Source organism: Nocardiopsis valliformis DSM 45023 (assembly GCF_000340985.1).
GTDB classification, from domain to species: Bacteria; Actinomycetota; Actinomycetes; order Streptosporangiales; family Streptosporangiaceae; genus Nocardiopsis; species Nocardiopsis exhalans.
Genome location: NZ_ANAZ01000035.1, coordinates 1 through 57,671, shown reverse-complemented (window position 1 = coordinate 57,671; position 57,671 = coordinate 1). Strand labels below are relative to the sequence as shown.

The window sequence follows — 57,671 nt, the reverse complement described above, 5'->3', positions numbered from 1 at the left end:
GGTTGTGCGGGACCGTGCGCAGCGCCGAGTAGAGGATGAGCATGTTGTAGCCGACGAACTGCCAGGTGACGATGTTGCCGATGGAGGCGAGGATCAGCCCCGGCGAGAGCGGGTCGGGCAGGGTGACGCCCAGGATGTCGTTGACGTTGCCGACCAACCCGAACCGGCTGCCGTACATGAAGCCCCACATGAGGGTGGCCACGACGGCGGGTACCGCGTAGGGCATGAAGATCGAGATGCGGAAGAAGTCGCGCCCGTAGAGGCGGCCGCTGTCCAGGGCCAGCGCCAGCAGCAGGGCCAGGAACAGCATGAGGGGCACCTGGACGGCGAGGAAGAGTGTCACCCGGGACACCGATTCCCAGAACACCGGGTCGGTGAGGGCGCTCCGGTAGTTGGCCAGGCCCACGAAGGAGTTTCCGCCGACCAGCTGGTCGCGGTACACGCTCAGGTGGAGCGAGTAGAGGATCGGCGCCACGAAGACCAGCGCGAAGACGGCCATGAAGGGGGCGAGGAAGCCCCATCCGGTCCAGCGGTGCCGGGGGCGGCCGGGCTTCGGCGGCCGGGGCGGGGGGCGTTCGGCTGTGGTCGTTGACGTCATCGGATCCCTCGTCGAGCAGTCCGTGTCGACCGTGGTGACGCCCCTGGGACCAGGGGCGAGGGGGTGGACACCGAGCGATGTTTACGCAAACATTGCGGTGCCGGGAGTGTTGCACCCGTGTTGCCGAACGGTCAAGGGGGTGAACGGGTCGAGTTCGCGGTCACGGGGCCCGTCCCGCAGAACCCGCGGAGCTCACCCCCGGGGCGGCGCCGTGCTGGCGCGCACCACCAGTTCCGTGGGAACGAGGGTGGCCCCGGAGCCCTCGGCCTCGCCGCGCAGCCGCCGCAGCGCCTTGGCGACGAGCCGGCGGCCGACCTCGGCGAAGTCCTGACGGATGGTGGTCAGCGGCGGCAGGAACGAACCCGCCTCCGCGATGTCGTCGAAACCCACCACGCTCACGTCCCCGGGCACCGAGCGGCCGCGCTCGTGCAGGGCACGCAGCAGCCCCAGCGCCATCTGGTCGTTGGCCGCGAACACCGCCGTGCACTCGGGATCCGCGGCCAGCGCCTGCCCCACCCGGTAACCGCTCTCGGCCGACCAGTCGCCGTTGACCGGAGCGGGAACAGCACACCCCCGGTCCTGGAGGGTCTGGCGCCAGGCCCGGGCCCGGCGTTCGGCGAAGAAAGACTCCGCCGGGCCGGCCAGGTGGTGGACCGTACGGTGGCCGAGGCCGAGCAGGTGCTCCACGGCGTCCCGGGACCCGCTGATCTGGTCGGTGTCGACCACGCCGTACCTGTCGTCGACCTCGGAGTCGGCGACGACCACCTGCAGCCCGGGCGGCAGCCGGAAGTCGGCGGCGTCCAGCAGGTGGACCTCCATGATGACGATGACCGCGTCCACGGCCAGCTCGCCCAGCCGGGTGAAGGCGCCCAGCACCTCGTCCTGGGTCGGTACGGCCACCGGGATGAGGGTGATCGCGTACCCCTCCTGGGCGGCCGAGGTGGCGATCGCCTCCAGGGTGCGGACGTTTCCCGTGGTGGAGAGGGTGAAGACGATGACCCCGAGCGTGCGGAACTCGCCGCGCTTGAGGGCTCGGGCGGCGCTGTTGGGCCGGTAGCCGAGCTCACGCATGGCGGCCAGGACGCGCTCACGGGTCTGGGGCACCACGCTGGGGCTGCCGTTGGAGACCCGGGAGACGGTTTGCGAGGAAACCCCGGCGCGCCTGGCCACATCGGCCATGGAGACCCGGCTGCCGCGCCCGCGTGGTCCCGCTGCGGCCTCCACGCCCTCGGACATCCACACGCCCCCGTATCCGTGGCGGACATCGCCGCCGTTGTGTCCGACGGCGCACAGTGTAGCCACACGGCCGCCGCACACGGGGCCATGTGGTCTTTGCGGCTCCGGCGGCGCCCGACGCAGAAGCCGGTTCGAGGGCCCGCTCCAGGGCAGGGCCCACCTGTCGCTCACTCGGGTGGCGGGGCCACACTGTCGCGTTCGACCAGGGTCGGAACGATCACCCGCCGCGTGGAGTAGCCGTCCTTCTCCTCCTCTCCGGCGATGGAGGCCAAAAGCACGCTCAACGTCTCGGCGGCCACCTTGTCGAAGTCGGGCCGCACGGTGGTCAGTGGCGGGATGAAGTACGCGGCCTCGGGCACGTCGTCGAAACCCACCACGCTCACGTCCCCGGGCACCGAGCGGCCGCGCTCGTGCATCGCCCGCAGGATCCCCAACGCCAGGTGGTCGTTGGCGGCGAAGACGGCCGTCACCTCCGGCATCCGGGCGAGCATCAGGCCCGCGCGGTAGCCCGAGGCTGCGCTCCAGTCTGCCGGGCTGACCGGCGGGACCTCCACTCCGCGGCCCTCCAGGGCCTGCTTCCAGCCCCGAAGCCGCCCTGCGGCGTCGAACCAGTCAGCGGGGCCCGCCACGTGCCAGACAGTCTCGTGTCCGGCCTCCAGGAGGTGCCGGGTGGCATCGTACGCTCCGGCCTCCTGGTCAACGGTCACCAGGCTGTTCTGGCGTGCGGGGTCGCCGTCGATCGCCACCACGGGCATGTCGGTGGGCAACTGGGCCAGGGCTTCGTCGGCTGCTGAGGTCGGCGCTATCACCACGATCCCGGCGGCGCGCTGTTCGCGGTGGTGTTCCACGGCCGCGGCGATGGCGACGGGGTCGAGCACCTCGACCCGGCGCACGCTGACCACGAAGCCCTGGACGGCGGCGGCCAGTTCGAAGGCGGCCAGCAGCGACGAGGGGCCGAACAGTGTGGAGTTCTGTGCCACCACGCCCAGGAGCTGGGATTTTCCGGTGGCCAGGGTGCGGGCCGCCCGGTTGGGCCGGTACCCCAGCTGCTCGATGGCGGCGCGCACCCGCAGGCGGGTCCTCTCACGGACGTTGGGGTGTCCGCTGAGTACACGGGAGACCGTCTGGTGGGAGACGCCCGCGAGCCGGGCTACGTCCGTCATCGCCGGTTCGCGGTTCACTCGGACGGACGGGGAAGTGTGGTCCACCCATGACTCCTTGGCTGCCGGGGGTTGCCGCTCACCGCCTTCATGAGCGCTACCAGGCTATGTGATCGGTTCGTCGGACATCAGGAGGCCGTCTGAGCGCAGGCTTCCGCGCGCCTCGCCCGGACACCGCCCCGGCGGCCCGCACGCAGACACCGAACCATCCTTCCGAAAACTTAGTTGGCGTTAACATACTGCACCCTCTGATGGTCGGCAATGACCCTGAATTATCCGGTTAACGGGCTTGACGCGGTAAATGTTAGCGCTCACTATATTGGCAACGTGACCCGCATCACCCTCCTATCCCCTCGGGTCACGCTGACTTGGAGGACCCCCGATGAAGAAGTGCATCACCGCCCCCGCGGCGGCACTCGCCCTGCTCGCGGTCACGGCCTGCGGGTCGGGCGGCTCGTCCGCGGCCGACGACGGGACCATCACACTGGGCTTCTCCCAGGTCGGCGCCGAGAGCGGATGGCGTACCGCCAACACCGAATCGATCCAGCAGGCGGCCGAGGACGCCGGGATCGACCTCCAGTTCTCCGACGCGCAGCAGAAGCAGGAGAACCAGATCCGGGCCATCCGCTCCTTCATCCAGCAGAACGTCGACGTCATCGCGTTCAGCCCGGTCGTGGAGACCGGCTGGGACGCCGTCCTGCTGGAGGCCCAGCGCGCCGACATCCCGGTCGTCCTCACCGACCGGGCCATCGACTCCGACGACGACACCCTCTACGAGGCCTTCCTCGGCTCCGACTTCGTCGAGGAGGGCCGCAAGGCGGGCGAGTGGCTGGTCGACAACGCCGAGGGCGAGACCAACGTGGTGGAACTCCAGGGCACCACCGGTGCCGCGCCCGCCATCGACCGACAGGAGGGGTTCGCGGAGATCATCGCCGACCACCCCGACATCGAGGTCATCGCCACCCAGACCGGTGACTTCACCCGTTCGGGCGGCAAGGAGGTCATGGAGGCCTTCCTGCGCTCCCACGACGACATCGACGTCGTCTACGCGCACAACGACGACATGGGGCTCGGCGCCATCGAGGCGATCCGCGCCGCCGGTCTGGAACCCGGCGAGGACATCCGGATCATCACGGTGGACGCCGTCCGGGCCGGGATGGAGGCCCTGGCCGAGGGCGACATCAACTTCATCGTCGAGTGCAACCCACTGCTGGGCGAGCAGCTCATGGAACTCGTGGAGCAGGTCGTGGCCGGCGAGGAGGTCCCCAAGCGGATCGAGGTGGAGGAGACCACCTTCACCCAGGAGGAGGCCGAGGCCGCTCTCCCGGACCGCCAGTACTAGGACTCCCCTCCTCGGAGCCCCGGCGCGCGTCTTACCCGCACCCACCGCGCCGGGGCCCTCCCAACCACGAAAGCGCTGGCCATGACCGAAACACCGACGCATTCGGCCGACCCAGTGGTCGACATGCTCGGCATCACTGTCGAGTTTCCGGGGGTCCGGGCCCTGGCCGGGGTCGACCTCCGGCTGTACCCCGGCCAGGTGCACGCCCTGATGGGCGAGAACGGGGCCGGTAAGTCCACCCTCATCAAGGCCCTCACCGGGGTGCACCCACCCACCTCGGGCCGGATCCGCCTGCACGGCGAGCCCGTGGAGTTCACCGCTCCGGCCCAGGCCCAAGAGGCCGGGATCAGCACCGTCTACCAGGAGGTCAACCTCTGCCCCAACCTCTCGGTCGCCGAGAACATCCTGCTGGGCCGCGAACCACGGCGGTGGGGGGCGATCGACCCCGGAGCCGTGAAGGCCCGGGCCGCCCGGCTGCTGGAGCGCATCGGGTTGTCCGTGGACCCCGGATCCGTCCTGGGATCCCACCCCATCGCCGTCCAGCAGCTGGTGGCCATCGCCCGGGCGCTGGCCGTGGACGCCCGGGTACTGGTCCTGGACGAGCCCACCTCCAGCCTGGACGCGGACGAGGTCGCCGAACTCTTCCGGATCGTGCGCGTGCTGCGCGACGACGGGGTGGCGATCCTGTTCGTCTCCCACTTCCTGGACCAGGTGTACGAGATCGCCGACCGGATGACCGTCCTGCGCAACGGCGCCCTAGTCGGCGAGTACCTTCCGCAGGAGACCGACCGCCTCGAACTGGTCTCGGCGATGCTCGGCCGTGAACTGGGCACTCTGGAGGAGGTGGAGCGCCGCTCCGAGGAGCGCTCCCCCGGCACCGCACCGGTGCTCACCGCCCGCGGACTGGGCCGCACGGGCGCCATCGCCCCCTTCGACCTGGAGATCCACGCCGGTGAGGTGGTGGGGTTGGCCGGGCTGCTCGGTTCGGGACGCACCGAGACGGCGCGGCTGCTGTTCGGCGCCGACCGGGCGGACAGCGGAACGCTCAGCATCGACGGCCGCCGGGTCCGCCCCCGCGGTCCGCGCTCGATGATCGCGCGCGGGGTGGCCCTGTGCTCGGAGGACCGCAAGGCGGAGGGGGTCATCGCCGACCTGACCGTGCGCGACAACCTGGTCCTGGCCCTGCAGGCCGCCCGGGGGTGGATGCGCCCGGTGCCCCGGCGCACCGCCGACGCACTGGTGCAGGAGTACATCGAACGGCTCGACATCCGCCCCGCAGACCCGAACGCCGTCATGGGGAACCTGTCCGGCGGGAACCAGCAGAAGGTCCTGCTGGCGCGCTGGCTGGTCACCCGGCCCCGGTTACTCATCCTGGACGAACCCACACGCGGTATCGACGTCGGCGCCAAGGCGCAGATCCAGAAGGTCGTGACCGACCTGGCCGCCGACGGTATGGCGGTGCTGTTCGTCTCCGCGGAGCTGGAGGAGGTGGTCCGGGTCTGCGACCGCGTGGTGGTGCTGCGCGACCGCCGCAAGGTGACCGAACTCGACGGTGACGGGGTCACCGTCGACGAGGTGATGGCGGCCATCGCCGGACACGAGCCGACGGCGGTGTCCCCGTGATCCGACACCACCTCTTCTGGCCGGTCGCCGCCCTGGTGCTGCTGATCGGGCTCAACGCCGTGGTCAACCCGGCGTTCCTGGAACTGCGCCTGCAGGACGGGCGCCTGTACGGCGGGGTTGTCGACATCCTGCGCAACGGCGCGCCCACCCTGCTCATCGCGGTGGGCATGACCCTGGTGATCGCCACCCGCGGTATCGACCTGTCGGTGGGCGCGGTCGCCGCGATCTCCGGGGCCTTCGCCTGTACCTGGATCGCCGGGGGCGGGCACGCGTTCACCGCCATGACCCTGGCACTGGCCGTGTGCGTCCTCCTGGGCCTGTGGAACGGGTTCCTCGTCTCGATCCTGGGTATCCAGCCGATCATCGCGACCCTGGTGCTGATGACCGCAGGTCGCGGCGGCGCCATGCTGATCACCGAGGGTCAGATCATCACGATCAACGATCCACTCTACCGGCAGATCGGAGCGGGTTTCCTGGTACTGCCGATCGCGATCCTGATCAGCCTGGGCGTGCTGCTGCTGGTGGGCGCCCTGACCCGCGGTACCGCCCTGGGGATGCTGGTGGAGGCCGTGGGGGCAAACCCGCGGGCCGGCCGGCTCGCCGGGGTGCGCTCACGCACCATCGTGTGGACCGTGTATGTGTTCGCCGGGCTGTGCGCCGGGGTGGCCGGGCTGATGATCAGCTCCAACGTCAGCGCCGCCGACGCCAACAACGCGGGTCTGTGGATCGAGATGGACGCGATCCTGGCCGTGGTCATCGGCGGTACGTCGCTGGCCGGCGGACGCTATTCGCTCACCGGCACACTGGTGGGCGCCCTGGTGATCCAGACCCTGACCACCACCGTGTACAACGTCGGGATCGCGCCCAACACGATCCTGGTGTTCAAGGCGCTCGTGGTGATCGCCGTGTGCCTGCTGCAGTCCCCCCGCTCCGCCCGGCTGTTCGGTCCCAGGCGGCCCGCCGGGTCCGCCCCGTCCCGTTCCAAGGAGGTGACCGCGGCATGAGAGTCCTGGACGTGACCCGGGCGCGGAACCGCGTCGAACGTCTGCCCCAGCGGTTCCTGCCGGTCATCGCCACGTTCGCGGTGTTCGTGTTGACCTTCGGCACCGGGGCGGTGCGCTATGACGGGTTCGCCTCCGCGCAGATCTTCACCAACCTGTTCGTGGACAACGCGTTCCTCATCGTGCTCGCGGTGGGGATGACCTTCGTGATCCTGACCGGCGGCATCGACCTGTCGGTGGGCGCGGTGGCGGCGCTGTCCACGATGATCGCCGCCGCCACCCTGCAGGCGGGATGGCCGCCGCTGATGTCGGTGCTGGCCGTCCTGGTCACAGGCACCACGCTGGGCCTGCTCATGGGTCTGGTGATCCACGTCTTCGACGTACAGCCCTTCATCGTCACCTTGGCCGGGATGTTCCTGGCGCGGGGACTGTGCCTGCTGATCAGCGTGGAGTCGATCTCCATCACCGACCCCGCCTTCCGGACGATGGCCACCGGAACCATCACCCTCACGGACGGGGTGACCCTGACCTACAGCGTCCTGATCGCCCTGGCCGCGGTGCTGGTCGCCGTGTACGTCCTGCACCTGACCCGGTTCGGCCGCACCGTGTACGCGGTGGGCGGCAGCGCGTCCTCGGCCCGTCTGATGGGTCTGCCCACCGACCGGGTCCGGGTGGGCGTGTACGCGGTGAGCGGGTTCTGCTCGGCCCTGGGCGGGCTGTTGTTCAGCCTGTACATGCTCTCCGGATACGGTCTGCACGGGGTCGGTATGGAGTTGGACGTGATCGCCGCGGTGGTGATCGGAGGGACGCTGCTGACCGGCGGGGTCGGCCACGTGGCCGGTTCGGTCCTGGGCGTGCTGGTGCTCGGTACCGTGCAGACGCTGATCTCCTTCGAGGGTTCCCTCAGCTCCTGGTGGACCCGGATCGTCATCGGGGTGCTGCTGTTGGCCTTCATCATGTTCCAGCGCCTGATCGTGCGCCGAACCGAATGACCCGGGCCCGCGGACACGCATGGCCCCGTCCGCTGGACCCCGTGTCCTGCGGACGGGGCCGACCCGTGCGTCCGTGCTGTTGTCAGCCGGGTTCGACCGTTGCGGTCCCGGTGCCGTTCACGAGCGCGCCGTTCCGCTCGCCCGGCAAGGCGACCGGCGGCCACACTCCGGCGCCCCGGCCGGGCCGCCCGTGGCAGGGCGGCCGCGACTCCGGGGCGTCGGGGTGTTGCGGGCAGAACGCGGTGTTTCTAGGGCAGGTGGAAGATCTCCGTCAGCGGGACCATCCCCTCGTCGGGGCGACCGTCCAGGCCCTCGAAGAACGGCGCCATCTCGGCCTGCCAGCGGGCGTTGACCTCGGTTGCGGCCATGGCCTCACGGGCGGCGTCGAAGTCCTCGGTCTCCAGGTAGCCGACCACCGTCCCGCGCTCGTCGCAGAACAGCGAGTAGTTGTGCCACCCGCTCTCCGACAGCGCCCGGCGCATCTCGGGCCAGACCTCGGCGTGGCGCTGTCGGTACTCCTCCAGCCGATCCTCGCGCACCTTGAGCACGAAACAGACGCGTCGCATGCGTTACCTCCGGTCAGAAGTCGAAGTCGTCGATGTTGTCGGCGTCGAAGACCTGCGGCGGACCGAGCACGATCTCGCGGTCGGTCTCGAAGGTGTACTCGCCCAGGCGCCCGGCGGTGAAGGTCTCGCCCTCGGCCCCGGTGATCTGCCCGGCCTTGAGCGCGGCGCCGGTGTACCCGGCCAGGTAGCCCAGGTCGAGCGGGTTCCACAGGGCGAACTCCTCGACGGTGCCGTCGTTGACGAACTCGCGCATCTGGTTGGGCGTGCCCAGACCGGTGACGGCCACCTCGCCCTTGTACTCGGAGTCACTGACGTAGCGCGCCGCCGCAGCCAGGCCCACCGTGGTCGGCGAGACCACGCCACCCAGGTCGGGGTGGGACTGCATCAGGCCCTGCATCTCCTGGAAGGACTGCAGGTCGTCGTCGTTGCCGTAGACGGTGTCCACCAGCTCCAGGTCGGCGTACTCCTCCTCCTGGAGCACCTCCTCCATCGCCGCGATCCAGGCGTTCTGGTTGGTGGCGTTGGGGGTGGCCGACAGGACCGCGAAGGTGCCCTCGCCGCCGAGCTGCTCGGAGATCATCTCCACCAGCGTGCGGCCGATGAGCTCGGTCGTGGACTGGTTGACGAACACGTCGGTGCAGTTGGCGTCGGAGTCGTAGCCCACGATGGCCGCGCCGTTGTCCCGGGCCTCGTTGAGCGCGGGGCACACCGCGTCGGGGTCGTTGGCGGCGATGACGATGACGTCGCTGCCCGCCTGGCTGGCGGCGTTGATGTACTCCACCTGGGAGTCGGCGGTGGCCTCGGTGCCCCCGCGTTCGGTGGCGTTGCCGGAGACCTCCTCCACCGCCTCGGTGCCGCCCTCGTTGACGATGTCGAAGAAGGGGTTGTTGAGCTGCTTGGGCAGGAAGTCGATCTGCAGACCCTCGGGGATCTCGGCGCCGGGGTCGGCGGTCCCGGTGGGGCGGGAGTCGTTCTCCTCCTCGGCGCTGTCGATGGTGGTGCCGCCGCAGGCGGCGGTCATCAGAACGGCGAAGGCCGAGGCGGCCAGGAACAGGTGGCGTGGGCGGGGCTGGGTCATGACTCTTCTCCCTTGTTGGAGGCGAACACGGGGGCGGGCGGTGGAGACGGGTGGGGCGCTCGCCTGGCTCTGAGCCGGGCCAGGAGGTTGGGGGTGACGACGGAGGCGATGAGGATGAGACCGGTGACGACCTGAAGCACCTCGCTGCCGATGCCGAACAGCTGGAGCGCGTTGCGGATGACCCCGAGCAGCAGGACTCCGCTCATCACCCCGAGGACCGATCCGACGCCGCCGAAGATGGAGACACCGCCCAGCAGGACGGCGGCCACGACCTGAAGCTCCAGGCCGAAGGCGGTGTCGGCGCGTGAGGTGCCGTACTGCAGGGTCCAGAAGACGCCCGCGGCGGAGGCGACGACGCCGCTGAGGGTGAAGAGCCAGAACTTGGTCCAGCGCACCGACACCCCGGTGAAGCGCGCGGCCTCGTCGTTGTTGCCGATGTCGAACAGGGACCGGCCGACGGCGGTGGCGTGCAGCAGCACCCCGAACAGCACGGCCAGGACCAGGACGGCCACGGCGATCCACGGCAGACCGGGCAGGCCCAGGAAGTGCTCACGGGCGCCGCCGACCCAGGCGCTGGGGTAGCTGGCCACGGCCCGGTCGCCCAGCAGCACGTAGGCCAGGCCCCGGTACAGGGCCATGGTGCCGATGGTGACGGCCAGGGAGGGCAGCCCGCACACGGTGACCAGGAAGCCGTTGAAGGCGCCCAGGAGCGCGCCCACACCCAGGCAGATCCACAGCGCGGTCTCGATGGGGACCCCCGACTCCCACAGCACACCCAGGGTCGCGCTGGTCAGGGCCAGGGTGCTGGCCACCGACAGGTCGATCTCACCGGTGATGACGATGAGCGTCATCGGCAGCGCCATCAGGGCGATGGCCGCCACGCTGAGCAGCATGAAGTCGATGTTGCGCGCGGTGGCGAACATGTCCACGAACAGCACGGCGCCCAGGACGGCGACCAGGAGCGCGGAGACGACGGGGGTCTCACGTGCGGACAGCAGGGAGCGGAGGCGGGCGGCCCCGGAGGACCTGTTCGGTCCCGGTTCCGGGTCTCCTACCCGGTCCGGTGCGGTCGCGATGACGGTGCGTTCAGGCGCCACGGGCACCTCCTCCTCGAAGTTTGCGCGCGGTGCGCAGCGCCAGCAGCCGGTCCAGCCCGATGGCGGCCAGGATGAGCGCGCCCACCACGGCCTGGTGCCAGAACTGGTCGATGCGCCAGATGGGCAGTGCGGCGGTGATCGTGGTGAGCAGGACCGCGCCCAGGGCGGCGCCGTAGACGGTGCCCACTCCGCCCGCGATGGCCACGCCGCCCACCACGGCGGCCGCCACGACCTGGAGTTCCATGCCGGTGCCGACGGTGGAGTCCACGGTGCCGTAGCGGGCGGCGAACAGGACTCCGGCGAGCCCGGCCAGAGCCCCGTTGGCCGCGAAGGCGAGCATGACGCGACGGGTGGCCGGGATGCCCGACAGGCGGGCGGCGTCGGCGTTGGAGCCGATGGCGTACAGTTCCCGCCCCGAGCGGTAATGGGCCAGGTAGAAGCCGACCGCGGCGACCACGGCGATGGCAACCGCCGCCGGCAGCGGCACGCCCAGGACGCTGATCCGCCCCAGCAGGAGGAAGGCGGCGGGCATGTCGTGCGCGTTGACCTGGCCGCCATCGGCCCACCAGTGGTTGAGGCCGCGGTAGGCGTACAGGGTGCCCAGGGTGACCACCAGAGCGGGTACCTGGACGGTGGTCACGAGCAGGCCGTTGACCAGACCGCACACCAGGCCGATGCCGACCCCGGCGAATACGGCCACGGGGACGGGCAGGCCGGGGAAGGTCACGAAGAGCAGCCCCGTGCCGAAGGCGGACAGACCCATGACCGAACCGACCGACAGATCGACGTTCCTGGTGATGAGCACCAGGGCCTGGCCGACGGCCAGGACGGCCAGGACGGTCGCGCCGAGGAACAGGTCGCGCACCCCCTGGCTGGACAGGAACCCGGGGTTGTGCAGCCAGGTGGCGGTAATGAGCACGACCACGGCCAGGAGCACGCCGAGTTCGCGGAACTGGCGCTGACGGCGGGCGGGGCGCCCGCTGGGCTGGGGTGGCGCGCCCGCGGTGGAGGTCTCGGGGGCGTTGCCGGGGGCGTTCGTCATGCGGCCTCACTCGGTCGCTGTCCGGTGGCCGCGTACATGACCGACTCCTCGTCGGCCTCGGCGCGGTCGAGTTCGGCGGTGATGCGGCCCTCGTGCATGACCAGGACCCGGTCGGCCATGCCCAGGACCTCAGGCAGTTCGCTGGAGACCATGACGATGGCCAGGCCCCGGCCTGCCAGGGTGGAGAGCAGGCGGTGCACCTCGGCCTTGGTGCCCACGTCGATTCCGCGCGTGGGCTCGTCGACGAAGAGCACGCGGGGCTCGGTGGACAGCCACTTGGCCAGCACGACCTTCTGCTGGTTGCCGCCGGAGAGCGTGGACACCGGGTCGTCGAGTCGGCCGAACCTGAGGTTGAGCTGTTCGCCCCAGTGCTCGGCGAAGGCGCGTTCGGCGCCGGGGCGCAGCAGTCCGAGGCGGCTGAGCGCCCGGCGGCGGGTGGCGGTGGCGTTGCGTTCGATGGAGGACTCCATGACCAGTCCCTGTTGGCGCCGGTCCTCGGGGACCAGGGCGATACCCGCGGCCATGGCGGCTCTGGGTCTGCCGCCGGCCAGGTCCCGGCCCCGCACGCGGACGGAACCGGCGTCGTAGCGGTCCACACCGAACACGGCGCGGATGACCTCGCTGCGTCCGGCGCCCACGAGTCCGGCCAGGGCGACGATCTCCCCGGCCCGTACGCTGAAGGACACGTCGGCGAAGACGCCTGCGCGGGTCAGGCCCTCGACCTGCAGCACGGTCTCCCCGTGCTCGGCTTCCTCCTTGGGGTAGAGGCTGGTCACCTCGCGTCCGACCATGCGGCGCACCACGGTGTCCACGTCCAGCTCGGGGACGGGGTCGCAGGAGACGAAGGCTCCGTCGCGCACAACCGTGATGCGGTCGCACAGGGAGAAGACCTCGTCGAAGCGGTGCGAGATGAACAGCAGTGCCGCGCCGGTCGCGCGCAGGGTTCGCGCGACGGTGAACAGGCGCTCGGCCTCGACACCGGACAGGGCGGCGGTCGGCTCGTCCATGACCAGGACCCTGGCCTGACGGGTAAGGGCCTTGGCGATCTCCACCAGCTGCTGGTCGGCGATGGACAGCCCCCGTGCGGGGCGGTCGGGGTCCATCTGAACGCCGAGGCGGCTGAAGACCGCCTCGGTCTCGTGCCGCATCCGTCGCCGGTCGATGGTGCGCAGCCGGGTACGGGGCTGGCGGCCGACGAAGATGTTCTCGGCCACCGACAGGTCGGGGAAGAGCGTCGGTTCCTGGTAGATGACCGCGATGCCGGCGTTCTGGGCGTCCGCGGGCGCGGAGAAGGCGGTGGGCTCTCCGTCCACGAGCAGCTGTCCGCCGTCGGGCCGGTGGACCCCCGCGATGGTCTTGACCAGGGTGGACTTGCCCGCCCCGTTCTCGCCGACCAGGGCGTGGATCTCTCCGGAGCGCAGTTCCAGGGACAGTCCTCGCAGGGCCCTGACGCTCCCGAAGGACTTGGTGACGTCGACCAGGGCGAGGGGTGGGGGGACCTCTGTCGGGTCCACGTGCGCCCTCCTTCTTCGGTGCGGGTCCAGCGGTGAACCACCAGACTAAAAAACGTTTTAATATGATGGGGATGTTAAGTGCAGCACATTCCACCGTCAAGGGGATCATGGGAAAATGAGCAGGTATCGCCCTGATAACGACGCCGCGACCTCCACCGGAACGCTTACGCAGCCGAGCCAGAGGCCACACCGGGGAGCCATCTGGCATTGACACGTTTCAATCCGAATGTGAACATGTGACCCCAACGGGCAGCGCACACAGCCGGAGACGCGTCCGGGTCAGTACGATGCCTCCCGTCCCCCCAGTACACGCACGGGAGAGAATCCTTGTCCACCAGGTCACGCTCCGCCCGCCGCACCGTGGGCATCACCGAGGTCGCCCGGCACGCCGGGGTCTCCCCCGGTACGGTCTCCAACGTGCTCAACCGGCCCGAGCGCGTCGCCGAAGCCACCCGGCTGCGCGTGGAGTCCGCCATCGCCGAACTGGACTACGTGCGCAACTCCTCCGGCAGCAGCCTGCGCTCCGGGCGCAGCGAGTCCGTGGGACTGCTGGTACTGGATGTGACCAACCCCTTCTTCGCCGAGGTCGCGCGGGGTGTGGAGGACGAGGCCGCGACCTCGGGGCTGGCCGTGGTCCTGCTCAACTCGGCCGAAACACACGAGCGCCAGCGGCGCAACGTACGGCTGCTGGCCGAGCAGCGCGCGGCGGGGGCGGTGGTCATGCCGGTGGACGACGACCTGTCCGACCTGCTGTGGCTGAGCCGGCGGGGAACCTCCTGGGTGGCGCTCGACCGGGGGGACGTGTCCGAGGACGTGGGGTGCAGCGTCAGCGTGGACAACCACGAGGGCGGCCAGGCGGCCGGGCGGCACCTGATCGGGTTGGGCCACGAGCGGGTCACCTTCCTGACCGGTCCGTTCGCCATCGAGCAGGTCCGACGGCGCCACCAGGGGCTGCGCGCAGCCTTCGAGGAGGCCGGCCTGGACCCGGACGCGGCGGTGCGGGTGGTGGAGCAACCCCTGCTCAACCCCGAACACGGCGAGCGCGCGGTGGACGAGGTGCTGGCCGGAGGGCCCAGGCAGCGGCCGCGGGCGGTGTTCTGCGCCAACGACCAGCTCGCGCTGGGACTGATGAAGGGACTGGGCAGGCGGGGGCTGCGCGTCCCCGAGGACATCTCGGTGGTCGGATACGACAACCTGGACTTCGCCGACCTGGTGCACCCCGGACTGACCACCGTGGCCCAGCCCAAGTACGAGCTGGGGCGGGAGGCGATGCGGCTGCTGCATGCCGAACTCAACGACCCGGACCACCTGCACGAGCGGGTGCTGTTCACCCCGGAGCTGGTCGTACGCGGATCCACGGCGGCCCACCGGAGCTGAGCACGAAAAGTCCCTGGGCACCGGTCAGTGCTGAGCGGCGAAAGATCCCCTTGGAGACGCCGCAGATCGCCTGGGCTTCGAGGACGCCCTGGTAGCCGTGGACGTCGTCGGTGTCACCGGACCGGTGGCCCGTGTTGGAACCGCCGTGCCGGGCACAGCCGATGCGGAGCGGAGCAGGGCCAGTGCGCCCCTCCGGCCTTCGCCACCCCTTTACGGTACCGGGCTCGGCCTGTCGGCCCTGCGCACTTCCCTCGCCGCGGACCACAGCGCTTCGCCCCGCCGAGCTGCTGCTCGGCGGGGCGAAGCGGGCGGCCCGTCCGCCGGGCCCGTGCCGTTAGGGCTTGGGGTAGCGGGCCTCGGGCAGCTGAATGCTCGCCCAGTCGATGTCCGAACCGAAGTAGAAGCCCGGGTAGGTGGGCTGGTTGTAGCCGCTCTGCTGCCCGGCCACGCCCACCCGGTACTGCGGGTCGTGCATCAGGGTGTGCAGCTTGCGGTCGGTCACCTCGGTGCTGGTGAAGATCCTCAGCGCCGTGCTGTCCTCGGTGCGCACGACCATCTCCTCGCGCCAGTCGCCGAACACGTCCGCGACCAGTCCGGGGTTGCCCTTCGTGCCGTTGTTGGTCAAGGTCCCCTCGGCGGTGAGCAGGGTCCCGCGGTTCCAGTCCTCGATCCTGGGCGTCTGGGTGACGTCGGGGGTCGCCATTCCCTCGACGATCTGGGTGGTCATGTCCGCGGACCAGCGGATGCTCATGTTCGTGCCCGGGGTCTGATCGCCCATGAACGTGCCGTCGGCGCTCCACAGGCCGGCTTCGACGTCGTCACCGGGCGGCATGGAGGACCACGCCTCCAGACCGGGGGTGTCGGGGTCGATGTCGCCCACCATGCCCCGGCCGGTGTCCGTGCCGGTGTATCCGCCGAAGAGCACCTCTCCGGTGGCGGCGTCGCGCATCGCGAACCCGTAGGGCGCGTGGGTGGCACCCTCGTGCACCGCCCAGATCTCCAGACCCTCCCGCTGGGGATCCAGGTCGCCCACGTGCATGGCGTCGCCGTGGCCGAGCTTGACGTACTCCCCCGCCACGTCGCTCTCCGGAGGGCCGTAGGCGTAGGAGGAGTACAGGAGCGAGCCGTCGTGGTCCACGGTTGCGGCGCCGTAGACGATTTCCTGTCGGCCGTCGCCGTCGACGTCGGCCACGCTGAAAGAGTGGAAGCCCTGACCGGCCAGTGTGCCCATCTCGGGATCGGTGCCCGTCCCGCCGTGCGGGGAGGCGTCGAAGGGGTTGCCCATGGGCACGTGGCCGCTGTCGGCGAGCCAGCGCTTGTGCAGGGACTGGCCGTCGAAGTCGTAGGCGGCCAGGGCCGAGCGTGTGTAGTAGCCCCGGGTGAAGACAGCGGAGGGGCTGCTGCCGTCCAGGTAGGCCACGCCCGACAGGAAGCGGTCGACCCGGTTGCCGGGCTCGATGCGCGCCATCGCGTAGTCGCCCCACATCAGGCCGTCGTCGTCGCGTCCGGGTTCGTAGCGGACGGTGTCCAGCTCCGCGCCGGTCAGCCCGTCGAAGACCGTCAGGTACTCGGGGCCGTGGACGACGAAGCCCTCGAAGTCGCGCAGGTCGTTGCGGCCGCTGCGCGCGGGCGCGTACTCGTCGACGAAGTGGTCGGCGAGGGCCTCGGCGTCCCCGTGGCTGAGCGGGTACTCGTAACCCGGTTCCAGCCCGAAGGCCTCCTCCAGTGTCGCGGGCCAGTTCCCGGACTCGACCTCGGGGTGCTCGTGCCAGCTTCGGAAGGTCTCCACGAGGTGCTCGTAGTAGTCCTGCGAGCTCATGCGGTGGTCGTCGTCGTGGGTGTGGCCCGCCTCGACGTCCTCTTGCGGCAGGGTGACGTACTCCTCGGCCGACACCTGGCCGTCCTCGTCGAAGGTCAGCGTCTTCGTTCCGGGTGCGGTCTTGAACATCAGCTCGGCCCGGCCGTCGCCGTCGAAGTCGTAGACCAGGGGCTGGGTGTAGTGCGCGCCTGAGCGGATGTTCACGCCCAGGTCGACGCGGTGCAGCAGCTCGCCCTCCAGCGTGTAGGTGTCCACGTAGGTGTTGCCGGTGTAGCCCTTCTGGGAGACGTCCTTGGAGTTGGTGGGGTCCCACTTGACCACGAACTCGTAGCGGCCGTCTCCGGTGACGTCGCCCACGCTGACGTCGTTGGCGGTGTACTCGTAGGCCTCTCCGGCCGGGGTCGTGCCGCCCTCGGGCTTGTGCAGGGGCAGGTCGTGGTGGCCATTGGCCCAGACGGAGGCCTCGCCCTCGGGGCCGGCGCCGGGCCGCCCGCGGGGGACGGGAACGACGCGGTACTCGGAGGCGGCGGTTCCCTGCTCGTCCAGGAAGTTGGTGCTGTCCCTAACCATCCCGACGACCTTGCCGTCCCGGTACACCCGGAACAGGGGGCCCTGGAGCCCTGAGCCGGTGTGGCCGCTGACCTCGGAGGCGAGCAGGCGCCAGCTCAGGAAAACGCCTTCCTCGGTTTTGACCGCGATCAGGCCCCTGTCCAGCCGCTCCAGCTGGACTCCGGCCTCGGGCCGGGGTTCGGCGGCCGCGGTGGCTGCGGGCACCAGCAAGGCAAGGCAGGCGGCGACTGCCAGTGGACTCGCTTTCAGAAGGGAACGTGGGGGGTTCCTCATGGAGACGTCTCCTTGTGGTTCGAGGGGTGGCCCACCCTAATAGGCAAGCGCTTTCCAGAGAAGCCCCCGAAAGGGCCGCCCCGGAAGAAGGCGGGCGTAGGGCGGATCGTTCGGACGGTCTGCTCGGTCAGGTGTTCCGTTCCGGCCACAGCAGGCGCTGCGCCCGGTCCCAGGGCGAGCGTTCTCCTTCGGGTTCGTAGGTGAGGGTGGTGAAGGAGTCCGCGACCACCCGGCGCAGTTCGGGCAGCCCGCCGCTGATCGCACCGACCGCGCGCGCCTGGACCAGGAGGTTGCCCACGGCCGTGCCCTCGGCCGGACCGGAGATCACCGGCAGACCGGTGGCGTCGGCGGTGAGCTGGCACAACAGTGTGTTGCGTGACCCTCCGCCGACCACGTGCAGCACCTCGGCCTCCTGCCCGGAGAGCTCGGCGGCCTGGCGCACGGCCCGCCGGTAGGCCAGGGCCAGGGAATCCACCACGCACCGCACCACCTCGGCCTCGTCGGCGGGCGGGCGCTGTCCGGTCTCGGCGGCGAATCCGGCGATCCGGGCGGGCATGTCGCCCGGCGGAGCGAAGCGGGGATCGTCGACGTCGACCACACAGGACAGCTTCGGCAGACGGGCCGCCCGCGCCAACAGGTCGGGCAGGTCCGCCTCCCGGCCCTGGTCGCGCCAGGTGCGCAGGGACTCCTGGAGCAGCCACAGCCCGGTGACGTTGCGCAGGTAGCGCACGGTGCCGTCGACGCCGAGCTCGTTGGTGAAGTTGGCTTCGCGCCCCTGCTCGGAGAGCACCGGACGGTCCAGCTCCACCCCCACGAGCGACCAGGTTCCCGAGGAGATGTAGGCGAAGCGCGGTGTCCTGGCGGGTACCGCGACCACGGCGGAGGCGGTGTCGTGGGAGCCCACCGCCACCAGCGGTGTTCCCGTGCCGCGCAGGTGTCCGATGGTGTGGCCGGGTTCAACCAGGTCCGGCAGGAGCGCGTCGGCCGGTACCCCGAAGCCCTGATTCAACAGGTCCAGGCAGGGCCGGGCCCAGCGCCGCCCGCGTACGTCCACCAGACCGGTGGTGGAGGCGTTGGTCAGTTCGGCGCACCGCTCCCCCGTCAGCCAGTACCCGAGCAGGTCGGGGATGAGCAGCAGGTCCCGTGCGGTCGCGAGCTGGGCGCTCCCGGCGGCCGCGGCGAGTTGAAAGACGGTGTTGAACGGCTGTACCTGGAGGCCGTTGACGGCGTACATCGCGGCCGGGTCCAGGTGCGCGAAGACCCGGCCCGGGGCCCCTTCCGTGCGGCTGTCCCGGTAGTGGACCGGGTTGCCGACCAGGGCTCCCTCGGCGTCCAGCAGGCCGTAGTCCACCGCCCAGGTGTCGATCCCCGCCGAGGCCAGCGGCCCGTGGTCGCGCACGGCCCGGTCGAGGCCGAGGCGGACGCCGGAATACAGGGACAGCACGTCCCAGTGCAGGCGCTCACCGCTCTCGACCGGGACGGTGACCGGGGTGTTGGCGAAGCGGGCCGCCTCCTCGGTGCGCAGGACTCCGTCGTGAACGCGGCCGGTGATGACCCGGCCGCTGGAGGCGCCCAGGTCGATCGCGGCGTGCACTGCCGCTTCCCTCTTTTCGGCCACGGCGCTCACCGCAGGAACGCGGCGGCCACGCCGCTGTCCACGGGAACGTGCAGGCCGGTGGTGTGCGACAGCTCCCCCGCGGTGAGTGCGAACACCGCGGCCGCCACGTGCTCGGGCAGCACCTCGCGGCCCAACAGGGTGCGCTTGGCGTAGAACGCGCCGAGCTCCTCCTCCTTGACGCCGTAGACCTCGGCGCGCTGGGCGCCCCAGCCGCCGGCGAAGATGCCCGAACCGCGCACCACGCCGTCGGGGTTGACCCCGTTGACGCGGATGCCGTGCTCGCCGAGTTCGGCGGCCAGCAGGCGCACCTGGTGGGCCTGGTCGGCCTTGACGGAGGAGTAGGCGATGTTCTTGGGTCCGGCGAACACGGCGTTCTTGGAGGCGATGTAGACGATGTCGCCGCCCATGTCCTGCTCGATCATGATGCGGGCGGCCTCGCGCGAGACCAGGAAAGAGCCCTTGGCCATGACGTCGTGCTGCAGGTCCCAGTCGCGTTCGGTGGTCTCCAGCAGGGGTTTGGAGATGGACAGTCCGGCGTTGTTGACCACCAGGTCCACGCCGCCGAAGGCCACGGCCGCCTCGCCCAGGGCCCGGGCGACGGCCCGGCCGTCGCTGACGTCGCAGGCCACTCCGATGGCGGTGTCGGCGCTGCCGAGTTCGGCGGCGGCCCCGGCGGCCTTGTCGGCGTCCAGGTCGGAGACGACCACGCAGGCGCCCTCGGCGGCCAGACGGGTGGCGATGGCCTTGCCGATGCCGCTCGCGGCGCCGGTGACGAAGGCGACCCGGCCCGCCAGCGGTTTGGGCTTGGGCAGGCGGGCGAGCTTGGCCTCCTCCAGGGCCCAGTACTCGATGCGGAACTTCTCCGACTCCTCGATGGGCCGGTAGGTGGAGACCGCCTCGGCACCGCGCATCACGTTGATGGCGTTGACGTAGAACTCCCCGGCCACGCGCGCGGTCTTGGCGTCCTTGCCGAAGGAGAACATGCCCACGCCGGGGACCAGGACGATGGCCGGGTCGGCGCCGCGCATGGCGGGGCTGTCGGGCCGGGCGTGGCGCTCGTAGTAGGCGCGGTAGTCGGCCCGGTACTCCTGGTGGAGTTCGCGGAGCCGCTCCGCCGCCTGTTCCAGCGGTGCGTCGGCGGGCAGGTCGAGCACCATGGGGCGGACCTTGGTGCGCAGGAAGTGGTCGGGGCAGGAGGTGCCCAGCGCGGCCAGGCGGGGGTGCTCGGCCGAGGCGAGGAAGTCCAGGACGGCGTCGCTGTCGGTGAAGTGGCCGATCTGCGGGTGGTCGGTGGAGGCCAGTCCGCGGATGAGGGGCGCCAGGGCGGCGGCGCGCTCGCGGCGCTCGGCCTCGGGCAGCGCGCCGTAGCCCTCCAGGGCGGGGCCGAAGGGCTGGGGGCGCCCCTTCTCCTGGAGGAAGCGTTCGGCGGTGCGAATGATCTCCAGCGAGTGGGCCTGGCACTGCTCGCTGGTCTGGGCCCAGGCGGTGATGCCGTGGCCGCCCAGGATCGCGCCGATGGCGTCGGGGTTGTCCTCGGCGATCTGCGCGATGTCCAGGCCGAGCTGGAAACCGGGCCTGCGCCAGGGCACCCAGACCACGCGATCGCCGAAGCACTCGCGGGTCAGGCGCTCGCCGTCGGCGGCGGTGGCCAGGGCGATACCGGAGTCGGGGTGCAGGTGGTCCACGTGGGGGGCGCGCACCAGGCCGTGCATGGCGGTGTCGATGGAGGGCGCGGCGCCGCCCTTGCCGAAGGCGCAGTGGTCGAAGGCGGCGACCATCTCGTCCTCGCGCTCCTCGCCCGGGTAGACGTCCACGAGGGCGCGCAGGCGGTCCAGGCGCAGGACGGCCAGGCCGTCCTCGGTGAGGGTGCCCAGGTCGCCGCCGGATCCCTTGACCCAGAGCAGTTCGACCGGCTGCCCCGTGACAGGGTCGGTGCGGGTGCCGGCGGCGGAGGTGTTGCCGCCCGCGAAGTTGGTGTTGCGCGGATCGGCTCCCAGGGCGTTGCTGCGTTCGACGAGCTGGGCGACGACGGATTCGGACACGGTACTTCCCTGTTCGGTGTCGTAGTGGGGCGGGGCGGGGTGCTGTGCGGGCGGGGTCATGCGCCCCATCCGGCCTGGGCGCCGCCCTTGCGCTCCTGCGCCACCTTCTCCACGTAGCCGGACGCGGCGTGGGCGGCCATGGGGTCGGGGTGTAGGCCCTGCTCCTCGCGCAGGTCGGCCAGGAGCGGTCGCACGTCGGTGTTGTAGGCGTCCATGAGCACGGCGTTGGCGCCCAGGACGTCACCGGCTTCCTGTGCCCGCGCCAGGGCGTCGGGGTCCACGAGCAGGGCCTTGGCCGTGGCCTCCTGCACGTTCATCACCGAACGGATCTGGGCGGCGATCTTGGGTTCGATGTTGTGGCACTGGTCGAGCATGAAGGCGACCTGGGTATCGGCGGCCATCGCGCCGCCGCGCACCACCTCGTACATGATGCGGAAGAGCTGGAAGGGGTCGGCGGCGCCGACCATGAGGTCGTCGTCGGCGTAGAAGCGGGAGTTGAAGTCGAAGGCCCCGAGCCTCCCGGCTCTGAGGAGGAAGGCGACGATGAACTCGATGTTGGTGTGCGCCGCGTGGTGGCCGGTGTCGACGCAGACCACGGCCCGCTCTCCCAGTTCGAGGCAGTGGGCGTAGGCGGTGCCCCAGTCGGGGACGTCGGTGGCATAGAAGGCCGGTTCGAAGAGCTTGTACTCCAGTTGGAGGCGCTGGTGGGGGGCGAGGCGCCCGTAGACCTCGCGCAGGGCCTCGGCCAGGCGGTCCTGCCGGGACCTGAGGTCGTCCTGGCCGGGGTAGTTGGTGCCGTCGGCGAACCAGAGCTTGAGGTCGCGCGAGCCGGTGGCGTCCATGACGTCGACGCACTCCAGGAGGTGGTCGATCGCCTTGCGGCGCACCCGGGGGTCGGAGTTGGTGACGCTGCCGAGCCGGTAGTCGTCGTCCTGGAAGACGTTGGCGTTGATGGTTCCGATACCGATGCCCAGGTCACGCGCGTGGTCGGCCAGAGCGCTGTAGTCGTCCACCCGGTCCCAGGGGATGTGCAGGGCGACGGTGGGGGCCACGCCGGTGTGGCGGTGCACCTGGGCCGCGTCGGCGAGCTTCTCCCAGGGGTCGCGGGGCACCCCGGGCTGACCGAACACCTTGAAGCGGGTTCCGGAGTTCCCGAAGGCCCAGGAGGGGAGTTCGATGTGCTGGCGGCGCAGGACGGCGAGGGTGTCGGAGTGCGAGGCCGCATGCGGTGTGACCACGGTGGGGATCCGTTCGGCTGGTACGGGACCGCGACTCAAGCGATCATTGAATCGTTTTATTCAACTGGCGAAAAAGCTACCCCGACACCAGCTGAGGTGTCAACAGTCACACTGGGAGCCAAAGAGAAACCACCAAGGGCAGCTGCTTACAACGTTTTACCCGATCGCCTGAGCCGTCCACCTCCACCCAGGGATCCCGGGGCGGACAGGACGCGCAGAGAAAGCGCTTTCCTTCCATCTTCGGGCGTCTGCGCCGCTGTTGTCCACCATGCCTGCGGACATGCGGAAAGGGCCGGGGCAGTCGCCCCGGCCCTGCCTCGTCACCGCCCCGGACTACCCGTTCCGGGGCAGGGTACGGCTGCGCCCGCGGAACTCGGCGATGACGTCCTCGCCGCGGCGGACCGTGACGTCGTAGACGCCGCTGCGGCCGTAGACCGTGCGCTCGACGGCGGTCGCCACCAGCAGGTCGCCCTCCTTGGCCGGGGCCACGAAGGTCACGTCGGCCCCGGAGGCCACCGTCACCCCGCCTCCGTCCAGGTTGCAGGCGCAGGCGAAGGCGGTGTCGGCGAGGGTGAACACGAACCCGCCGTGGGCGATGCCGTGGCCGTTGACCATGAGCGGCCCCACGGTCATCTCCACCACCGCGACCCCTTCGCCGGCCTCGACCAGGCGCATGCCCAGGTTCTTGGAGGCCCGGTCGGCTTCGAACATCCGCCAGGCGGTCTCGTTGCGTTTCCCCGCCGCCGCGTCCGCGCTCACGAGTCGAAGTCCACGGTGACGGCGTCGGTCTGGGGCAGCGCCTGGCAGGCCAGGGCGTACCCGGCCTCGACCTCGGCGGGGGTGAGCGCGTAGTTGCGGCGCATCTTGACCTCACCGCCGCACACCTTGACCCGACAGGTGCCGCACACGCCGCCCTTGCAGGCGAAGGGCAGGTCGGGGCGATAGCGCTGGGCGGAGTCCAGCACCGGGACGCCCTGGGGCAGGGTCAGCGTGGTGGTGCGGCCGTCCAGGACGACGGTCACCTCACTGGCCGGGCCCTCGATCCCGGGCTCCTCGTGGCGGGACTGGGGCGGCGGCTCGGCGCCCTCGACGAAGAACAGCTCCTGGTGGACGCGTTCGCCCTCCACCCCGTGCCGGGCCAGCACCTCCTGGGCGTCGGTGACCATGCCGTAGGGGCCGCACAGCCACCAGTGGTCGACCGCGTCGGGGGCGATGATGGTGGACAGCAGCGCGTCCAGCTTCTCCCCGTCCAGGCGGCCGGTGAACAGCTCGGACTCGCGGGGCTCGCGGGAGAGCACGTGGACGAGTTCGAGCCGGGGGCCGAAGGCGTCCTTGAGGTCGGCGAGCTCGTCGGCGAACATCACCGTGTCGCTGCGACGGTTGCCGTAGAGCAGCGTGACGCGGGAGTCGGTGCGGCGCAGCAGCGACGACGCCATGGACAGCATCGGCGTGATGCCCGAACCCGCGGCGACCAGCACGTGGCGGGCTGCCTCGGTCAGGTCGGGGCTGAACCGGCCGGTGGGCGGGCCCACCTCGATCTCGTCGCCCGGCTCGACCTCGCGGACCAGCCAGCTGGAGAACAGGCCTCCGGAGACCAGGCGCACACCCACCCGGGGGGCCTCGCCCACGGGCGCGCAGATGGAGTAGCTGCGCCGCTCCTCCGCACCGTCCACCTGGCGGCGCAGGGTCAGCGACTGGCCCGGCGCGAAGGCGAACTCCTCGGCCAGGTGGTCGGGGACGTCGAAGGTGACGGCGACGGCGTCGTCGCACAGGCGCTCGACGGCGGCCACGCGCAGCCGGTGGAACGCCGCCCGGCCGCGCGCGGCGGCGGGAGCGGTCTCGGTGACGGGTGTGGTCACGGTCAGATCTCCTTGACGTGCTCGAACGGTTCGAGGCAGGTCCGGCAGCGGTGCAGCGACTTGCAGGAGGTCGCGCCGAACCGGGACAGTTCCTCGGTGTCGGCCGCGCCGCACAGCGGGCAGCGCGGGACGGTACGGGTGGGCATCAGGGTGAGCGGGACGGGACCGGCAGGGCGCTGGGGCGCCCCACCGGGCGGGGAGATGCCGTGCTCGGTGAGCTTGCGCCTGCCCTCGTCGGTGATCCAGTCGGTGGTCCAGGCCGGGGAGAGCGCGGTGCGCACCTCCACGTGCTCGAACCCGGCGGCGCGCACGGCGCGGTCCACGTCCACGCGCATCTCGGTGAGGGCGGGGCACCCGGAGTAGGTGGGGGTGATCCACACCGCGGCGGTGCCGTCGTCCTCCACCGCGACCTCACGCAGGATGCCCAGGTCGGCGAGGGTGAGCATGGGCAGTTCGGGGTCGGTGACCGCGGCCGCGGCCGCCCACAGCTTCCGCTCGGCCCCGGTACCCCGAGCCGTGCCGGTTCCGGTGTCCGTGCTGGTGCTGGTGCTGGTGCTGGTTACCATGTCGCCTCCGGGTGTTCCCGGGCCACGCGCTGGAGCTCCTCCAGCAGCGGGGCGAGTTCGCTGGTGTGCCTGCCCTCGCGTCCGGCGACCGCGCTCTCGGGGAACGGAGCCGGGGCGGCCAGGGTCGCGGCGGTCAGGACCTGGGTGAGGACCTCGTGGACCTCCTCGCGCACCGAGGCCGGGTCCACGCCCACTCCCTGTGCGGCCAGGGCGGCCTCCACGGGGTGGGTGGCGAACAGCTCGCCGGTCAGCGGCCACACCTCGGCGACGGCCTCGCGCATGCGCTCGTTGGAGTAGGGGGTTCCTTCGCCCAGGCGCAGGGCCCAGGACACGGCGTACTCGCGGTGGTAGGCGAGTTCGTTCACGCCCTTGGCGGCGATCGCGGAGAGCACGGGGTCCTTGCTGTCGGCCAGGCGGGTGAAGACGGCCAGGCGCCAGCTGGAGAGCACGAGAAGGGTGACGATCGCGCGGGCGAAGTCGCCGCGCGGGGCCTCGGTCAGGTGCGTGTTGCGGAACTGCGCGGGGTCGCGGTGGTAGGCGAAGGCGTCCTCGTCGCGGCCGGTGCCGTCGGCCTGTCCGGCACGGGCCAGCAGGAGCCGGGCCTGACCGAGCAGGTCCAGCGCGATGTTGGCCAGGGCGACCTCCTCCTCCAGTTCGGGGGCGTCGGTCACCCACTGGACGAGGCGCTGGGACTGGACGAGGGCGTCGTCGCCGAGCATCTGGCAGTAGGTCGCCAGGTCCGCACCGTCCACCCCCGCGGGCAAGGTGGTGTCCACGCCCGCGAGCGCCTCGGTGAAGCCGGTGCCGAAGGCCCAACGGGCGTCGCCGTCGTGCTCCTCGGTCAGTCCGGTGAAAATGTTCTCGCCACTCATGCTTGTTCCTTGAAGACTCGTGCTGACCTGTGCCCCGGCGCCTTGCGGGCGGCGCCCCGAACGGTTCCGCTAGATGTGCGGGACGTCCTCGGGGATGGGGTAGAAGGTCGGGTGGCGGTAGACCTTGTCACCGCTGGGCTCGAAGTAGGGGTCCTTCTCGTCCGGGCTGGACGCGGTGATGTCCTCGGCGAGCACGACCCAGATGCTCACGCCCTCGTTGCGGCGGGTGTAGAGGTTGCGGGCGTTGTGCAGCGCCATGACCTCGTCGGGGGCGTGCAGCGAACCGACGTGCACGTGGTTCAGGCCGCGCTTGCCGCGGACGAAGACCTCGTAGAGGGGCCACTCGGGGCGGGCCGGAGCCGTGTTGTCGTTCCTGCTCATACGGCGGCCTCCTGGGCGTTCTTCTTCTGCTGCTTCTCGGCGTAGGCGGTGGCGGCCTCGCGGACCCACGCGCCCTTCTCGTGGGCGGCGCGCCTGCGGGTGATGCGCTCGGCGTTCTTGGGCCCGGCGCCGGAGATGACCTGCTTGAGCTCGTTCCAGTCGGGCTCACCGAAGTCGTGCTGACCGCGCTCGGCGTTCCAGACCAGCTCGGGGTCGGGCAGGGTGACGCCCAGCTTCTCGGCCTGGGGGACGGTCATGTCGACGAACTTCTGGCGCAGGTGGTCGTTGGTGTCGATCTTGATGCCCCAGGTCATGGACTGCTGGGTGTTGGGCGAGTCGGCGTCGGGCGGGCCGAACATCATCAGGGACGGCCACCACCAGCGGTCGACGGCGTCCTGGACCATCTTCCGCTGGCCCTCGGTGCCCTCCATCATGCGCATCAGCAGCTCGTAGCCCTGCCTCTGGTGGAAGGACTCCTCCTTGCAGATGCGCACCATGGCGCGGGCGTAGGGCCCGAAGGAGGTGCGGCACAGCGGGACCTGGTTGCAGATCGCGGCGCCGTCGACCAGCCATCCGATGACGCCGACGTCGGCGTAGCTCAGCGAGGGGTAGTTGAAGATCGAGGAGTACTTCTGGCGGCCCTCGATCAGCCGCTCGGTGAGGTCGCCCCGGTCCACGCCGAGGGTCTCGGCGGCCGCGTACAGGTACAGGCCGTGCCCGGCCTCGTCCTGGACCTTGGCCAGCAGGATGGCCTTGCGGCGCAGGCTGGGCGCGGTCGCGATCCAGTCGCCCTCGGGCTGCATCCCGATGATCTCCGAGTGCGCGTGCTGGGAGACCTGGCGGATGAGGGTCCTGCGGTAGGCCTCGGGCATCCAGTCACGCGGCTCGATGCGCTGGTTGGCGGCGATCCGGGCGTCGAATTCCGCCTGGAGTGCCTCGTCGGCGCCGGGGGGCGCTTCCTGGGCCGTGGTCGACATTGCTCTTTCCCCATTCATAACCGAACGTTCGGTCAGTAATTAGTATCCCCGGATCCGGGTGCCCGACGCAAGTCCCCGGGCACCCGAATCCGAGCAGGTCACTGAGTCGGCATCCGGTAGAAACCGACTACGGGCCGGCCACAGGCCCGTCTACTGGCCGGTGAAGGTCGGCTTCTGCTTGTTCAGGAAGGCCTTGACCGCGCCGACGTGGTCGGCGGTCACACCGAGCTGGTTCTGCAGCTCGGCCTCCTCCTCCAGCAACTCGGGCAGGTCCATCTCGCCCCCGGCCGCCGAGCGGACCTCGCGCTTGGCCGCCACGAACGCCGCCGTCGGACCCGAGGCCAGCTGGACGGCGACCTCGCGGGCGCGCGTCTCCCAGTCCTGGTCGTCGACGACCTCGGTGACCAGACCCAGCTCGCGGGCGCGCTCGGCGCCGAACACCGTGCCCAGCAGCATCAGCTCCATGGCGCGCGCCTGGCCCAGCGAGCTCACCAGGCGGTAGGCCAGCCCCGAGTCCGAGGCCAGGCCGATACCGGTGAAGGCCGTCCCGAACTTGGCCTTGCGGGCGGCCACGCGCACGTCACCGGCGAGGGCGAACCCCATCCCGGCGCCCACGCAGGCACCGCCGATCCCGACCACGACGGGGACCTGGATCTCCTCCAGGCCCAGCACGATCCTGTTGTAGTGCTCGCGCACCGTGGTCAGCGCCTGATCGGGGGTCTCCGACAGGATCTGCGCGTGCTCGGCCAGGTCCTGGCCCAGGCAGAACGCCTTGTCCGACCCCAGGAACAGCACCGCGCGGGCGGTGGTGGACTCAGCTGCCTTGCGCACCGCCGCCAGCAGCTCCTCCTTGGCCCCGCGGGTCAGCCCCGGACGGTTCAGCCGGATGGTGGCGACCCCGTCGACCTCGCCGAACTCCGCCGCCTTGTCTTCACTCACGCCTTGTCTCCCTTATCCCTTGTCCCAGATGTGGAAGCCCTCGCCGCTCTTGCGGCCGAGCTTGCCCTCGGCGACCTTACGGCGCAAGAGCTCGGGCGGCGAGAACCGGTCCCCCAGTTCGGTGGCCAGGTACTCGGCGATGGCCAGGCGCACGTCGAGTCCGACCAGGTCGGTGAGCTTGAGCGGGCCCATCGGGTGGCGGTAGCCGAGCTCCATGGCGGTGTCGATGTCGGCGGGCGAGGCGACGCCCTCCTCGACCATGCGGATGGCCTCCAAGCCCAGCATGACGCCGAGGCGGCTGGTGGCGAAGCCGGGGGCGTCGCGCACCACGATCTCGGTCTTGCCCAGGGCGCCGACCCAGCCGCGCACCGCTTCGAGAACGGCGGGGTCGGTCTCAGGGGCGGTCACGATCTCCACGAGCTTGGAGGCCGGGACCGGATTGAAGAAGTGGGTGCCCAGGAAGCGGCCGGGGCGCTTGAGCGCGGCGGCCAGCTCGGTGACCGACAGCGAGCTGGTGTTGGAGGCCAGGACAGTGTCCTCGCCGACAGCGGCCTCGGCCGCGGTGAGCACCGCGAGCTTGAGTTCGAGCTTCTCCGGGACGGCCTCCACGACCAGACCGGCGTCGGCCGGGATGTCCGCGGCGTCGGTGACGGTGCTCAGCCGGGCAAGGTAGGCGGCGGGCTCTGCGTCGATCTTGCCGCGCTCGCGGGCCTTGTCCAGACCGGCGCGGACCCGGCCGCGACCGGCGTCGGCGGCCTCGGCAGTGGCCTCGACCAGCACCACACCCGCCCCGGCCATCAGGAACTGCTGGACGATACCGGCGCCCATGGTGCCGCCACCGATGACAGCGACGGTGGCGGGCACACCCTGCGGGGTGATGCCGGAGGCGGTCTTGTCGGGGGCGCTGCTGTCGGAGCTCAACGCTTCTTCCTCTCCAGGAAACGGGTCATGCGGTCGTGCTTGTCGGCGCTCTCGAAGAGCACCGCCTGTGTGAGGTCGTCGGCCAGCGGATGCACGCCGTCGGCGTCCAGCACCATCTTGGTCATGCGCAGGGCCATCGCCGAGGAGGCAGCCATCCGGTCGATCAGGCCGTGTGCGCGCTCACGAAGTTCCTCGGACGGGACGATCTCGGCGACCAGGCCGTGGCGCAGCGCAGCCTCGGCGTCCAGCTTGAACCCGCCGAGCAGCACCTGCTTGGCGACCGAGGTGCCGACCAGTTCCTTGAGGCGCCAGCAGGCCCCGGCCCCGGCGATGATGCCCAGGCCCGGCTCGGGCTGGGCGAACACGGCGGTGGGGGTGGCGATGCGGATGTCGCAGGCGTAGGACAGCTCTGCGCCGCCGCCCAGGGCGAAGCCGTCGACCGCCGCCATGGTGGGTGCCTGGAGGCGGTGCAGCCGCTCGAACAGACGACTGTTGATCCCGGCCAGGGCCTGCTCGCGGCCGCGTTCGCGCAGCTCGGCGATGTCGGCCCCGCCAGCGAACACGGTGCCGTGTCCGGTGAGCAGCAGCGGCTTGGGGTCGGCCTCGATCCGGGCGCACACCTGGTGCAGCTCGGCGATCATCTCGGCGTTGATGGCGTTGCGGGCCTCGGGGCGGTGCAGTTCGACCACCACCCGGTCCTCGCGCCACTCGACCTCGAGCGTCTCGAACCGGATTTCGGGGTCGTGGGTTTCGGAGTACTGGCTCACGGGCGCTCCACCAGGAGTGCGGTGCCCTGGCCCACGCCCACGCACAGGGTAGCCAGGCCTCGCTGTGCGTCCTCGCGCTCCATGCGGTTCATCAGCGTGACCAGGATGCGGGCGCCGGAGGAGCCGAGCGGGTGGCCCAGGGCGATGGCTCCGCCGTCGGCGTTGACCCGGGACTCGTCCAGGCCGAGCTGGCGCATCACGCCCAGTGACTGGGCGGCGAAGGCCTCGTTGAGCTCGACCGCGCCGACCTCGTCCAGCTTCCACCCGGCGCGGTACAGGACCTTCTGGGTGGCCGGAACCGGACCCAGGCCCATGACCTGAGGGGCGACCCCGGCGGAGGCGGACGCGACGACCCGGGCGCGGGGGGTGAGGTTGTACTTGCGCACGGCCTCGGCGCTGGCCAGGACCAGCGCGGAAGCGCCATCGGAGAGCGAGGAGGAGTTACCGGCGGTGACGATGCCGCCCTGGCGGAAGACCGGGCGGAGCTTACCCAGGCTCTCCATGGTGGAGCCGGAGCGCGGGCCCTCGTCCTCGATGACCTCGTGGGTCTGGCCCTTGCGGCCGTGCACGGTGACCGGGACGATCTCGTCGGCGAAGTGGCCCGCCTCGGCGGCAGCGATGGCGCGCTCGTGGCTGCGCAGTGCGAAGGCGTCGCACTGCTCGCGGGTGAGGCCCTCCAGGCGCGCGACCTCCTCGGCGGTCTCGCCCATGGACAGCGTGTAGCGCAGCTCGTCGGGGGCGGCGCCGTCGGCGACCTTGGCGTCGGCTGCGGCGAAGCGCGGGTTGGTGAAGCGCCAGCCCAGGGAGGTGTCGGCGACCTCGCCCGGCTTGGCCCAGGGGGTGCCGGGCTTGGCCATCACCCAGGGGGCGCGGGTCATGGACTCCACGCCGCCGGCGACGATCACGTCGGCCTCACCGGCGCGGATGGCCTGCGCGGCCGAGGAGACGGCGGTCAGGCCGCTGGCGCACAGCCGGTTGACGGTGTAGCCGGGGACCTTGGGGTCAAGTCCGGCCAGCAGGGCGGCCATGCGGGCCACGTTGCGGTTGTCCTCACCGGCCTGGTTGGCGGCACCGAGGATGACCTCGTCCACGACGTCACCGGGGACTCCGGCGCGGCGGACCACCTCGGACACGACCCGGGCGGCGAGGTCGTCGGGACGGACGGCCGCGAGGGCGCCCCCGTAACGGCCCTGAGGGGTACGCACCCCGTCGACCACGTAGACGTCGCTCACGAACGGCCTCCCATGTTGACTACGGTGGTCTGCGCCACCGTCCAGTGTGAACTCATCGACAAGCCTCCTTGACACGGCATGTCGGAGACTGAGTAAATGCATTAGTAACCGAACGTTCGGTCAGTAAGCAAGTCGGCCCTCCCAGCGGACCGACCGAAGACCCACCTCAGCGCGGCCGCGCCGCCGAACCTCCCAGGCCCCGCAAGCCTGACGGAACACCGCGCACAGTACCCGGAGAGGCCCATGGCAAGCCAGGACACCACCACGCAGTCGGCCGGTACTGCCCTCCAACAGCGTCTGGGACAGGCTCCCGCCCCCGAGTCCCTGGACCCGGCCGAGCGCATGAGTGTCGACGAACTGCGCGCCCTCCAGTTCGAGCGCCTGCGCTGGACCCTGGAGCACGCCTACACGAACGTGCCCCTGTACAAGCGCAAGTTCGACGAGGCCGGTGTGCGCCCCGAGGACCTCAAGACCCTCGAGGACATCGCCCTCTTCCCGCACACCACCAAGGCCGACCTGCGCGACAACTACCCCTTCGGGATGTTCGCGGTCCCCCAGGAGCAGGTCAGCCGTATTCACGCCTCCAGCGGCACCACCGGCAAGCCGACCGTCGTCGGCTACACCCGTGAGGACATCGACACCTGGGCCACCGTCGTGGCCCGTTCGATCCGCGCCGCGGGCGGCCGCCCCGGCCACAAGGTGCACGTCTCCTACGGCTACGGCCTGTTCACCGGCGGCCTGGGCGCCCACTACGGCGCCGAGAAGCTCGGCTGCACGGTCATCCCGGCCTCCGGCGGGCAGACCGCCAAGCAGGTCCAGCTCATCCAGGACTTCCAGCCCGAGATCATCATGATCACGCCCAGCTACATGCTGACCCTGATGGACGAGTTCGAGCGCCAGGGCATCGACCCGCGCACGACCTCCCTGAAGATCGGGATCTTCGGCGCCGAACCCTGGACCGAGAAGATGCGCCTGGAGATCGAGGAGCGCTTCGACATCAACGCCGTGGACATCTACGGCCTCTCCGAGGTCATGGGTCCGGGCGTGGCCAACGAGTGCGTGGAGACCAAGGACGGCCTGCACGTCTGGGAGGACCACTTCTACCCCGAGGTGCTCGACCCCATCACCCAGGACGTGCTGCCCGACGGCGAGAACGGCGAGCTGGTCTTCACCTCGCTGACCAAGCAGGCCATGCCGGTCATCCGCTACCGCACCCGCGACCTGACCACCCTGCGCCCGGGCACCGCCCGCCCGATGCGCCGCATGGACAAGGTCACCGGCCGCAGCGACGACATGATCATCCTGCGCGGGGTCAACGTCTTCCCGACCCAGATCGAGGAGATCGTCCTGGGCCTGGACGGGCTCGCCCCGCACTTCCAGCTGGTGCTCACCAAGGAGGGCCGCCTGGACCGCATGGCCGTGCGCGTGGAGGCCGCCCCGGACTGCACCGCCGACCGCCGCCTGGCCCTGAGCAAGGAGATCACCGCGACGATCAAGGATCGCGTCGGTGTGAGCGTGACCGTGAACGTCGTCGACCCCGAGCAGATCGAGCGCTCGGTCGGCAAGTTCCGCCGCATCATCGACCAGCGCCCCAGGGGCTGACCGAGCCCTTCCCGTCACCGGGCTCAGGTCAGTAACCTAGGCCTTGCGGGCCACCCCGCCGTACTCGGCGACCGGGCGGATGTTGCCGACCTCGGCCGGTTCCGGACGCCACAGCGAGCAGGAGACCACGCCCGGCTCCAACAGCTCCAGGCCGTCGAAGAGAGCCTCGATGCCCGCTGCCGAACGGATGGTGAGCTTGGGGGTGCCCTTCTCGTTCCACGCCGCGGCCACCTGATGCGCGCGTTCGTTGTCGATGTCGTCGGTGGGATGGGAGACCACCAGGTAGCTGCCGGGTGCGAGCGCCCCCAGCAGGCGGTCCAGGACCGAGCGCACCTCGGCGTCGTCAGCCACGAAGTTGACCACGCCCAGCAGCATCAGGGCCACCGGCCGGCTCAGGTCCAGGGTTTTGGCGGCCGCGGCCAGGATGGCGTCGGGGTCGCGCAGATCGGCGTCGACGTAGTCGGTGGCACCCTGCTCGGACCCGGTGAGAAGGGCCCGGGCGTGTGCGAGGACCAGCGGGTCGTTGTCCGCGTACACCACGCGCGCGTCGGCGGCCACCGCCTGGGCGACCTCATGGGTGTTGTTGTGGGTGGGCAGCCCGGTACCGATGTCCAGGAACTGCCGGATCCCCTTCTCCTGGGCCAGGTAGGTGACGGTACGGACCAGGAAGGCGCGGTCGGCGATCGCGTTGTCGACGATCTCGGGGAAGAACGAGCGGATCTGCTCGCCCATTTCCCGGTCGACCGGGTAGTTGTCCTTGCCGCCCAGCCAGTAGTTCCAGATCCTGGCGTTGTGCGGGATGGAGGTGTCGATCTTCGGTTCGGGGATCTCGGGGTTCTCGGGGGGCACGGTCCTGCTTTCCACTGCGGCGCCCGGCTGGTACCGGACGAACTACGGGACCAGTAAACGGACTCCGACCCCGCCCGACAAGTACCAAAACTCCCTTTTATTCGGTCGTCGGAGCCGCCGTGGTCCCGATAGGTTACGGCCGACACGAAATCCGAACCGGGAGGCCCAGGTGAAGCACTCCACCGAGGAGTTCGCCCGCATCGCCGAGCAGGGCACCGTGCTGCGCTGCCAGGTCGGCTCCGGCGTGCACGGCCTCAGCCTCGACGACCAGAACGACCGCGACGAGATGGGCGTGTGCATCGAACCGCCCGAGTACGTCATCGGTCTACGCGCCTTCGAGCAGTACATCTACCGCAGCCAGCCCGAACACACCCGGTCGGGGTTCGGGGACCTGGACCTGACCGTCTACTCACTGCGTAAGTGGACCCGTCTGGCGCTGGAGGGCAACCCCACCGTCCTGCTGCCGCTCTTCGTCCCCGACCACGAGATCGTCACCCTCACCGCCGTCGGCCGCGACCTGCGCGCCAACGCCGAGCGCTTCCTCTCGCGCAGGGCGGGCGAGCGCTTCCTCGGTTACCTGCGCGCCCAGCGCGACCGCATGGCGGGGACCCGCGGCGGCAAGCACACCAACCGCCCCGAACTGGTGGAGCAGCACGGCTTCGACACCAAGTACGCCTACCACATGGTCCGGCTGGGCCTTCAGGGCGTAGAGCTGCTGGAGACCGGAAACCTCACCCTGCCCATGCCCGAACCCGACCGCGCGTGGCTGCTCGCCCTGCGCCGCGGCGAGCACAGCCGCGACGACGCGCTGACCCGGGCCAAGGAGCTGGAGACCCGGCTGGAGGAGCTGTGCCGGACCTCCCACCTGCCTGAGCACCCCGACACCGACTGGGCCAACCGTTGGCTGGTGCAGGCCTATCAACAGTTCTGGAACGAGAGCTGAACCACGCTGGTCAGAGCGGGCACCCGACGCGGCATCGCGGTGACGGCGAGATAGGGTGATCCACCGAAGAGGTACATGCCGCGCCCGAAACTCCGGGTGTCCCGGTGTGCCGGGTGCCGGGGGTAAACGGCCCGCGGTGCCCGGGGGACGAAACAGTGAAGGAAACACCATGGTCGGAACCGTCGCGTTCGTGCTCATGATCATCAGCCTGTCGATGATGATCATCTCCGGTCTCATCGCGGCCGTCGTGAAGACCCGCTAGGGACGGACGTTCCAGCACTGGGTTGACGGGAGCACTGGGCTGACGGGTGCCTGCCGGAGACGGCCACGCACCCGTCACCCACCTCTTTTCCGGTGTCCCGCAGCCGGTCACTCCGGGTCCGGCACCGGCTCCAGGGGCAGCCGGGCGATCTCCGCCCCGTCCCCTCCGGTGATGACAACCTCCCCGCGGCCGATCTCGTAGCGGGTCTGGCCCGCGTCCGCGACGTAGCCCTCGTCCGTGCGCTCAGCGGGCACCACCATCACCTCACCGTTGCCGTCGAGGAACTCCCCGAAGTAGTACAGTTCGCCCGCGCCGTTGTCGCACAGCACGATCCGGTGCCGTTCGGTCTCGAAGGCGTCCACCAGCACCCCCTGATCCGTTCCCGGGACGTGCGCGGCGATCCGCTCCGGGCATTCCCGGTCCCGTTGCTCCCCATCGCCCGGTCCGCTCGCCTCCTCCTCGCTCCCGGGTAACACCCACGCCAGAACCAGCACCACGCCGCCGACCGCGGCCAGCGCCAGCGCCCGCACGCTCCCCTGCGGCCAGCGCGGCGGGGTCCACCGACCGCTGAGCCTGTGGGCGGTTCCGGCCCTCCCGGACACCGTGGGCAGAGGTTCGGTGACACCGGCTCCGGGCTCGGGCCCGGTCCCCACCGGTACCGGCACCGGTTCGGTGTCGGCCTCGGCCTGCCACTCCCACCAACCCATGACCGGTTCGGTCACCGCCCTCGACACCGGTTCGGTCACCGCCGCTTCGGTCCACCCTTCCGGGACCCGCTCGGAGGCCCGCTGGGGCTCCACCGCGGGCACGGTCTCCGGTTCCGGTACCCGTGCCCCGCCGGGGCGGGTCGGCGGCGGCTCCATCACCCGCACCGGTGGGAGTTCGTCCTCCGCCTCGGCAGGTCGCGCGGCGACGGGTTCCTCCGGCAAACCCCCGAACATGTCCTGCGTCGGTGCCAGCAGGTCGCCGCTGCCGGGTTCGGCCCCGCGCGTGCCCAGCTCCCGGAAGGTCTCACACACCATGCACACGTTTTTGGACGGCTCGTTGTAGGCCGCGCACATCCCGCACTGCCAGTTGCCCTCAGCCATGCGCCCGCGTTCCTCCCCACGGTGGCCCGACCGCTCTGCGCACTCACGGTACGACGGGCGCCCACCAACGGCAGCAAAACCAGAAAACATGCAACACCGTCCGCTACGCCCGCACAAGGGGAAAACACTCCCAACCACGACACCACAGCAGCAACGTCTTCGGCCCGACCGGCTTACCGCAGGGCCCGGAGAACCTCACCACCACGGTTATGGCACCGCGTCCCAGGGTGACCGACCCTCGAAGGCATGGACTCCCCCGCCCCGCCTTGGCCGCCCTACCCGGACCTGTTCCAGCCCCCGCGCCCGAACGGGGCCCGTCTGGGCGCGCTCCTGGGGGCCGACCCGCCGCCCGCCCAGATCCACCGCCCCGAGAACGCCGGAATGGCCCGCGCCTGGTACTCCGCTCAGACCCGGGCGGCGATGCACACCCTCGGCCAGCTGATGTCCGTACGCCTGTGGCAGCGCGTGTCCGGTCCTCGGGCCCGCGCACACTGCCCCATGTTGGAGACCCTCGCCCGGGCCTGCGATCCGGTCCGCTCCGCTGAGCGCGACACCCTCTTCACCATCGCCGAGAACGGCTTCGCCGACCTGGGCCGCACGCCCGAGCACGGCATCGTCAGGGTGCTGGCGCGTGCCCGCCAGAACCAGGTCGCCAACCTGGCCCTGTCCCGGGGGCTGAAACCGGCCGATCCGGGCCCGCCCCTGCGCGACCTGGCACTCTGTCTTCGCCTGCTCGGGGTCCAGGCCTGCCTCGCCCAGAACCGCATCGAATGGTGCCCCTGCCTGCGCGCACTCCTCTCCACAGGGCCCCTGCCCGGGGCCCACCGGATCCTGGAGCTGTCCACCCGCTTCAGCCCCCGCTACGGCCTCAGCTCCACCGCCTGAGCCCGAATCCAGCAGGGAAAGGGGGGTGGCAGCGCCGACACCGCGTGGCAGGGTGAGGGGCGGCCCACTCCCCCTGGGTCCGCCCCTGCCCGCGAAGGGATACCCCCATGCTCACCTCCCCCGTCGCCCAGCGCGTCCTGGCTCACCACACCGGCCCGACGCTGGTCGCTGTTCTCATGGTCGGTTCGCTCCTGGCCGCCGCGGCGCCGGCGGCCGCGGAACCGGTCCCCGTCCAGGAGTCAGCGGTGGCCCGCGCCGAGTGGATGGCCGCCGTCCCCGACAGCGCCAACCTGGCGGCGCTGTCCATCCCCGGCACACACGACACCGGGGCCTGGCGCGGCACCGTGTGGTCGCGCACCCAGGACCTGGACCTGACCGGGCAGCTCGACTCCGGTGTGCGCTTCCTCGACGTCCGCACCCGCCACTACCGCGACGCCTTCCCCATCCACCACGGCGCCGAGTACCTGCACCTGAACTTCACCGACGTGGTCACCGGCATCGATGCCTTCCTCGACGCGCACCCGACCGAGACGGTGCTGATGCGCATGAAGAAGGAGCACACCGAAGTCGAGAACACCCGGACCTACGAGGAGACCCTGGACCACTACATCCACGAGAACCCGGACACCCGCGACGTGCTCTCAAAGCGCCTGTGGGTGCCCGAACCGGGCGCGGAGGGGGTTCCGAACCTGGGCGAGGTACGCGGCCGGATCATCATCGTCCAAGACTTCTCCGCCTCCCGCGACTACGGCGTCCACTGGAACGGCCCCGCCCTGGACATCCAGGACGACTACCGGGTGCCCACGCTCTTCGACATCCCCGCCAAGTGGGAGAAGGTCCGTGACCACTTCGACGCGACCGAAGCGGGGCCGGGCGACGTGCTCCACGTCAACCACCTCAGCGGCAGCGGGGCTCCCTGGGCCAACCCGCGCGAGGTCGCCTGGGGCGCACTGGGCATCCGCGGGGTCAACCACCGCGCCGTCGACCACCTGCGTCCCGCGGCGGCGTCCCGGACGGGGGTGGTGGTGATGGACTTCCCCAGCCAGGAGCTGACCGACCTGGTCCTTGCACACAACCCGAGCTGATCCGGATCCCGACCCAGGGGCCGGTTCCGTGCCGGCCGCACCGGTACCGGGGGCCGGGTGCGTCTGTTCCTGGGCTGGTCGAACCGTCACCACTGGGTGCTGCGGACCCTGCAGGAGGCCGCGCCCCCGGGGCTGAGCGCCGACCTCAGACACAGCTGAAGCCGGTGCGGGCCACCCGTCCACCGCGTCCCGCACCGGCGCTCGCGCGGATTCGCGCGGGTCCAGAGTACGGACTCCACCCCAACGCGGGTGAACGGTTCGGCGAAGTTCGCGCGGAACATACGTGACCCCGAAGTCGCTTCACCCCGAAAGTTGGTGATTCAGTAGAGAAAGCACCTTTATGGCGTAGATTCAGTTATTTCGCATGGGTGCGTCCATGGCGGCGAACCACTCCCGGGAGCGCTTGCTCTGGAGCAGCATCAGGACGATCAACGGGAGAACGAACCCCATGTAGGCGGTGCTTTCCCCAGTCAGGACCGCGTTCAGTACCGAGACCAGCCCGCCGCCGCCCACCAGCAGTCGCACCACCAGATGGTTCTTCGTGCCGCCCTTGCCGATCCGCAGCGCCGCCACCAGCAGAAGCACGATCGCGATCAGCCCCAGGACGAAGCTGCGCAGGACGCCGCCGGTGGTCGCCCCCACCGTGGCGAAGGCGGCGTCGGGGCCCTCGGGGTGCAGGAAGGCGCCGATGATGCCGAGCAGGCTCATCACCAACAGGACGCCGGACAGGCCGCAGACCACGAAGAGAATGATCCGTGCGGCGGTCACCACACCGGGCTTCACTGGTGTGCTCTGGTTCGACATCGGGGGATTTCCTGTCCTCGGAGTGGGATGTTACTTCCGGGAGGCTATCTCCCCCCGCCCACGAAGCCCCTGGCCAGGGCAGTGCACAGGCCGATTGTTAACACAGACGTAGCACGGCGCACCCGCGGACGCGGGGACGGGGACGGGGACGATCCCCCGCATCCGACCGGCCCGGTCATGCCCGCGTCATCCTTCCTGCGGACCGGGTTCATCCCCGGCCGCACCGAAGGAATCCCGCGAGGATCACGCTCGTCCGAAGTGGTTCGTACCCGGGTGAGCACAAGGTCCCCGGACACGACGGAGCAAGTCGCGAACAGAACGAACAGGGAGTCATCAGGGGACGTTCCCCCCGCCCAGGTGGGCAGAACCCGCGCCGGACCTTACGGTTCGCATGGGTTCGCTTAACTGACCAGAGATGCTGCGTTGGCCTGGGTCCAGGGTGAGGACGTGGTCGGCCCGGTCGGCGACGGTCCGATCGTGGGTGACCATGACGACGGCCAGGCCCTCCTCCGCGCGCAGGGTGTCGAGGAGGTCCAGGACCCTGTGCGCGCTCGCGGTGTCCAGGGACGAGGTGACCTCGTCGGCCAGGAGGAGCCGGGGGCGTGCGGCCAGGGCGCGGGCGATCGCCACGCGCTGGCGTTGGCCTCCGGAGAGCCGTGTGGGACGGGCGTGGGCGAGGTCGGCGGGCAGACCTACCCGTTCCAACAGTTGGGGGACCTCGGAGCGGGCCTGGGTCCGGGACAGTCCGCGCAGGACCATCGACGGTCGGGCCAGGACCGTGCTGATTCGGTGGGCGGGGTTGAGTGCGCCGGCCGGGTCCTGGGTGATGAATTGGACGGAGCTCAGGGTGTCCTGCGTACGTGCCCGCAGCCGTGGGGGCAGCGGGACCCGGTCGAGGGTCATCGTCCCCGATGCTGAAGGGTGCAGGCCCGCGATGCTCCGGAGCAGGGTCGATTTTCCGCTGCCGGAGGGGCCCAGGATCGCGAGGGCCTCGCCCGGGTGCACCGTCAGGGTGACGTCGTCGATCAGGGGCAGACCGGCCGGGGTGGTGACCCGGAGGTGTTCCAGTTCCAGTACGGGGGCCGCATCGGCGCGGCGGTATGCGACCGCGGGCCCTGCCCGACCGGCTTCGGCGGGGGTTCCCAGGGTGATGTGGTGGTCGGCCACACGGTGGGCGAATTCCCGGTCGTGGGTGATCACCACGGTCGTGCGGCCCGATCGTCCTCTTCGGCCGTCGATGGCCCGGACCACGAGTTCGACCGTGGCGGGGTCCAGGCCGCTGGTGGGTTCGTCCAGCAGGAGGATTTCGGGGTCGGCGACGACGGCACGGGCCAGGGCCACTCTTTGGGCCTGGCCGCCGGAGATCTCGTGCGGGCGCCGGAGCCACAGGGCGTCGGCGTCCAACCCGAGGTCGGTGAGTGCGGCGCGTGCCTTCTGCGTGTTCTCCCCGCGCGGTCCGCGGGGCAGCGCGTCGGCCACGAGGGAGGCCACCGATCGCAGCGGGTGCAGGTCCGACGCGGGGTCCTGGCCGAGGATCCCCACTGCGGCCAGGCGCCAGCGCCGTCCGGCACGGCCCCGGGGAACCGGGGTCCCCCGCCAGCGGACGTGTCCGGAGCGGCGAACCAGTCCCGGAGGCAGGGCGTCGAACGCGGCGAGGAGCGCGCTGGTCTTGCCGCTGCCGGAGGCCCCCATGACCACGGTCACCGCGCCGTCCGGGAGGTGCAGGTCCACCGGCCCGATGATCGGCAGCCCTTCGGTGTTCTCGACCGCCAGGTCCGTCACGTCCAGTCCCTCAGGCATGGTTCGCCTCCTTCTGCGCCTTCCGTCTCGGACGCCGGTCCTCGTGTTCACGGAAGGACAGTTGGGCGGCCAGGGCGAACAGGACCGTGGTGGCGCCGAGGGCGATCGCGGGTGCGGCCACCGCCCACGGGTTGGTCGCGGCCCCAGTCATGTTCTCCCGCAGCATGAGCGCCCAGTCCGGGGCGGGCGGGGTCGCGCCCAGGCCCAGGACACCGAGCGCGGCACAGACCTGGATCGCCACGACCAGGCGCAGTCCCAGGTCGGCGGAGACCAGGCCGCGCATGGCCGGGAACACCTCACGGAGCAGGACCGAGGCCGTGTGCTCACCGCGCAGGAGGGCGGCCTCCACGTACCCGGAGGTACGGATGGTGCGGACGGCGTCGCGGACCACGCGCAGGGTGAGGGGCGCTCCCCCGCACACCGTCGCCACGACGACGGCGGTCTGCCAGGGCAGGGCGATCGCGGCCACCAGGGCCAGCAGCAGGGACGGCAGGGCGAGGAGGAAGTCCGCGCAGGCGGTGAGCAGGCGCGCGAGGGGTCCGCCGGACCATCCCGCGACCAGACCGCCCGCGATGCCGAGGGCGGAGGCGCACAGGGCGGCCGCAACCGAGACGGTCAGCAGCCGCCCTCCCCCGGCCAGGACCCGCGACCACACGTCTCGGCCCAGGGCGTCGGTCCCGAGCAGGTGCGCGGGGTTCGGTGGCTGCCAGGACGCACCGGCCGTGGATGTCGGGTCGTAGGGCGCCAGCCATCCGCCGCCGAGCACCAGGGCCGCGACCGCGGCCAGCGACAACGGCACCAGCAGCCGAATCATGTCGTCCTCCCGCGTGCGGGCTCGGTCAGCGCCGCCACCAGGTCGCCGAGCAGCAGTCCCAGCAGCACGACCGCCGCGGCGAGTACGGCCGTGGCCTGGACCACCGGCAGGTCGCGGGAGGAGATGGCCGAGACCAGGAGCGAGCCCACCCCCGGGTAGCCGAAGAGGGTCTCGACGACGGCCGCGGCCGCGATGAGTCCGCCCGCCACGACCGCTGTGACCCGGACGAAGGGAGCCAGCAGGAAGGGCAGCACGTCCACCAGGGCGATCTGCCAGGAGGGCACACCCCTGCGTCGGGCGTCAGCCACGTGCGGCAGACGCACGGTGTCGGCCACCGCGCCCGCCAGGAGGCTCGCGCCGAAGAACGCGGTGGGCAGCGCCATCGACATCACCGGCAGGAAGAGCAGGTCCGGATGGTGCCAGGGGGTGGCCCCGGGCGGGAGCAGGGAAACCGGCGGCACCAGACCGAGGGCGCCCGAGAACAGCGCGGCCAGGGCGGCGGCCGTGACCGCCATGGGCACCGCGGCACCGCCGGTCAGGACCGCGGTGGAGATCCGGCGCCCGCGCCGTGTCGTGCCCGCCCACCAGGCCAGGGCCAGGGATGCGGGGGCCGCGACCGCCAGAGCCCCGGCCACGAGGGCGAGGGTGGCGGGCAGCCGTTGGGCGAGGGCGTCGGTGACGGGCCGACCGTTGACCAGGGACGTGCCCGGGTCGCCGCTGAGCAGGGCCCCGATCCAGTCCAGGTAGCGCCGCCAGGGCTCGGCGTCCAGCCCCAGGTCCTCCCGCAGGTGGCGTACCTGTTCCTGATCGGCCCCGGGTGAGGCCCGCAGATCAGCGGCGTCCCCGGGCAGGAGTTCGGTGGCGGTGAAGACCGCTGCCGAGACCAGGGCCAGCAGCAGCGCGGCCCTGACCAGGGAGAACAGGAGTGAGGCCCCCGCGGCCGCCCTCGGTGGGTGTGGAGGGGCGGCCGCGGGGGCGGTCTCGGGGCCGGACATCAGCCGGCGGCCTCGACCTGTTCGATGAACAGGCGGTGGAAACCGGGGCCGGTGGGCAGGCCGGTCACACCGGCGGCCAGGTCGATGCCGTCTCCGGTGCCCCAGACCACGTAGCCGCCGTCGTCGGCGACCCGCTGCTGGAGGTCGGCGAGCAGGGCGTGCCGTTCGCCGTCATCGGCGGTGGCCAGGGCTTCGGCGAAGTCGGCGTCCCACTCGGGCTCGTCCCAGCCGGTCTCGTTGACGGGGCCGTCAGCGAGCAGGGCCATCCGGGCGAAGTCCACGAACCCGTTCCCGCCGAGGCTGTTGAGGTAGAACGGCTCGACGTTCCAGACCTGGGCCCAGTAGGTGTCGGGCGGACCGACCTCGATCTGGACGTCGATGCCCGCTTCGGAGAGCTGTTCGGCGGCCAGGGTCGCGGTCTCCTCCATGCCGGGGTAGGAGTTGGTCGCGTGCAGGGTGAGCTCGACCCCGTCCCCGTGGCCGGCCTCCTCCAGCAGTTCCCGGGCGCGGTCCAGGTCGCGCTCGATCGGCTCCGCCTGCGGGGCGAAGGGCTCCTGGGGGTTGAGCAGGTCCGCGCCGGGCTCTCCGTAGCCGAGGAAGACCGTCTCGACGAGCTGCTCCCGATCGAGGGCGAGCTTGACGGCCTCACGCACGCCGGGGTCGTCGAAGGGTTCGGTGCCCAGGTCCATGACCAGCGGGTAGTTCACTCCCCCGGGCCGGGTGACCACCTGGACGGAGTCGTCCTCCTCGTGCTGCTGGGCGCTGGCGGGTGCCACGCTCCCGGCGATGTCCGCCTGTCCCGAGGCCACCGCCTCGGCCCGCGCGCCCGGGTCGGGCAAGGCGCTGATCTGGAGTGTGTCGTAGCCCGGAGCGTCGCCCCACCAGCCGTCGTGCCGGTTCAGGACGGCGGTGGTGTCGTCGTACTCCTCCAGCTGGAACGGTCCGGAGCCGATCACGGGCTCGGTGATGTCGTCGCTGCCCTCGGGCACCACGAAGGTCAGGGAGGCCAGGGCACCGCCCACCTCCGCGTAGGGCTGGTGGGTGGCCAGCTCGACGGTGTGCTCGCCGGTGACGGAGGAGGCCTCCAGGTCGAACGCGGACAGGCGCCCGTTGTTCTCGGCGCCCTTGCCCTGGATACGCTCCAGGGAGAACAGGACGTCGTCGGCGGTGACCGGATCGCCGTCGGAGAAGACGGCGTCGTCGCGCAAGGACACGGTCCAGCGGGTCAGGTCGTCTCCGTCGGGCTCCCAGGACTCGGCCAGGCGGGGCTGGACGGCCCCGTTCTCGTCAGTCACGGTCAGTACGTCGTAGAGCATGGCGAACCGCAGGTAGTCGGATTCGTTGCCGACGCGGCCGTGCGGGTCGTGGGTGGTGGCCGCCGGGGCCCCCACCGCCGCGTAGCGCAGGGTGGTGCCGTCGGCGGAGGCCTGCTCGCCTTCAGCGCCACCGCAGGCGGTGGCCGCCAGGAGCACCGCGAAGGCGCCCGCCAGCAGGGATCGTCGTCTCATCGTTCGGCCTTTCTCGGGGGCGGGGCCGTGGTCGGCACGGTCCCGGAAGAGGTCTCCTGCCCCGGGGGAAGGCGGGTCAGGAGGGTTCGTGGGCGGTGACGGCGCCCGAGGGGCACCAGGCAGGCCTGGGCGGGTTCGCCGGAGGGTTCAGGCACGGGCCGGGTCGTTCTCGTGGTCTTCCGTGGCGGTGGAGGCGGGAGGGGGCATGACGTCCGAAGCGGTCAGGCGCCAGCCGCGGGCGCGTTCGCGGGTCCGAACGAAATCGGCGTGCCGCCCTCCCCGTTCGAGGAGTTCGTCCGGGGCACCGGACTCCACGATGCGGCCCGCTTCCAGGAAGACGACCTGGTCGGCGGCGGCCACGGTGGCGGGGCGGTGGGCGATGACCAGCACGGTCCGCTCCCGGGCGAGTTCGACGGCCGTACGCGTCACCAGCGCCTCGTTCTCGGTGTCCAGGGCCGAGGAGGCCTCGTCCAGGACGATGACCGGCGCGTCCTTGAGCAGGGCCCGGGCGATGGAGACCCGCTGTTTCTGGCCGCCGGACAGCGCGGTTCCGCCTTCCCCGACCCTGGTGTTCCAGCCCTCGGGCAGGTCGGCCAGGACCGTGTCGAGCCCGGACAGCGCGGCCGCCCGGTCGAGTTGTTCCCCGGTGGCGTCGGGGGCGGCCAGGCGCAGGTTCTCAGCGATGGTGGCGTCGAAGAGGTACACGTCCTGGAAGACCAGGGCCACGTGCCGGGAGAGTTCCTCGCTGCCGATGTCACGGACGTCGGCCCCGCCGAGGCGGACCTGCCCGCGGTCGGCGTCGTGGAAGCGGGCCAGCAGGCGGGCCACCGTGGTCTTGCCGGACCCGGAGGGGCCGATCAGGGCGGTGAGGGTTCCGGGTTCGGCGCGCAGGGTGGCCCCGTCCAGTGCCGGGGCGTCGTCCTTGCGGTCGTAGGAGAAGGTGACGTCGTCGAACTCCACGACCGCGCCCTGCGGCAGGACCGGCGACTCCGGTTCGGGGAGGGGTTGGGCGTCCAGGACGGCGTTGATCCGGTCGAGCTGGTTGGTGGCCATGCGCAGGGCGGCGCCCTGATCGGCCGCCGTGGCCAGGGGGTGGGTGAACCGGGCGACCAGTACCAGCAGGGCCACGGCCAGGGCGGGGTCGAGTCCGCCGTCCAGGACGAACACGACCGCGCACACCATGAGCAGCGCGAACATCAACCGGACCGCGAAGGAGTAGGCCAGCATCACCGGGATGATGCGCAGCAGCAGGCGGCGCGCGGCCCCGTGCTCAGCGGTCAGGGCCCGGTCCAGGCTCTGACCGCCCTGTTCGGTGCGGCCGAAGGCTCGCAGCACCGGCTGGGACCTGGCGTACTCCAGCACCCGGGAGGCGGCCTCGTCCGAAACCACGTCCCGGGCGGCGTCGTTGCGGCCCACCGCGTCGTTGGACAGAGTGAAGACCATCCACACCACGGGCAGGCAGGCCGCGGCCGCCAGGGCGATCCGCCAGTCCCAGACGAACAGCACCGACACCGCCACGACGGGGGTGACCACCGCGTCGGCCAGCGGCGGGTAGATGTGCACGGGCACGTTGGTGCTGCGTGAGACCCCGTCGGTGACGACCCGGTTGAGCTCACCGACCCGGTTCCCGGTGAACCAGCCCAGGGGCAGCCGGACCAGGTGTTCCCCGATGCGGTGGTGCAGGCCGCGGGAGATCGCCCCGCCGACCCGGAAGTTGACGAAGAGGCTGAGGGTGCGCAGCAGGGCGTAGACCAGGGTGGCCAGGGCGAGGGCCGCCGCCCAGCCCAGGGCGGCCCGGGGCCCTTCCCGGAGGAGTTCGGTCAGCACGGGCACCAGCAGGGCGAAGACCACCCCCTGCAACACCGATACGGCGGTGGTCAGGGCCAGGCTCCTCTTCACGGGACCGGCCTGTTCCGGACCCAGGGCCCTGAGGAAAGCGCGGATCACTGGTCTGCTCCCGGTACGTCTCGGTGGTGTGCCTGGGATCGTTGTTGTTCCTGGGCCCGCCAGAGTTCGGCATAACGGCCGCCCCGTGCCAGCAGTTCGTCGTGGGTTCCGGTCTCCACCACCCGGCCCTCATCCATGACCGCGATCCGGTCTGCGCCGGTGACGGTGGTCAGGCGGTGGGCCACCACGAGGACCGTGCGGCCGCGGGCGAGTTCGCTGAGCGCGTCCTGGATGGCGGCCTCGGAGACCGGGTCCACGGCCGCAGTAGCCTCGTCCAGGACCAGGACCGGGGTGTCGGCCAGCAGGGCGCGGGCGATGGAGACGCGCTGGGCCTCGCCGCCGGACAGGTCGGCGTCCTCACCGATCACGGAGTCGTAGCCCCGGGGCAGGGCCTCGATCCGGTCGGCGATCTGTGCCGCGCGTGCGGCGGCCTCGATCTCCTCGCGGGTGGCTTCGGGGCGGCCCAGGGCGATGTTGTCGGCGACCGTCTCCCCGAGCAGGCGGACGTCCTGGAGGACGAAGCCGACGCTGCGGTAGGGGTCGGCGATCTCGCGGATGTCGACCCCGCCGACGGTGATCGATCCGGCGTCGGCGTCGTGGAAGCGGGCGAGCAGGGCGGCCAGGGTACTCTTACCTGCTCCCGAGGGACCGACGAGGGCGGTCACGGTGCCCGGTTCCAGGACCAGGTCCACCTCGGTCAGGGCCCGGGGGCTCTCCCCCGCCGTCCCGTCATCGGTGTAGGAGAAGGACACGCCGTCGAAGACCACGCGGGGTTCCAGCGGTGGTGGTTCCTCGCCCTGGTGCAGGGTCGGGGTGTCGAGCAGAGCGGTCACCCGCCCGGCCGCGGCCCCGGCGGCCTGGGTCTGCCGGACCTGGGAGCCGATGGCGTTCATCGGCGCGCACAGGGCCGGTGCCAACAGGGCGAAGGCCACGATCGCCACCGGTTCGGTCCACCCGGCGAAGGCGAAGCCCACCCCCGCGAGCACGGTGACCACGGTGGCCATGGGCGCCGACAGCAGCAGGAAGGATCCGACCGTCACCGGGGTGGTGCTGCGCGACCAGTTCAGGAAGAAGTCGGCGAAGTCGTCGGCGGCGCGGGTGAAGCGCTCGTGGGCGCGCCGGTGGCCGCCGAAGTGCTTGACCACCTGGATGCCGTCCACGAACTCCACGGCGGAGGAGTTGATCCGGTTCATCGCCTCGGCGTACTGGGCCATCTTCGCCATGCCCCCGGCCATGGCCCGGGAGAACAGGAAGATCCCCGCCGCCACCAGCAGGACCGAGACCAGGGCCAGCCGCCAGTCCACGGTGAACAGGTAGACCAGGGCGACCAGCGGCACGGTGACGACCGAGGCCAGGTCGGGCAGGGTGTGCGCGACCAGGGAGTGGACGTCCTCGATGTCGTCGTGCACGGCTTTCTTGACCCGGCCCGACCCGCGGCCGGTGAACCAGCCCAGAGGTACCCGGGACATGCGGTGAGCCAGGGCGCGGCGGACCGACAGCTGCATGTCGTTGTCGGCCAGGTGGCCGACCAGGGTGGAGGCTGTGCCCGCGGCCAGCGCGGCGACTGACGCGCCCACGGCGATGCCGACGAGAAGCCACACGCGGGAGGTGTCGACCACGCCGTCGGCGAGCAGCACGCGGGCCAGTTCGACCAGGCAGATCAGCGGGACGAGCCCCAGCGCCGAGGCGAGTCCCTGGAGCACCACCGCGGTCCGGACCCGACCCTTGATGGGTCGGAGCAGGGTCTGCAACGGCGAGGGCGACTGCTCGGGTGTCTTCGGCCGGGCCTCAGCGGTGGGTGCGGTCTGTGTCCGACTCATGTGACCAGCACCCCGATCTCCGGGGCGGCCTCGTGCCCGCCGCCGGGCAGGCGGTCGGCCGGACGCCGCGAGGGCTCCCGGCGCTCCGCACGGGGGGTGTGCCCGGCAACGCCGAAGGGCGCCGCCGCGATGGAGTCGGGTAGCGGGATCTCCCGCGCGGGTTCGGGCAGGACGGTGACCCGACAGCGCAGGTCGGGGTCGGAGAACTCGGCATCCGGGGAGTAGTAGTCGATGGCTGGAATCGTGTCCTCCACAAGAGGGAAGGTGTGGGTTCGCGTGCGCGCGGCTCGAACGTGATCGGTCAGGGGGTGCTGGGCCAGGCCCCTGAGTCGTGGGCCAGGGAGGGGTCGACCCGGTTGGCCAGGGCTGGGACCGCCTGTTGCCGTTGGGGGGAGAGGTAGGAGTGGTCGCCGGGGACCTCGACGATGTCCAGGTCGCCCAGGACCAGGCGCTCCCCGTAGGAGCTGAGCGCTTTCGCGACGTCCATGCGTCGGTGGGCGGGCTCCTCCTCCCTGATCCTCGCCAGGGCCTGTTCGACCCCGTCAGCGCTCAGGTCGCGCAGGTCCCGCATGGTGACCGTCGGCTTGGCTCCGGCGGGTTCGACTCGTTGGTGACCGTGGTCGAAGCGGACCCTGAGCACGGGGTGGCGGTCCGCCACGGCCCGAAGGGCCTCCGCCAGACGATCAGGATCGCTCCCAGAACCGTCGAACCCGGTGGAGAAGTCGGTGGAGAAGTGGACCGCCACCACGCCGAGGGGTGGGCCGTCCTGTCTCCCGTTTCCGTAGGCGTGCTGCAGGGTCGCCAGCGGAAACGGCTCCCCCGCGTCCTGGTGCCGGACGGTCGCCGGGCCGGCTTCGTTCGTCACTGAGCCGCGCACCCCCTGGATCACCTTGGACCCGAAAACAATAATGAAAACCGTTTTCATTGTCGACATGTCCATGTATAGCACCGGAGGAAGCACAGGGGCGACCCCAGACCCCGCGAAGGGAGGGCGCTGGACGCAGGAGGCCGGGCCCACCATCCAGGCGAGCGCCCACCCACAAGCCCACGGGCTTCAGCCGTGGGGAGTTGACAGACAACGCGGACAGACACCGGTCAGTTCGAAGGTGTGGTCGACCTGATCGAAATCACTCATGCCCTGGATCTTCTCCACGACTTCCGTGATTTCGGCGACCTGATCGATCTCCTCCACCTCACCGCAGACCCGGCAGAACAGGTGGTAGTGGCGGACGGGTGTCCTGCACCGCCGGTAGAGACGCTCCCCCTCCGGAGACTGGATCGTGTCCAGCACTCCCTCCTGGGACATCCGGTGGACCGTGCGGTAGATGGTGGACAGGCTCGGCGGGCCAGAGGCGGAGGGGTTCGACCGATCCAGGTCCCGGAGGATCTCCCGACAGCTGCGAAAGCGGGAACCACGACCCAGAACCCTGAGCACGGCATCGTCGTACTTGGGTGTGTTGGCCATATCAGCCGACTGCCCGATGGGGGATCACCGGCGACAAGGGGCCAACTCGGCGTTGGCATCGCCCTACGTACACGAGGAGGACTCCTGGGGGGACACGACTCGGGTAGATGAAAATGATTATCAGTACCGTAACATGCCCGCAGCCACCCCGCCCGCCCCCACCCGGGATGCACCGGCCACCGACGGGGTCGTGTAAAGTACGGAAACGATTTTCATTTTCAATATTGAGAAGACACCACGGAGAGGAGCATGCGATGCGCATCGCACTGGTCACCGGTCTGCACGCGGCCGCGCGACGTCAGGCCGTGAACGACCTGCTGGCCGCGGTTCCGCGTTCCATCAGCGTGCATCACGACATGGAGGACATCGGTGACGGAGCGGTCCACCGTGTGGTGCGCGACTGCTCAGGCCCCCTGGAAAGCGAGCAGGTGCACCTCGACCACGCCTGTGCCTCCTGCACTCTGCGCGAGGACCTCATCCCCTTCCTCCTGCGCACCGCGGACGCCGGCCGACACGACCTGTGCGTGGTGGAGTCCTGGGACGGGGTGGAACCCCGGCTGATCGCCGAGAACATCGCCGCGCAGGACAGGCTGCGCCTGGCCACCGTCGCCACGGCCGTCGATCTCGCCCATCTGACCGCGGACCTGGGTGGTAACGACGATCTGAGCGACCGCGAACTGGACATCGCCCAGGACGACTCCCGCACGGTCGCCGAGGTCCTCAACCGGCAGCTGGAGTACCCGAACGTGATCGTCCTGCACGGTTCGGGATCTGACCGTCACGCACGGGCCCTGCTCGGGCAGCTCAACCCCACGGCCGTGATCGTCCGTTCCGGCTCGGACCTCCAGGGCTTTCTCGACGGGCGTTTCGAGCCCGAGTCAGCTCACGCCCGGATCAACCCGGCCTGGGCACAGTACGCGGACCACGCCGAGAAACAGGGTGTACGGACGGTGACCTGGACCAGGACCCGACCGATGCACCCCGAGCGGCTCGCCGAGGCGCTGGAGGAGATCGTCGCCATGAGTCTGCGCGGCAGGGGCAGGTTCTGGCTGGCCAGTCAGCCCGACACCCTCCTGGTGTGGGACTCCCACCAGGACCTGCTCATGGTGGAAAACGGCGGCCCCTGGATGGCCGCGCTCCCCGACGCGGCCATGGACCTGGTCTCCCAGACCCGACGGTCCTCCGCCCTCCTGGACTGGGACCCGGTGGTGGGCGACCGCCGCCAACACCTGGCGTTCACCGGGGTCGGCATGGACACCGGAGCCCTGCTGACTCTGCTGGAGTCGTGCCTGGTCACCGAGGCAGAGTCAGGCCAGGACTTCCACAACGACCCCTTTGCCGAGTTCTCAGAAAAATGAACTCGACCGCCCGCGACGAACAGCACGGGATCGTCGTCGACCGCTACGCCGAGTGCTCGTCCCAGTGGTCGTCGTGCTTGCGGTGAAGGTGCCCATCGTGCACGTAGTCCACGTGGTCCTCGTGCGGCACGGCCACGTGCCCGCAGCCCTCACCGTGTGCGTGCGCGTGGTCCTCGTGTACGGCGTGCCCTTCGGTGGGGCACTCGTCCCAGTGGTCGTCGTGGACGCGGTGAAGGTGCCCGTCGTGCACGTAGTCCACGTGGCCCTGGTGGGGCACCGAAACGTGCCCACAGCCCTCGCCGTGCTGATGCGTGTGGCCCTCATGGGCCAGATGTGCAGTAGCCATGTTCTCCCCCAGGTACATGCCCAGCTCACTGATTCCGCGAACAGTACCAACGTAACCACTGGTCACAGCCGCCTTCAAGGAACACCGGTGACCAAATCCCCCACCGAGAACCGGAGGTAGGCCCATGAACGGTGACCGTCGGCCCCGCGCCGTGCTCGTCCTGGGCACCCATGAGGGCGCCCGACGACGCCTCGCGCGATCCCTGACGGAAGCGGTACCGGGTACGGAACTGCACCGCCTCGAAGCCGGAGCGCCTCAGACTCCGCGGAGATTTCCGGTACAGAGCCCGAACCCTCACGGTTCCCGTTCCCTCCACCAGGTGTTCGACGCCCCCGCAGATGTCGAGCCGCACACAGCGGTCGAAACGCTCCTGGAACACCACCCCGAACTCCACCTCTGCGCCGTGGTCACGGCGGTCGACGCCCGATTGCTCGTCCCCGACCTGCTGAGCGGCGAGACGGCTTTCTCCGCCGGGCTGGCCGGCTCCGCAAGCGATCCGCGCACCCTGGGCGACGTACTGCTGCGCCAGATCGACCTCTCCGACCACGTGGCCGTGGTCAGGGGCACGGCAACCACCGCCCAGGTCCGTGTGTGCCGGTCCCTGGTCACCCACCTGAACCCGGCGGCCGGCGTTGTCTCTGACACCACCGGAGAACACCCGCCGACGCTGTTCCGCGGCAGCTTCGACTTCGCGGCGGCGCTCCACCGCGTCCTGCCCTCCTTCCCTCCCCCGCCACCGTCGGACCCGGCTGAGGACGGAGCCGCACAGACCGCCGTTTGGCGCCGGTTCCACCCGCTGCACCCCGGCCGGTTCTTCGAGGTCCTGGACGAGATGACCGCCACCAGCCTGCGCAGCCGAGGACGCCTGTGGCTGGCCGGACGGCCCGACACCATGGTCGTGTGGGAGGCCAACGGCACCTCACTGTCCCTGGAACCCGGCGGGCCGTGGACGGCAGCACTCCCGGCGCGAAACCGCCACCTCGTGACCGGTTTCCGGCCTCCCGCCACCGCGTTCGACTGGCGCCCCGGCACCGGTGACCGGTGCCAGCACCTGGCCTTCACCGGCCTGGGTCTGGACACCGGCCGCCTCTTCCCCCTCCTGGACTCCTGTCTTCTCGACCCGGCCGAGGAACAGGAGTGGGAGGCTGCCGGCCCGCCACCCGATGACCCCTTCCAGCCGTTCTTCGCCCACGAACACCGACCGGACGGATGAGCACCCGCCCCCGGCCGCTCACCGAGTACCGAGTTCCACCGAGGAGACACGCATTGACTGGATACGACGACCCCTACGACCGCTCCGGCCAGTTCATCGACCTGATGATCGCCGGGTGGTGGGAACACCACGCGGCGACGGTCGCCGACGCCCTGCGGGAACTGCCGACCGACGCCGGACCGGTGGTCGACGCCGGCGCCGGGGGCGGCCTGGGAACACGGCTCATCGCCCGCACACTCGCGGCAGCACAGGTCCTGGCGATCGAACCGTCGCTTCCCCTGCGGTCGGTACTGCTGTCACGGGTCTTCGAGGATCCGGATCTGCGGCCCCGGGTGACCGTGGACGGTGACGACCTGCTCTCGGCCCGCCTGCCGGACCGGATCGGCGGCCTGGTGGCGGCCAACCTCATCGGCCACTTCAGCCCGCACGAGCGGGACCGGCTCTGGGAGGACCTGGCAACCCGCCTCGCTCCGGGAGCGTTCGCCCTGCTCAACCTGCCCGCACCGGTCGAACCGGAGCACGTCGAGCGCACCAGGATGTCCGAGCTCCGCGTCGGGGAGCGCTCCTACGTCGGCTGGGCCGGGGCGGTACCGGCCGGTACCGAACAGATCGCCTGGCACATGACCTACGAGGTCAACGAAGGCGACCGGCTCATCAGCCGTGACGAGGTCCACTACGACTGGTGGACGGTCAACGAACAGACCCTGCGCGCCGAAGCCACGCCACACGGCCTGAGCGTCGTCCCGCACGGCCCGACCGAAGCAGGACTGTTCAAGGTCCTCCGAGAAGAGAAGTAGAGATGTCCACCTCCACGAGCACGCTTAGCGGCGCATCCGCCACCACACCCGTTGACGCACCCGCACTCCCGGTGACCGTACTCTCCGGTTTCCTGGGTGCGGGCAAGACCACCCTGCTCAACCACCTGCTGCACCGCTTGGACGGCCTGCGGGTGGCGGTGATCGTCAACGACATGAGCGAGATCAACATCGACGCCGACCTGGTCAGGGGTGAAGGCCACCTGACCCGGACCGACGAGCGCCTGGTGGAGATGACCAACGGATGCATCTGCTGCACCCTGCGCGACGACCTGCTGGAGGAGGTCGCCGAGCTCGCCCGCCAGGGCCGCTTCGACCACCTGATCATCGAGTCCAGCGGTATCTCCGAACCCATGCCCGTCGCGGCCACCTTCGCCGTCCCGGACGCGGACGGGAACCCCCTGCTCCAGGGGGCGCGTCTGGACACCATGGTCTCGGTGGTCGACGCCGCCGGGTTCCTGAGCGAGCTCGGCGCCGGGGACGACCTGGTCGAACGCGGCCTGGACGCCTACGAGGACGACGAACGCACCGTCAGCGACCTGCTGGTGGACCAGGTGGAGTTCGCCGACCTCATCCTGGTCAACAAGATCGACCTGGTCGCGCCGGAGCAGGCCGACCACGTGGAGGCCGCCGTGCGCCGCCTCAACCCCCTGGCGCGCGTCCTGCGGATCGAACACGGTCGGGTGGACCCGGTCGAACTCGTCGGCGCCGACCGCTTCGACCTGGAGCGGGCCTCGCGCGCGCCCGGGTGGGTGAACGAGCTCAACGGCGACCACGTGCCCGAGACCGAGGAGTACGGGATCTCCAGCCTGGTGTTCCGGGCGGAACGCCCCTTCCACCCGCAGCGGCTCTGGGACTTGCTCTCCTCGGGTTTCGAAAAGAGTGACTTCGGCACGATCCTGCGCACCAAGGGGTTCTTCTGGCTGGCCACCCGGCCGAGGATGACCGGACTGTGGTCCCAGGCCGGACCGGTGGCCCGGTTCGAGCCCGCCGGAGTCTGGGACCCCGCCGACGGCCTCGCCCTCGGCTACTCCGCCGAGGACCTCGAAGGCAGCGAGACCGTGGAACCCCGGCAGGAGCTGGTGTTCATCGGCACGGAACTGCGCCATGAGGCACTGAAGTCGGCACTGGACTCCTGTCTGCTGACCGACGACGAGTTCCACACCCCCTGGGAACATCTGGCCGACCCCTTCCCCGAGTGGGACGTGCGGGGCATGCACGCCCACCACGAGCACCCTTGACACCCACGGGAGCATCCCCTGACGGACACACCGGGCGTGGATGGGCGATAGCCGTCCGGCGGGACCGGCTGCGAGATCGGCCTCGTTCCCGCCGAACAGCCCGTCCTGCGGTAGCCAATCCGCGTATATCAGTCTGACCACGCGTCGTGCATGACACGCGAGTCGCATGGTCTTCTCCCACCGGTCTTACACAGCACCTGTCGTACCTGATGACAGGCCACCTGCGGTGGTGGCGGGGCCAGGAACATCACCGCTGTTCAGGGCTGTGCTCTTGACAAAAAGACCCTACATATCAGGTGTACCGACCACAGAGGTTAAGTACAGCCCGGCAGTGATTTGACAGCAAGAGAGGGCCTCCGACATAGGTGTGGATTGTCTAGATCAACACCTGAAGTAGGTCAGGAGGCCCTCCGTGGCCCACATTACCCGTGCCAATGCCCGTCTCACACCCGCCGGACGTCTGGCGTTGGCCCGCTGCGCGGTCGAAGACGGACGGACACTACGCGGATCCGCCGAACGCTTCCAGTACAGCGTGAACACCACTTAACGCTGGGCCGACCGTTACCGGCCGACCTACAGAACCGGCCGACCTACAGAGAGCTGCTGACCGACGAGAAGAAGGAACACGCCACCGGCTTCTGGAAGTGTGCCCACGCCTACTTCGCCTCGGCCGGAATCACGGTGGAGCGGGTACTGACCGACAACGGGGCCTGCTATCGCTCACGCCCCTGGCGGGACCTGCTCGCGGACCAGGGCGTCAAACACAAGCGCACCCGCCCCTAACGGACCCAGAACAACGGCAAGGTCGAGCGGTTCAACTGGACCCTGGTCGACGAATGGGCCTACGCCCGCCCCTACACCAGCGAGTGCAAGAAGCGGGAGGCGTTCACCGAATGACTGCACGAGTACAATCACCACCGGTTCCACACCGCGATCAGCGGCCCTCTCATCTCCCGCGTACTGTTTCGTGCCGGCTTCCTTAGAGCCTCCATCACACTCGGCACGAAACAGGTCCCGGAACAGCCCCGGGCTCAGTCGAGAAGATCAGCCAATCGGCCCCCGTGCCGCCAGCGACGGCACCACGTCGACCGGGAACCTGCCACCCCAGGCTCAGCGGTGGCCCGCCCCGTGAGTGACGGGAGGCGATCCCGACACGCATCACCCTTATTACCCGCGACGGGCCCGATTGGCCACATACGGCCACCCTCCCCTGTAACTACCCGTGAACCTGTATAAGCTCTGCGATCGTGAATCCCCCAACCCCTTTCACTTCCAGGAGGCCGTGGTGGAACTGCGCCTTTCCGATGCCGTTCAGACCCTGCGCGACGAACTCAACCAGGCCGCCGAACAGGCCAAGGACCAGGATCTGACCTTCAGGGTCGGCCCGATCCAGATGGAGTTCGAGATCCAGTTCCGCGCCGACGCCAAGGCCAAGGCAGGATTTGCGGCCTGGATCGCCACCGGGGAGGTCGAGGCCGGAGCGGGACGCACCAGCACCCACAAGGTCGCGTTCACCCTCGCCCCGCACAATGCCGACCACCCCACCGGTGATGTGGCGATCAACAGCGCTCGGGAGCACAGCAACCCCGAACCCGTCGCCCCTCCTCCGTTCACCCGCTGAGACCCCGCACCCTTTGTTTGTGACCGGAGAACCTGTTGGACACCGCTCAGCGCATCACCCGCATCACCACTTCCACCAGCAGCGGCTCGGGGTACGTGATCGCCCCACGCCTAGTACTGACCAGCGCCCACCTGGTCCCCGAAGCCGGCGGCCGAGTGCAGGTGCATACAGCCACCGACCACCAGCCGCACACCGGGCGCGTGGTCTGGCGCGGCACCCCGAAGGGGCACGACGACGCCGCCCTGGTCCACGTCACCGACCCGGGTTGGAGCCAGCGATCAGTGATCACCCGATGGGGGCGGCTGGTCACCACCACCCCCCACACCCCGTGTGAGGTGTGGGGTTTTCCCGACCTGGTGCAACGCCCCGGTCGGGCCGCGGAGACAGCGCAACTGGTGGGCACGGTGGCCCCGGGCAACCACTTCGTCAACCACCGGCACGTGATGGACCTGAGCGCCCACCCACCTCGCTGGCACCCCCACGAGGTACAACAACAGGAACAGGCCGGGCAGCGGCGTTCGCTGTGGGCGGGCCTGTCCGGGGCCGCGATGCGCTGCGGCGAAGGCCGACTGCTCATGGGCGTGGTGGCCGCCGACCTCGAACACCGGGACCACGCCGCTCTGGAGATCGTTCCCGCCTACGTCCTGCACCACGACCCGGTCTTCAGGGCGGTGCTGGCCGAACACGGCGCACCTCTGGTGTTGGAGCCGGTGGAGCTCGCCCATCTGTCCCACACCCCGCACGCACACCACCACCCCTCCCCAGCCGCACTGCTGGCGGCCGACCGACAGGTGGTGGCCTTCCACGGCCGCGAGGACACCATGCGGACCCTGCTGGAGTGGTGTGACAGCGACAAACCCCTCACAGCGATGGTGGTGCACGGGCCCGGTGGGCAGGGCAAGACCCGCCTAGCCCACGAACTCACCACACGCCTGGCCAGCCCCGACGCCCGAGGGCGAAGGTGGGCCACCCTGTGGCTCAAGGAGAGCGCCACCGCTGAGGAACTAGGCCCGGTCAAGGACACCACGGCCCCTGTGTTGTTGGTGGTGGACTATGCCGAGACCCGCACCACACAGCTCATCCGTCTACTCGAGCTGTGCGACCGGCCCCCGGACAGTCCCCCCGTCCGGCTATTGCTGTTGGTGCGCACCGTGGGCGAGTGGTGGGAGCAGGTCAACACGGCCACCAGCCACCTGCTGGCCGATATCGCCCAACAACTCCCGCTGCCACCGCTGGCGCCCCGCACCACCGAGCGCGACCAGGAATACCGCACCGCCCTGGGCCACCTCGCCGGCGCACTGCCGACGGCCCGCGCACCCCAACCGGCCGACTGGGTCCAGGTCGCGGCCGACCTGGCCGATCCGGATCTGTCGGGCCCCGAGTGGGAGACCGTTCTGAGCGTGCACATGCGGGCACTGGCCGACCTCCTGGACTCCACGAAGTCCGCCACCTCCGTCACCACCGACAGTGCGGTGGAGGGGCGGGTGCTGGCCCACGAATACCGTTACTGGGAGCAGACCGCCAGCGCCTACGGCCTGACCGACGCCGACCTCGCGCAACCGCTGCGGGACGTGTTGGCCCTGGTCTTCACCCTCGCCCCCGCCAGCGTCGAGGAAGCAGACGAACTCCTGGGAAACGCGGCGGTGTTGGAGGGTCAGACCACCGCCCGCAAACACCAAATTCGCATGTGGATCAGTGGCCTGTACCCCACGGACGGGGAGCGGATGTGGGGGTACCTACAACCCGACCGGCTGTTGGAGTACTTCCTGGGCCAACGCCTCCAACGTAACCCCAAGCTGTTCACCCCCCACCTACACACCATCACCCGCACCCACGCCGAACGCCTGGTCACCCTCTACGCACGTGCCGCCGCCCACCCCGCCATGCCCTCCGTGGCAGGACACCTGACCACAATGTGCGCGGACAGGGTGGATGTGTTGGGTTCTGCCATCATCGAGGTAGCCACCCAGGTAGAGAGCCCCGATCCTCTCATCCAAGCGCTGGAAGATGTCACAGGAGATCCGGATACCTCCCACTCGGTCCTCGGATATCTCAGTGATGCCCTTCCTCCGTCCAGCCTTCGGCTGGGGGTATGGGCCGAGCGGTTGACGGCGCGTCTGGTTGGAGTACATCGAGGGCTAGCAGCGCAGAACCCCGACGCCTACTTGTCCAACCTCGCCGGATCCTTGAATAATCAAGCCCTCCAACTACGTAACTTGGGGCGGGTTGAGGAAGCGCTTGAGGCAGGCACTGAAGCCGTTGAGCACTACCGATCTCTGGCCAAGCAGCACCCCGACACCCACCTGTCCGACCTCGCGCTTGCTCTGAACACCCGGGCTCTCATCCTGCATGCTTTGGACCAGGACGAGGAAGCGTTCGAGGCAGGCACTGAAGCCGTTGAGCACTACCGATCTCTGGCCAAGCAGCACCCCGACACCCACCTGTCCGACCTCGCGCTTGCTCTGAACACCCGGGCTCTCATCCTGCATGCTTTGGACCAGGACGAGGAA

General features: G+C 70.4%; 50 protein-coding genes and 1 pseudogene (1 of these 51 running past the window's edge). 16 read left to right on the top strand and 35 right to left on the bottom strand.

All coding sequences use genetic code 11. From position 1 onward, the window contains the following. The 3 genes from D457_RS0125940 to D457_RS0125930 all read right to left on the bottom strand — a co-directional run. Positions 1-598 carry the 5' portion of a carbohydrate ABC transporter permease gene (locus D457_RS0125940; protein WP_026117041.1) on the bottom strand. 323 nt of this gene lie to the left of the window's left edge, so only the first 598 of its 921 coding nucleotides appear in the window; its start codon is at positions 596-598; its stop codon lies off the left edge, out of view. Between the two features lie 192 nt (positions 599-790). Next, positions 791-1,900 (bottom strand): LacI family DNA-binding transcriptional regulator, encoded by a 1,110-nt coding sequence (locus D457_RS0125935; RefSeq protein ID WP_239646227.1) that lies wholly within the window; start codon positions 1,898-1,900, stop codon positions 791-793. A 101-nt stretch (positions 1,901-2,001) separates the two neighbouring features. Beyond that, complete coding sequence (locus D457_RS0125930) at positions 2,002-3,042, bottom strand: LacI family DNA-binding transcriptional regulator (protein ID WP_204367476.1); 1,041 nt, start codon at positions 3,040-3,042, stop codon at positions 2,002-2,004. A 334-nt stretch (positions 3,043-3,376) separates the two neighbouring features. On the opposite strand from D457_RS0125930, the gene D457_RS0125925 reads away from it, so the two are divergent. The 4 genes from D457_RS0125925 (at position 3,377) to yjfF (ending at position 7,952) form a co-directional block, all read left to right on the top strand. Next, a complete protein-coding gene (locus tag D457_RS0125925; RefSeq protein ID WP_017583595.1) occupies positions 3,377-4,336 on the top strand; it encodes an ABC transporter substrate-binding protein in 960 nt (319 codons plus the stop codon). A gap of 81 nt (positions 4,337-4,417) precedes the next feature. Continuing rightward, the gene (locus tag D457_RS0125920; RefSeq protein ID WP_017583594.1) at positions 4,418-5,959 is read left to right on the top strand and encodes a sugar ABC transporter ATP-binding protein; all 1,542 of its coding nucleotides are present in this window, start codon (positions 4,418-4,420) and stop codon (positions 5,957-5,959) included. Further along, the gene (locus tag D457_RS0125915; protein ID WP_017583593.1) at positions 5,956-6,963 is read left to right on the top strand and encodes an ABC transporter permease; all 1,008 of its coding nucleotides are present in this window, start codon (positions 5,956-5,958) and stop codon (positions 6,961-6,963) included. The genes D457_RS0125920 and D457_RS0125915 overlap by 4 nt, the downstream gene beginning before the upstream one ends. Continuing rightward, the gene (gene yjfF, locus D457_RS0125910; RefSeq protein ID WP_017583592.1) at positions 6,960-7,952 is read left to right on the top strand and encodes a galactofuranose ABC transporter, permease protein YjfF; all 993 of its coding nucleotides are present in this window, start codon (positions 6,960-6,962) and stop codon (positions 7,950-7,952) included. The genes D457_RS0125915 and yjfF overlap by 4 nt, the downstream gene beginning before the upstream one ends. 248 nt (positions 7,953-8,200) lie before the next feature. Here yjfF and D457_RS0125905 read toward each other — a convergent pair whose 3' ends face one another. The 5 genes from D457_RS0125905 to D457_RS0125885 are packed head-to-tail and all read right to left on the bottom strand — an operon-like array spanning position 8,201 to position 13,249. Further along, positions 8,201-8,518, bottom strand: coding sequence for an L-rhamnose mutarotase (locus D457_RS0125905; protein WP_017583591.1), 318 nt, complete (start codon positions 8,516-8,518; stop codon positions 8,201-8,203). Between the two features lie 13 nt (positions 8,519-8,531). Continuing rightward, positions 8,532-9,596 carry a rhamnose ABC transporter substrate-binding protein gene (rhaS, locus tag D457_RS0125900; RefSeq protein WP_017583590.1) on the bottom strand — a complete coding sequence of 355 codons (1,065 nt, stop codon included), beginning with the start codon at positions 9,594-9,596 and terminating at the stop codon, positions 8,532-8,534. Beyond that, on the bottom strand, positions 9,593-10,699 hold the full coding sequence (locus D457_RS0125895; protein ID WP_017583589.1) for an ABC transporter permease: 1,107 nt from the start codon (positions 10,697-10,699) through the stop codon (positions 9,593-9,595). Before D457_RS0125895 ends, rhaS begins: the two co-directional genes overlap by 4 nt. Further along, positions 10,683-11,735, bottom strand: coding sequence for an ABC transporter permease (locus D457_RS0125890; protein ID WP_017583588.1), 1,053 nt, complete (start codon positions 11,733-11,735; stop codon positions 10,683-10,685). The genes D457_RS0125895 and D457_RS0125890 overlap by 17 nt, the downstream gene beginning before the upstream one ends. After that, positions 11,732-13,249 carry a sugar ABC transporter ATP-binding protein gene (locus D457_RS0125885; RefSeq protein ID WP_017583587.1) on the bottom strand — a complete coding sequence of 506 codons (1,518 nt, stop codon included), beginning with the start codon at positions 13,247-13,249 and terminating at the stop codon, positions 11,732-11,734. The genes D457_RS0125890 and D457_RS0125885 overlap by 4 nt, the downstream gene beginning before the upstream one ends. A 327-nt stretch (positions 13,250-13,576) precedes the next feature. Between D457_RS0125885 and D457_RS0125880 the strand changes: the two genes are divergently transcribed. Continuing rightward, entirely contained in the window at positions 13,577-14,626 is a 1,050-nt protein-coding gene (locus D457_RS0125880; RefSeq protein ID WP_017583586.1) for a LacI family DNA-binding transcriptional regulator, read from the top strand. Between the two features lie 334 nt (positions 14,627-14,960). Here D457_RS0125880 and D457_RS0125875 read toward each other — a convergent pair whose 3' ends face one another. The 14 genes from D457_RS0125875 to D457_RS0125810 all read right to left on the bottom strand — a co-directional run bounded on the left by D457_RS0125875 (position 14,961) and on the right by D457_RS0125810 (position 30,700). After that, positions 14,961-17,288: a rhamnogalacturonan lyase gene (locus D457_RS0125875; protein ID WP_026117038.1), complete on the bottom strand. Its 2,328-nt coding sequence runs from the start codon at positions 17,286-17,288 to the stop codon at positions 14,961-14,963. A 127-nt stretch (positions 17,289-17,415) separates the two neighbouring features. Further along, the gene (locus D457_RS0125870; RefSeq protein ID WP_152514367.1) at positions 17,416-18,915 is read right to left on the bottom strand and encodes a rhamnulokinase; all 1,500 of its coding nucleotides are present in this window, start codon (positions 18,913-18,915) and stop codon (positions 17,416-17,418) included. Then, positions 18,912-21,017, bottom strand: a complete 2,106-nt coding sequence (locus D457_RS0125865; protein ID WP_017583583.1) for a bifunctional rhamnulose-1-phosphate aldolase/short-chain dehydrogenase — start codon at positions 21,015-21,017, stop codon at positions 18,912-18,914. Before D457_RS0125865 ends, D457_RS0125870 begins: the two co-directional genes overlap by 4 nt. After that, positions 21,005-22,186, bottom strand: a complete 1,182-nt coding sequence (rhaI, locus tag D457_RS0125860) for an L-rhamnose isomerase (RefSeq protein WP_017583582.1) — start codon at positions 22,184-22,186, stop codon at positions 21,005-21,007. Before rhaI ends, D457_RS0125865 begins: the two co-directional genes overlap by 13 nt. A gap of 333 nt (positions 22,187-22,519) precedes the next feature. Further along, the gene (gene paaI, locus D457_RS0125855; protein ID WP_039831915.1) at positions 22,520-22,897 is read right to left on the bottom strand and encodes a hydroxyphenylacetyl-CoA thioesterase PaaI; all 378 of its coding nucleotides are present in this window, start codon (positions 22,895-22,897) and stop codon (positions 22,520-22,522) included. Between the two features lie 44 nt (positions 22,898-22,941). Next, a complete protein-coding gene (gene paaE / locus D457_RS0125850; RefSeq protein ID WP_017583580.1) occupies positions 22,942-24,045 on the bottom strand; it encodes a 1,2-phenylacetyl-CoA epoxidase subunit PaaE in 1,104 nt (367 codons plus the stop codon). A gap of 2 nt (positions 24,046-24,047) precedes the next feature. Then, on the bottom strand, positions 24,048-24,611 hold the full coding sequence (paaD, locus tag D457_RS0125845) for a 1,2-phenylacetyl-CoA epoxidase subunit PaaD (protein WP_017583579.1): 564 nt from the start codon (positions 24,609-24,611) through the stop codon (positions 24,048-24,050). After that, positions 24,605-25,483, bottom strand: a complete 879-nt coding sequence (paaC, locus tag D457_RS0125840) for a 1,2-phenylacetyl-CoA epoxidase subunit PaaC (RefSeq protein WP_017583578.1) — start codon at positions 25,481-25,483, stop codon at positions 24,605-24,607. The genes paaD and paaC overlap by 7 nt, the downstream gene beginning before the upstream one ends. Before the next feature lie 69 nt (positions 25,484-25,552). Then, positions 25,553-25,864 (bottom strand): 1,2-phenylacetyl-CoA epoxidase subunit PaaB, encoded by a 312-nt coding sequence (gene paaB, locus D457_RS0125835; protein ID WP_017583577.1) that lies wholly within the window; start codon positions 25,862-25,864, stop codon positions 25,553-25,555. Then, positions 25,861-26,841 (bottom strand): 1,2-phenylacetyl-CoA epoxidase subunit PaaA, encoded by a 981-nt coding sequence (gene paaA, locus D457_RS0125830; RefSeq protein WP_017583576.1) that lies wholly within the window; start codon positions 26,839-26,841, stop codon positions 25,861-25,863. The genes paaB and paaA overlap by 4 nt, the downstream gene beginning before the upstream one ends. A 150-nt stretch (positions 26,842-26,991) precedes the next feature. Continuing rightward, positions 26,992-27,780, bottom strand: a complete 789-nt coding sequence (locus tag D457_RS0125825) for an enoyl-CoA hydratase/isomerase family protein (protein ID WP_017583575.1) — start codon at positions 27,778-27,780, stop codon at positions 26,992-26,994. A gap of 12 nt (positions 27,781-27,792) precedes the next feature. Next, on the bottom strand, positions 27,793-28,701 hold the full coding sequence (locus D457_RS0125820) for a 3-hydroxyacyl-CoA dehydrogenase family protein (RefSeq protein ID WP_017583574.1): 909 nt from the start codon (positions 28,699-28,701) through the stop codon (positions 27,793-27,795). Next, positions 28,698-29,468 carry an enoyl-CoA hydratase/isomerase family protein gene (locus tag D457_RS0125815; RefSeq protein ID WP_017583573.1) on the bottom strand — a complete coding sequence of 257 codons (771 nt, stop codon included), beginning with the start codon at positions 29,466-29,468 and terminating at the stop codon, positions 28,698-28,700. The genes D457_RS0125820 and D457_RS0125815 overlap by 4 nt, the downstream gene beginning before the upstream one ends. Beyond that, entirely contained in the window at positions 29,465-30,700 is a 1,236-nt protein-coding gene (locus D457_RS0125810) for a thiolase family protein (protein WP_017583572.1), read from the bottom strand. The genes D457_RS0125815 and D457_RS0125810 overlap by 4 nt, the downstream gene beginning before the upstream one ends. Before the next feature lie 243 nt (positions 30,701-30,943). Between D457_RS0125810 and paaK the strand changes: the two genes are divergently transcribed. Beyond that, positions 30,944-32,302 carry a phenylacetate--CoA ligase PaaK gene (paaK, locus tag D457_RS0125805; protein WP_017583571.1) on the top strand — a complete coding sequence of 453 codons (1,359 nt, stop codon included), beginning with the start codon at positions 30,944-30,946 and terminating at the stop codon, positions 32,300-32,302. 36 nt (positions 32,303-32,338) lie between these two features. Here the strand turns inward: paaK and D457_RS0125800 are convergent, their stop codons facing one another. Beyond that, positions 32,339-33,151 carry an SAM-dependent methyltransferase gene (locus tag D457_RS0125800; protein ID WP_017583570.1) on the bottom strand — a complete coding sequence of 271 codons (813 nt, stop codon included), beginning with the start codon at positions 33,149-33,151 and terminating at the stop codon, positions 32,339-32,341. A gap of 169 nt (positions 33,152-33,320) precedes the next feature. Between D457_RS0125800 and D457_RS0125795 the strand changes: the two genes are divergently transcribed. After that, positions 33,321-34,094: a nucleotidyltransferase domain-containing protein gene (locus D457_RS0125795; RefSeq protein ID WP_017583569.1), complete on the top strand. Its 774-nt coding sequence runs from the start codon at positions 33,321-33,323 to the stop codon at positions 34,092-34,094. Between the two features lie 369 nt (positions 34,095-34,463). Here the strand turns inward: D457_RS0125795 and D457_RS0125785 are convergent, their stop codons facing one another. Beyond that, positions 34,464-35,444 carry a zinc finger Ran-binding domain-containing protein gene (locus D457_RS0125785; protein WP_026117034.1) on the bottom strand — a complete coding sequence of 327 codons (981 nt, stop codon included), beginning with the start codon at positions 35,442-35,444 and terminating at the stop codon, positions 34,464-34,466. Between the two features lie 246 nt (positions 35,445-35,690). On the opposite strand from D457_RS0125785, the gene D457_RS0125780 reads away from it, so the two are divergent. Both D457_RS0125780 and D457_RS0125775 read left to right on the top strand, forming a co-directional pair. Further along, on the top strand, positions 35,691-36,329 hold the full coding sequence (locus tag D457_RS0125780; RefSeq protein WP_017583567.1) for a hypothetical protein: 639 nt from the start codon (positions 35,691-35,693) through the stop codon (positions 36,327-36,329). 107 nt (positions 36,330-36,436) lie between these two features. Then, a complete protein-coding gene (locus tag D457_RS0125775) occupies positions 36,437-37,414 on the top strand; it encodes a phosphatidylinositol-specific phospholipase C (protein WP_017583566.1) in 978 nt (325 codons plus the stop codon). 351 nt (positions 37,415-37,765) lie between these two features. On the opposite strand, the gene D457_RS0125765 is transcribed toward D457_RS0125775, so the two are convergent. The 10 genes from D457_RS0125765 to D457_RS0125720 all read right to left on the bottom strand — a co-directional run bounded on the left by D457_RS0125765 (position 37,766) and on the right by D457_RS0125720 (position 48,567). Continuing rightward, entirely contained in the window at positions 37,766-38,218 is a 453-nt protein-coding gene (locus tag D457_RS0125765; protein WP_017583564.1) for a hypothetical protein, read from the bottom strand. Between the two features lie 333 nt (positions 38,219-38,551). Beyond that, positions 38,552-40,018: an ABC transporter ATP-binding protein gene (locus D457_RS33395; RefSeq protein WP_017583563.1), complete on the bottom strand. Its 1,467-nt coding sequence runs from the start codon at positions 40,016-40,018 to the stop codon at positions 38,552-38,554. Then, entirely contained in the window at positions 40,011-40,832 is an 822-nt protein-coding gene (locus D457_RS0125755; RefSeq protein WP_017583562.1) for an ABC transporter permease, read from the bottom strand. Before D457_RS0125755 ends, D457_RS33395 begins: the two co-directional genes overlap by 8 nt. Beyond that, on the bottom strand, positions 40,829-41,827 hold the full coding sequence (locus tag D457_RS0125750; RefSeq protein WP_017583561.1) for an ABC transporter permease: 999 nt from the start codon (positions 41,825-41,827) through the stop codon (positions 40,829-40,831). Before D457_RS0125750 ends, D457_RS0125755 begins: the two co-directional genes overlap by 4 nt. After that, positions 41,827-43,335 (bottom strand): ABC transporter substrate-binding protein, encoded by a 1,509-nt coding sequence (locus D457_RS0125745; protein WP_017583560.1) that lies wholly within the window; start codon positions 43,333-43,335, stop codon positions 41,827-41,829. Before D457_RS0125745 ends, D457_RS0125750 begins: the two co-directional genes overlap by 1 nt. Positions 43,336-43,482: 147 nt before the next feature. Next, positions 43,483-45,234: an ABC transporter ATP-binding protein gene (locus D457_RS33390; RefSeq protein WP_239646226.1), complete on the bottom strand. Its 1,752-nt coding sequence runs from the start codon at positions 45,232-45,234 to the stop codon at positions 43,483-43,485. A 44-nt stretch (positions 45,235-45,278) separates the two neighbouring features. Further along, entirely contained in the window at positions 45,279-47,102 is a 1,824-nt protein-coding gene (locus D457_RS0125735) for an ABC transporter ATP-binding protein (RefSeq protein ID WP_026117032.1), read from the bottom strand. Further along, complete coding sequence (locus D457_RS0125730) at positions 47,099-47,356, bottom strand: hypothetical protein (RefSeq protein ID WP_017583557.1); 258 nt, start codon at positions 47,354-47,356, stop codon at positions 47,099-47,101. Before D457_RS0125730 ends, D457_RS0125735 begins: the two co-directional genes overlap by 4 nt. A gap of 47 nt (positions 47,357-47,403) precedes the next feature. After that, positions 47,404-47,967, bottom strand: coding sequence for a condensation domain-containing protein (locus D457_RS35445; protein WP_193374545.1), 564 nt, complete (start codon positions 47,965-47,967; stop codon positions 47,404-47,406). Positions 47,968-48,156: 189 nt separating this feature from the next. After that, positions 48,157-48,567: a Fur family transcriptional regulator gene (locus tag D457_RS0125720; protein WP_017583555.1), complete on the bottom strand. Its 411-nt coding sequence runs from the start codon at positions 48,565-48,567 to the stop codon at positions 48,157-48,159. A gap of 254 nt (positions 48,568-48,821) precedes the next feature. On the opposite strand from D457_RS0125720, the gene D457_RS0125715 reads away from it, so the two are divergent. Further along, positions 48,822-49,925 carry a CobW family GTP-binding protein gene (locus D457_RS0125715; RefSeq protein ID WP_017583554.1) on the top strand — a complete coding sequence of 368 codons (1,104 nt, stop codon included), beginning with the start codon at positions 48,822-48,824 and terminating at the stop codon, positions 49,923-49,925. Positions 49,926-49,968: 43 nt separating this feature from the next. Here the strand turns inward: D457_RS0125715 and D457_RS0125710 are convergent, their stop codons facing one another. Continuing rightward, complete coding sequence (locus D457_RS0125710) at positions 49,969-50,271, bottom strand: hypothetical protein (protein WP_026117031.1); 303 nt, start codon at positions 50,269-50,271, stop codon at positions 49,969-49,971. A 319-nt stretch (positions 50,272-50,590) separates the two neighbouring features. On the opposite strand from D457_RS0125710, the gene D457_RS33385 reads away from it, so the two are divergent. The 6 genes and pseudogenes from D457_RS33385 to D457_RS0125680 all read left to right on the top strand — a co-directional run. Next, entirely contained in the window at positions 50,591-51,484 is an 894-nt protein-coding gene (locus D457_RS33385; protein WP_160167417.1) for a GTP-binding protein, read from the top strand. A gap of 53 nt (positions 51,485-51,537) precedes the next feature. Next, positions 51,538-52,281 (top strand): class I SAM-dependent methyltransferase, encoded by a 744-nt coding sequence (locus tag D457_RS0125700; RefSeq protein ID WP_017583551.1) that lies wholly within the window; start codon positions 51,538-51,540, stop codon positions 52,279-52,281. 2 nt (positions 52,282-52,283) lie between these two features. Beyond that, entirely contained in the window at positions 52,284-53,540 is a 1,257-nt protein-coding gene (locus D457_RS0125695; RefSeq protein WP_017583550.1) for a GTP-binding protein, read from the top strand. Positions 53,541-54,110: 570 nt separating this feature from the next. After that, positions 54,111-54,434, top strand: a pseudogene (locus tag D457_RS35100) (DDE-type integrase/transposase/recombinase); the annotation flags it as partial. Between the two features lie 391 nt (positions 54,435-54,825). Beyond that, positions 54,826-55,161 carry a trypco2 family protein gene (locus D457_RS0125685; protein WP_026117029.1) on the top strand — a complete coding sequence of 112 codons (336 nt, stop codon included), beginning with the start codon at positions 54,826-54,828 and terminating at the stop codon, positions 55,159-55,161. A gap of 35 nt (positions 55,162-55,196) precedes the next feature. Next, the coding region (locus tag D457_RS0125680; RefSeq protein WP_017583547.1) for a tetratricopeptide repeat protein at positions 55,197-57,671 on the top strand (2,475 nt) is incomplete at its 3' end.

Bases quoted from the DNA above. Each gene is read 5' to 3' on its own strand.
- yjfF (WP_017583592.1), top strand. From the start codon at position 6,960: ATGAGAGTCCTGGACGTGACCCGGGCGCGGAACCGCGTCGAACGTCTG.
- D457_RS0125710 (WP_026117031.1), bottom strand. From the start codon at position 50,271: ATGGCTACTGCACATCTGGCCCATGAGGGCCACACGCATCAGCACGGC.
- D457_RS0125715 (WP_017583554.1), top strand. From the start codon at position 48,822: ATGCGCATCGCACTGGTCACCGGTCTGCACGCGGCCGCGCGACGTCAG.
- D457_RS0125865 (WP_017583583.1), bottom strand. From the start codon at position 21,017: ATGGGGCGCATGACCCCGCCCGCACAGCACCCCGCCCCGCCCCACTAC.
- paaB (WP_017583577.1), bottom strand. From the start codon at position 25,864: ATGAGCAGGAACGACAACACGGCTCCGGCCCGCCCCGAGTGGCCCCTC.
- D457_RS0125695 (WP_017583550.1), top strand. From the start codon at position 52,284: ATGTCCACCTCCACGAGCACGCTTAGCGGCGCATCCGCCACCACACCC.
- rhaS (WP_017583590.1), bottom strand. From the start codon at position 9,596: ATGACCCAGCCCCGCCCACGCCACCTGTTCCTGGCCGCCTCGGCCTTC.
- D457_RS0125890 (WP_017583588.1), bottom strand. From the start codon at position 11,735: ATGACGAACGCCCCCGGCAACGCCCCCGAGACCTCCACCGCGGGCGCG.
- D457_RS33395 (WP_017583563.1), bottom strand. From the start codon at position 40,018: ATGCCTGAGGGACTGGACGTGACGGACCTGGCGGTCGAGAACACCGAA.
- D457_RS0125780 (WP_017583567.1), top strand. From the start codon at position 35,691: ATGGACTCCCCCGCCCCGCCTTGGCCGCCCTACCCGGACCTGTTCCAG.
- paaC (WP_017583578.1), bottom strand. From the start codon at position 25,483: ATGAGTGGCGAGAACATTTTCACCGGACTGACCGAGGAGCACGACGGC.
- D457_RS0125920 (WP_017583594.1), top strand. From the start codon at position 4,418: ATGACCGAAACACCGACGCATTCGGCCGACCCAGTGGTCGACATGCTC.
- D457_RS0125745 (WP_017583560.1), bottom strand. From the start codon at position 43,335: ATGAGACGACGATCCCTGCTGGCGGGCGCCTTCGCGGTGCTCCTGGCG.
- D457_RS0125925 (WP_017583595.1), top strand. From the start codon at position 3,377: ATGAAGAAGTGCATCACCGCCCCCGCGGCGGCACTCGCCCTGCTCGCG.
- paaK (WP_017583571.1), top strand. From the start codon at position 30,944: ATGGCAAGCCAGGACACCACCACGCAGTCGGCCGGTACTGCCCTCCAA.
- D457_RS0125775 (WP_017583566.1), top strand. From the start codon at position 36,437: ATGCTCACCTCCCCCGTCGCCCAGCGCGTCCTGGCTCACCACACCGGC.
- D457_RS0125765 (WP_017583564.1), bottom strand. From the start codon at position 38,218: ATGTCGAACCAGAGCACACCAGTGAAGCCCGGTGTGGTGACCGCCGCA.
- D457_RS0125785 (WP_026117034.1), bottom strand. From the start codon at position 35,444: ATGGCTGAGGGCAACTGGCAGTGCGGGATGTGCGCGGCCTACAACGAG.
- D457_RS0125735 (WP_026117032.1), bottom strand. From the start codon at position 47,102: ATGAGTCGGACACAGACCGCACCCACCGCTGAGGCCCGGCCGAAGACA.
- D457_RS0125875 (WP_026117038.1), bottom strand. From the start codon at position 17,288: ATGAGGAACCCCCCACGTTCCCTTCTGAAAGCGAGTCCACTGGCAGTC.
- D457_RS0125720 (WP_017583555.1), bottom strand. From the start codon at position 48,567: ATGGCCAACACACCCAAGTACGACGATGCCGTGCTCAGGGTTCTGGGT.
- D457_RS0125755 (WP_017583562.1), bottom strand. From the start codon at position 40,832: ATGATTCGGCTGCTGGTGCCGTTGTCGCTGGCCGCGGTCGCGGCCCTG.
- paaD (WP_017583579.1), bottom strand. From the start codon at position 24,611: ATGGTAACCAGCACCAGCACCAGCACCAGCACGGACACCGGAACCGGC.
- paaI (WP_039831915.1), bottom strand. From the start codon at position 22,897: ATGTTCGAAGCCGACCGGGCCTCCAAGAACCTGGGCATGCGCCTGGTC.
- paaA (WP_017583576.1), bottom strand. From the start codon at position 26,841: ATGTCGACCACGGCCCAGGAAGCGCCCCCCGGCGCCGACGAGGCACTC.
- D457_RS0125750 (WP_017583561.1), bottom strand. From the start codon at position 41,827: ATGTCCGGCCCCGAGACCGCCCCCGCGGCCGCCCCTCCACACCCACCG.
- D457_RS0125905 (WP_017583591.1), bottom strand. From the start codon at position 8,518: ATGCGACGCGTCTGTTTCGTGCTCAAGGTGCGCGAGGATCGGCTGGAG.